Here is a 57,671-nt window from a genome sequence, read left to right as displayed (position 1 = left end):
GGATGGGCGGAACACCTTGAGCAATGCGCTCGATTCCTTCTCGTCCTGCGCATCGGGCGCCGCCATGAGTCTCCTTCGGCCGTCCAAGATCCTTCGGTTCACAGTATCAGTGTCGACCGTCCTGACCGGGGGTATCGACGTTTTCGACAGGAGTGTCGGTCGCGGGACGGTCAGCCGTGTGCCTCGGGCGTCTCGGTCTCAGGCGGTTTCGGTTTGTGGACGAAGGTGACGAGGACGACGGAGATCATCATGAGCAGGAACCAGGCGACGAGCTTCGTCAGCGGCACCAGATGCCACCCGTCGTCCTGGCTCGGATACAGCCAGGCCCCGGCCGCGGTGCCGATGTTCTCAGCCAACCAGATGAAGAAGGCGACGAGGACGAAGGCCAGGAGCACCGGCATCGACAGTGTCGTGCGGTGAACGCTGAAATGCATCCGACAGCGGAAGAAGACGACGACGGTGAGAACCACGAGGAGCAGGCGGAGGTCGATGATGAAGTGATGAGTGAAGAAGTTGAGGTAGATGGCGGCGGCGATGACTGCGGTGAGCCACCTCGGCGGGTAATGGGTGAAGCTTAAGTCGAACAGTCGATAGACGCGGACGAGATAGGACCCGACGGCGGCGTACATGAAGCCTGTGAACAGGGGGACGGCGCCGATGTGGAGGAACCCGCCGGGGGCGTAGTTCCACGAGCCGACCGCGGTTTTGAAGATCTCCATGCCCGTGCCGACGATGTGGAAGACGATGATGACGACGAGTTCGCGCCCGGTCTCCAGGCGTGCGGCGAGCATGCCGATCTGGATGATGACGGCGAGGATGACGAGGAAGTCGTTGCCGGCCAGTGCCGCGTCCTCGGGATAGAGCCAGGACGTGCCGATGATGGCGATGAGCATGAGTCCGCCGAACAGGCACGCCCACGCCTGTTTGATCCCGAAGGCGAGGAACTCCCGAATGCCGGCGGGTGCGCGAGGGAGGAGCCGGTCGGCGAAGGCGTCGAGGAAGGCTTCGAGGCGGGTGAGTTCGCTGCGTGCGGCCATGGGTCCTTCGGTGGGGAAGAGGATCGGGAAGGGATGCGGTCACGGGTGAGACGTCTACGGCAAGCCTATCGTGACGAGATCGGGACCGATCCGACCGGGAGGCGAGCCGATGGCCCCCGATGTCGGCTGCGACTTAGACTCGCATCATGCATATTCTCCTCTTCGGCGCCTCCGGTCACGTCGGCACGGGACTCGCGAAGCTGCTCAGCTCCGACCACCGCATCACCGGGATCGTGCGCCGGCCTCCCACCGCCGAGACGAGCTATCAGCCGCTGGTGGTGCCCCGGTGGGTGGACGACGCCGACAAGGTCATCAGCGAGCTCACCGACGCGAAGACACCACCGGTCGATGCCGTCGTCGCCGCGATCGGCGGGTGGTACATGGACACACCCGTACTCGACCGCGGCCTCGCGAAGTTCGACACCGACTACGATGCCTACCTGCGCGGACACTTCACCGCCTGCGCGATCTCCGAGCGACTGGCGGCAGACCGGGGTACCGGTCGCCTCACTCATCTCGCGTTCAACGGCGTCGCCAGCGTCGAGGCCCTGCCCGGCTCCGGAGGGATCAGCGTATTCGGGGCAGCGCAGAAGATGCTCATCGAGGTCGCCGCCGCCGAATCGACGACGGTGGACTTCCGAGAACTGCGGGTCATGGCACCCATCGGCGGCGACGACCGCAACGACCTCACCGGGGGAGTGGAGACCATCGGACTCGCCGAAGTGGCCGCGGCCGCGGCCGCGATCGTGGACGGTGCCGACCGCTTCGAGGTGAGCACGGAGATCGGCCCGGACCACGGTGGGGAGAACGGATGAGACTCGCCGCGGCAGACTGTGTTGTCTTGGGTCGGGCGCGACCGACATGTCTCGAGTCAGGCGCGGCGGTAGCGGAGGAAGACCTGATCGTCCTCGTCACGGACATCGATGAGCCGCAGATCGATCTGTGCCGGCAGACGGGAGAAATGACTGCCCTCGGTGTGGATGTACCGGGGGCTGATGCTCAGCAGCAGCTCAGCGCCCGGGTGGTGTTCGAGCAGGCGGAACGCGAGGTTCGGGCCTGACTCACAGACGATGAGCTCCTCACCGGCCGGAGTGTCCGCGCGCGTGGCCAAGGAGGCGACCACCTCGGCGATGGTGCCCGGGGTGAACTGCTGGGCACGGTAGTCCACACCGATCTCGGCCAACTGCCGGGCCAGAGGGGCCGGATCCGACTCCGTGAGCACGTGCACCGGCGTGTGCTCGAGGGCCTTGCCTGGGGCGTTGATGACCGGCAGCTGGGGATTGAGAGCGGTGCGTCGGTCGATGATGAGCGCCGAGGCGCGCCGACGCAGAGCGATGAAGTTCCGGAAATCCGTGTCGGTCGACACCCCGGTCGACCAGCCGTCCTGCGCGAACGAGCCGTTGATCGATTGGACGAGGGAGATGACGAGGCGAGGCACCGGCTGCTACTTCTTCAGCTCGGTCGCCGGGCCCATGGCGATGCGCGGGTGATCGGCGGGATCGATGGTGCGCAGGATCCACTTGAGATCGGCCTCATCGAGGGTCACACAGCCATTGGTGCCGGAATCATGATCGAGGTGGAGCCAGATTCCGCCGCCCTTGTCCCAGCCCATCGGACGGGTCTTGTCCGTGGGCGGAGTCCCCGGCTTGCGGTTGTAGTCGATGGCGATGATGTAGTCGAACACGGACTTATAGTCCGCACCATAGGCCACCGTCGCCGAGGAGGGCAGACGGATGTCTCGCGTGTACGGCAGCTTCGTGCCCGGGTCGGCTTTGAACCCGCCCGCGTCGCTGAGAGTGAACACGCCGATGGGACTCGTCTTGTCGCCCTCATGGCGGTCCTTCAGCCAGCCGTTGCTGCCGTTGTGCGTGGTGAACGTCTTGAGCTTCTTCCACTTCTTGCCCTCGAACTCATAGAAACTCAGTGTCGACGTCTCCGAGCGCGCATCGGCCGACGTGGCGACGAGGACCTGGGACGTCTCCTCGGGGATCTGGTCCGCATACTCCTGCGCGAGCCCCGGGAGGGGAACCTCATGGGCGGGACCGTTCGACTCGGTGCTGGCCGCAGCAGAATCCGTGGTCGACCCGGAGGCGTTCGAGGCGTGACTCGCGTCGCCACCGGTCGGGGAGACCTGCGCGGGGGCCGCGAAATCGCCGACCCTCGTCTGCTGTGCCGGGGCGGCCAGAGCCGTGGAATCGACGGTCGCATCGGACTCGCCGCCGCCATCGGAATCAGCGCCGCAAGCGGTGAGCAGCAGGGCGAAGGCGAGGATCGCAGACACGCCCGCGCGCCGGTGGACACCATTGGACATGAGGCCATCATCTCATGCCACATGAGAACTCCCGGGTAGTGACTATGCGAAAATGACCTCATGAGCATTCCACCCGTGCCGAACCATCCTCCGCGCCCCGGGCGCCGGAAACCGGCCGAGGAGTCTCCCGAGTCGATCACAACGCAGTTGTTCATCGGCCAGGACGAGTCCGCGGCCGCGGATGGCTCCACCCAAGCACTGACTCCGACCGAACTGCAGAGGCTGCGGTCGATGGTCGAATCCGACGGCACCGACGCCACCGAGGTCCTCAGCCTCGAAGAGCTGCGCCAGCTCGCCGCTGCCGACGGATACGAAACCGGTGGGCTTCCGGCCGCGCCGCGCAAAGCGAACTCCGAGGACATCGCCGCTGCCGAAGCCGCCTCGGCGCCGAAGCAGTGGAACCCGCTGCCGAGCTCCGATGCACCGTCAGGACCCGAATACGAGACCGAAGCTCACCCGCAGCAGGGTCAGTGGGGACAGGAATTCGGGGCGGCCGGACACGCGGGTGCGGCTGCGCAGCCGAATGCGGCGACGCCTCCCGGCGGACCGGCGCCGTCTTCGAGCGGACCGCAGCCTGCCCCGGCCGGATACGCTCCCGCCTATGCTGCCGCGCCGGCCGATGCCGCAGGAAGCGGCTACGGACCGGGCGGGCCCGGTGGCCAGGGCGGACCTGGGGGCCCGGGCGGATACGGCGGACCCGGTGGACCCGGTGGGCCCTACGGGCAGCGGCCCGAGACGAAGAAAGTCCCCGCCTGGCTGTGGGTGCTCGCTGCGATCGCCCTGGTCCTTGCCCTCGGCATCGTCGGCTACATCGCCTGGGACGCCACCCAGGGTTCGGAAGACACCTCGGCTGCTCCCACGGATCAGCCGTCGATCGGCCAGACCGACGAACCCGAACCCACCGACTCGGGCAGCTCCGAACCCCCGGTGGCCGAGGAATCCTTCACGTCCCCGTCGGGCAACATCGCCTGCACCATCGACTCCGAACGAGCGAGGTGCATGATCAAGGACTACGACTACTCGCCTCCGGCGAAACCCGATGACTGCCGACTCGACGACTGGGGCGCCATCGTCGTGGCGAACAATGAAGGGGCGGGATTCTCCTGTGTCGAAGCGCCCGAGTCCGAAGGCGCCGCACGCGTTCTCGGATACGGCGATTCGGTCTCGGCCGAGGGAATGACCTGTACCTCGACCGAAGAGGGCATGGAATGCAAGTCCGACGACTCCGGAGTCGGATTCAACGTTCGCCGCGCCTCGGTCGACTTCCTCAAGTGAGGGAATGCGGCCGGGTCGGGGCCGCCTCGGTGGTCTTAGCGAGCGGATCCGCGAACACGGCGACCGCCTCGGTGGTCTTAGGATGTGGACAAAGGTGTGACGGACGGCGAGGATCGGATTACGGTGGGCACGTGGCTCACAGGATCCTCCTCCTTCCTTGCCGCGACGAGTCCTGAACATACAGCACACTCGTCGCGGAGTCTTCCTATGCTGGTCAAGCGTTGAGAAACTGAGATAGAGGAATCATGAAACTGCAGAAGCCTTCTCCCATGCCGTTCGGCAAATACAAGTCCTTCCAGGACCGCATCGCCCTCGATATGCGCGATCGCACCTGGCCCGATCAGCTCATCCGCAAGGCCCCCCGCTGGCTGAGCACGGATCTGCGCGACGGCAATCAGGCCCTCATCGACCCGATGACCCCGGACCGCAAACGCAAGATGTTCGACCTCCTCGTCAAGCTCGGCTTCAAGGAGATCGAGGTCGGATTCCCCGCCGCCAGCCAGGTCGACTTCGACTTCGTCCGCGAGATCATCGAACAGGACGCGATCCCCGACGATGTCAGGATCTCCGTTCTCACACAGGCTCGTGAGGATCTCATCGAACGCACCGTCGAGTCCCTCGTCGGCGCGAAGATGCCCACCGTGCACCTCTACAACGCGACGGCTCCGGTCTTCCGCAAAGTCGTCTTCGGCTTCGACGGCGACGGCTTCGATCAGACCCGTGACATCGCGCTCCAGGGCACGCAGGCGGTGATGAAGCATGCGGAGTCGCTGCTCGGCGATGCGGACTTCGGCTACCAGTACTCGCCGGAGATCTTCGTCGACACCGAACCCGAATTCGCTCTCGACATCGTCGGCTCCGTGCTCGACGTGTGGCAGCCGGCCGCCGGGCGCGAAACCGTCGTCAACCTGCCCGCCACCGTCGAACGCGGCACCCCGAACACCTACGCCGACCAGATCGAATGGTTCTGCCGCAACATTCCCTACCGCGACGATGTCGCCGTCTCACTGCACCCGCACAACGACCGGGGCACCGGTGTCGCAGCCGCAGAACTGGGCATGATGGCCGGCGCCGACCGCATCGAAGGCTGCCTGTTCGGCAACGGTGAGCGCACCGGCAACCTCGACCTCGTGACCGTCGCGCTCAACCTCTACACCCAGGGCGTGGATCCGGAACTCGACTTCTCCGACATCGACGAGGTCATCCACACCGTCACCGAATGCAACCAGATCGGTGTCCACGAACGCCACCCCTACGGCGGCGACCTCGTGTTCACCTCGTTCTCCGGTTCGCACCAGGATGCGATCAACAAGGCCTTCGCCGATCGGGAGAAGAAGGCGAACGCCCAGGGCACACCCGTCGACCTCATGGAATGGGACATGCCCTACCTGCCGGTCGACCCGAAGGACCTGGGCCGTTCCTACGAGGCGATCATCCGCGTGAACTCGCAGTCCGGCAAGGGCGGCGTGACCTACCTGCTCAAGAGCGAGTACGGTCTTGACCTGCCGCGTCGGATGCAGGTCGAATTCTCCCGCGCCGTGCAGATGCACACCGAGGGCGGGGGCGAGGTCAACGCCGAGGAGATCCGCAAGATCTTCAACTATGAGTACCTGCCCTCCGACGATGAAGACAAGGCTTGGGGCCGCTTCCAGATCGTGGGCCTGCGCACGGACTCGGGCACCGTCGGCGAATCCGGCCCGTCCGAACGCGTCGAGGTCGACCTCATCGTCGACGGTCAGGAACGCACCTACGAAGGTCACGGCAAAGGCCCGATCGATGCGCTCGTGAAGATCCTCGTCGAGAACTTCGACGTCGACATCAGACTCCAGGACTACACCGAGCACGCCATCGGCTCCGGTGCCGACGCCATGGCCGCCGCCTACGTCGAACTCGCCGTCGAGGACCGTGTCGTCTGGGGTGCAGGGCTCCACCCGAACATCACGAAGGCCTCGCTCAAAGCCGTCGTCTCGGCGGTCAATCGCGCCGCTCGGGACCGTCAGGCCTGAAGCGGGTGGGCCCCGGACCCGAGACTGAGTCTCCGCGGCTGCGGGACTGAGCCTCCGGCGGCCTTCCGGGCCCATCTCACAGCGGTCGCAGAGCGCGGCGGGGAGGAATCCCCGCCGCGCTCTGCGATAATGGGCGGGTGCACAACTATCGTGATGAAGGCATCGTGCTCCAAGGGCACAAGCTCGGCGAAGCCGACCGCATCGTCACCGTGCTCACCCGCAGCCACGGCCTCGTGCGCGCCGTCGCCAAGGGGGTGCGTCGGACGAAATCGCGGTTCGGCTCACGACTCGAACCCTTTATGCTCATCGACGTCCAATGCCATGTCGGGCGCAGCCTCGACATCGTCACTCAGGTCGAACTCATCGAACCCTTCGCACGGGGAATCGCCACGGACTATGATGTCTATTCGGCCGCCTCGGTGATGGCCGAAACCGCCCGCAGCATCACCGAGGTCGAACCTCAATCGCGCACCCATTTCCTCCTCCTCGTCTCCGCGATCCGCTCCCTGTGCAATCGCGAACACCCGCCGCGGCTGTCATTGGACGCCTACCTGCTGCGCGCGATGTCTGTGGCCGGATGGGCACCCAGCCTGCTCGACTGCGCACAATGCGGTCGGCCCGGACCGCACCGGGCGTTCTCCGCGTCCCTCGGCGGTGCCGTGTGCACGCACTGCCGACCGTCCGGGGCGGCGCTGCCCGACACCGATGCGCTCGAGCACATGGCCGCGCTGCTCTCCGGTGACTGGGAACGGGCCGAGGCCTCCGACCTGCACGATCAGATCGACGGGTCGAAGCTCGTCTCCGACTGGGTGTCCTGGCACCTCGAGCGCAATATCCGATCACTGAGAGTTCTGGAGAGCACATGAGCTATCCCGCACCACCGGCCCACCCCAGCGGAGCGCGTCCTCCGCGCATCGATGCGAAGTTCGTGCCTGGGCACGTGGCCATCGTCATGGACGGCAACGGTCGGTGGGCGAATCAGCGGGGGCTGCCGCGCACGGAAGGGCACAGGGCCGGCGAGGCTTCGCTGCTCGACGTCGTCCACGGAGCCATCGAGGTCGGTGTGGAGTATCTGTCCGCGTATGCGTTCTCGACGGAGAACTGGAAGCGCTCACCCGACGAGGTGCGTTTCCTCATGGGCTTCAATCGTGACGTGATCCGTCGCCGTCGCGACGAACTCAACGCCCTCGGTGTGCGGATCGTGTGGTCGGGACGGCGCGGTCGGCTGTGGCGATCGGTCATCGACGAACTCGAGTCCGCCGCCGAGATGACCAAGCACAACACGGGCCTGGTGCTGCAGTTCTGCGTGAACTACGGTGGCCGGTCGGAGATCGTCGACGCGGTCAATGCGATCACCGCCGAGGTGGCTGCCGGCAAACTCAAACCGGGGAAGGTCTCGGAGAAGACCATCCGGTCGCGGCTCTACGCGCCCGGAGTGCCCGATGTCGACCTGTTCATGCGCTCCTCGGGGGAGCAGCGGACCTCGAACTTCCTGCTCTGGCAGTCCGCCTACGCCGAGATGGTCTTCCAAGACGTGCTGTGGCCCGATGTCGACCGGCGCACGCTGTGGGCCGCGATCGAAGAGTACGCGCGCCGTGACCGCCGTTTCGGCGGAGCAGTCGACACTCCAACTGCCTAGGCAGCTGTCTGCGGGTGCCCGCTGGCATTCGTGAAACGTCGACGGCCCCGCAGCACACTGCTGCGGGGCCGTCGATGCACTCAGTGCGACAGGGGCGTCAGACCGGGGTCAGAAACGGTCGCGGGAGCGATCGGAGCTGCGAGTTCCGAATTTCTTCCCGCCTCGGCGATCGTTGCGGAAGTTGCGGCCGTCGCCGGGCTGCTTGTCGAAGTTGCGCTTCTTGAACGGACGCGCCGGGCGGCCCGAATCCGGACGGATGTCGATGGGGCGGCCCTGGATCTCGGTGTGGGAGAGTTTGCGCAGCACGGACGGGTCGAGGTCCTTGGGCAGGTCGACGAGAGTGTGGTTCGACCGGATGTCGATGTGGCCGATCTGCTTCGAGGTGATTCCGCCCTCGTTCGCGATCGCACCGACGACAGCACCGGGCTGGAGTCGCTCATTGCGTCCCACGGCCAGACGGTAGGTCGTCATGTTCTCATCACGGGCACGGCCGCCGCGGGCCGGACGGCCTCCGTCACGGCCGCCGTCCCGGTCCCGGCCGGGCTTGCCGCGCACCGGCTCTGGCATCGGTTCGGCCTTGAGGGTGTTCGACTCGAGCACGAGCGAGGCCAGGGCCGCGGCGATGTTCGTCGCCGGGACATCACGGGAGAGCTCGTACTGCTCGATGACGGCAGTCAGCTCGCTCAGTTCGGTCGTGGCGAGCACATCATCGATGCGCTTGGTGAACTTCTCCACCCGGGTGTTCGTCAGCTCTTCGACGCTGGGCAGAACCAGCGGTTCGACCCTCTGCTTGGTCGCCCGTTCTATGGATCCGAGCAGACGCTGCTCGCGCGGAGTGACGAAGAGGATCGCCTCGCCCGAACGTCCGGCGCGGCCGGTGCGGCCGATGCGGTGGACATAGGACTCGGTGTCATGCGGGATGTCGTAGTTGACGACGAGGGTGATGCGCTCGACGTCGAGGCCGCGTGCGGCGACGTCGGTGGCCACGAGGACGTCGACCTTGCCCGAGCGCAGCATCTCCACGGTCCGCTCACGAGCCTGCTGGGGGATGTCGCCGTTGATCGCCGAGGCCTTGAACCCGCGGGCGCGCAGCTTCTCGGCCAGTTCCTCGGTCGCCTGCTTGGTGCGCACGAACATGATGATGCCCTCGTACTCCTCGACCTCGAGGATGCGGGTCAGGGCGTCGAGCTTGTGCGAATGCTGGACCATGAAGTAACGCTGGCGGATGTTCGCGCCGGTCTGCGACTTCGAAGCGATCCGGACTTCCTGCGGATCGTTGAGGTACTTGCCGGTGATCCGGTGGATCGACGTCGGCATGGTCGCGGAGAACAGTGCCACCTGGCGGTTGTCACCGACCTGGCTGAAGATCTCCTCGATGTCCTCGGCGAAGCCCATCTTGAGCATCTCGTCGGCCTCATCGAGGATGAGGTGCTCAAGGCTGCCGAGTTTGAGCGAACCGCGCTTGAGGTGGTCGATGACGCGGCCTGGGGTGCCGACGACGATCTGCGCTCCGCGGCGGAGTCCCGCCAGCTGCGGGCCGTAGGCCTGGCCGCCGTAGATCGGCAGCACGGAGAAGTCGGCCAGCTCGGTGGCATAGGAGGTGAACGCCTCGGCGACCTGGATCGCCAGCTCACGGGTCGGGGTGAGAACGAGAGCGAATGGGCCATCGGCGGCGCGCCCCGCCTCGGCGAGGTCGGACAGGGCCGGCAGCGCGAACGCGGCGGTCTTACCGGTGCCGGTCTGGGCCAGACCGATGACGTCACGGCCGGACAGCAGGGCCGGGATGGTCTCGGCCTGGATCGGGGTCGGGGTCTCATAGCCCTGCGCCTCGACGGCTTTGAGCACGAGGGGATGGAGTCCGAGTTCGGAGAACTTCGGGGTGGTTTCGTCGGTTGTGGACACATCGGTCATGAGTTGTCTCTCTCACGTCGGCACACACTTGATCGCAGATGACTGTAGTGGCGATCTACCCTGCGGCCGCTTATGCAATCATCGTGAGCAATCCGGGCCGAAACCGTAATAGATCCAAGGACTCGCTTGGACAGACGCGCAAGACGTCCGTACGGAGAAAGGTTTGGGTGTACTCAAAGTCTACATGCTGCACCCTCGCCGAGGCGGCACGGAAGGGGCCGAACCGATGTGAGATCAGTCGCCTCCCGGACTCAACTCCCCGTGGAGAGCCGACGTTGAGGAGGGGCGCCGTCGACCGGTTAGGGTAGTACCTGCGAGCCACGGCAGCCGGCCGTCGGCGAACTGAATCAAGGAGAGAAAATCGTGGCACAGTCCAAGTTGGATGCCGTCATCGCCCTGGCCAAACGCAGAGGATTCGTCTTCCAGGCAGGAGAGATCTACGGCGGTTCCCGCTCGGCATGGGACTACGGTCCGTTGGGCGTCGAGCTCAAGGACAACATCAAGTCCCAGTGGTGGCAGACCTTCGTGCGCGGTCGCGAGGACGTCGTCGGCCTCGACTCCTCGATCATCCTGCCCAAGCGCGTCTGGGAGGCGTCCGGCCACGTCGAGACCTTCGTCGACCCGCTCGTCGAATGCCTCAACTGCCACAAGCGCCACCGTGAGGACCACCTGCTCGAGGCGTTCGAAGCGAAGCACAAGAAGGCCCCGGAGAACGGCATGGCCGAGATCGTCTGCCCCGACTGCGGCACCCGCGGGCAGTGGACCGAACCACAGGAGTTCTCCGGACTCGTCAAGACCTACCTCGGCCCCGTCGACTCCGAAGCCGGCCTGCATTACCTGCGTCCGGAGACGGCGCAGGGTATCTTCGTGAACTTCAACAACGTGCTCACCGCCGCCCGGAAGAAGCCGCCGTTCGGCATCGGCCAGATCGGCAAGGCCTTCCGCAACGAGATCACCCCCGGCAACTTCATCTTCCGCACCCGTGAGTTCGAGCAGATGGAGATCGAATACTTCGTCCACCCGAACGAAGCCGACGACTATTACAAGCAGTGGGTCGAAGACTGCTGGAACTGGTTCCTCGACCTCGGCATCTCCGCGGACAACGTCCGCCGCCTCGATGTGCCCGAGGACGACCGGGCCCACTACTCATCGGGCACCATCGACGTCGAATACCGCTTCGGCTTCCAAGGTTCGGAATGGGGCGAGCTCATGGGAGTGGCCAACCGCACCGACTACGATCTCGGCACCCACACCGAGCTGTCCGGAACGAAGCTGCAGTACTTCGACCAGGCCAGCGGCGACCGCTACACCCCGTATGTCATCGAACCCTCCTTCGGCCTGACGCGGTCGATGATGGCGTTCCTCGTCGAGGCCTACACCGAGGACGAGGCGCCGAACACGAAGGGCGGCGTGGACAAGCGAATCGTGCTCAAGCTCGACCCGCGGCTGGCTCCGGTCAAGGCCGCGGTGCTGCCGCTGAGCCGCAACGAGAAGCTTTCGCCGCAGGCGAAGGAGCTCGCCGCCCGACTGCGCCGTCGGTGGAACATCGACTTCGACGATGCCGGTGCCATCGGACGCCGCTACCGGCGCCAGGACGAGATCGGCACGCCGCTGTGCATCACCGTCGACTTCGACACCCTCGATGACCAGGCGGTCACGATCCGCAAGCGCGACGATATGAGCCAGGAGCGCGTGAGCATCGATCAGGTCGAGAAGTACCTGGCCGACCACCTCGCCGGAGCCTGATCTGTCTGCGGAGGGCCCGGGCGGCGGAGAAAGCTCTGCCGCCCGGGCCCTTCCCATCTGGGCTCCCCTCACCACCGGTCTCATCACTGCCTCGCCTCAAGCTTCGCCACCCAACGAAGGTCCGCCATGCATATGACTGTCCAGTCCGAGCCGAAGGCCTCGCCGCGCGTTCGCCGGATCATGATCGCCTGCCTCATCCCGCTCGTGGTCGCCACGATCGTCGGAATCGTGCTGCTGTGGCCCGGGAACCCGGACACGGATCTGCCCGGAGGCGGGCCGACGACGAACTCCGCCGAAGGCACCTCCCACACCGAGGCGACTGTCACGGCCGTCGACGCCACCGCTTGCGAGGCGGGGGAGACGGACCCGATGGTCCGCGCCGACTGCACGACCTACACCGTCGAAGCCGACGGCCGCGAAGGCAGCCTCTACGTCACTCCCGATGCCGTCAAAGCCGGCGTCGACGTCGGTGACACGCTCAAGGTCCTCGACTTCACCGACTCACCGGACCGGGCCGAACTGGGTGCCGACTACGTCTTCATCGACTTCGACCGGAACGTGCCGATGCTGGCACTGGCGATCATCTATGCGATCGTCGTCCTCCTCGTCGCCGGTATCCGGGGCTTGAGGGCGTTGCTGGGACTCGGCTTCGCCGGTGCCGTGCTGTTCGTCTTCATGCTTCCGGCGATGCTCGACGGCAGACCTCCGCTGCTGGTGGCCCTGGTCGCAGCGAGTGCGATCATGGTCGTCGCGCTCTATCTCGCCCACGGCATCTCCGCCCGGACGTCGACGGCGCTGTTCGGCACGGTGCTCGGCATCATCATCACCGGCCTCCTCGGCGCGTGGATGACGTCGTGGGCGAATCTGGGCATCGCCTATTCGGAAGACGGGTACCTCCTCGTCGATACGACGGACCTGGCGATGACCGACATCATCGTCTGCGCGATCCTCATCACCGGTCTCGGGGTGCTCAACGATGTCACGATCACTCAGGCATCGGCGGTGTGGGAGCTGGCAACGGCGGCTCCGACCATGAAGCCGGCGCAGCTCTTCGCGCGGGCGATGCGCATCGGGCGCGACCACATCGCCTCGACGGTCTACACGATCACCTTCGCGTATGTCGGGTCGGCGCTGATGACGCTCATCATCGTCTCCGCCCATGACCAGTCGCTGTTCGACACGTTCACCCTCGGGGACATGTCCGTGGAAGTGGTGAGCATCCTCGTGTGTTCGATCGGACTGGTCGTCGCGATCCCGCTGACGACCGGACTCGGCGTCCTCGTCGTCCGTTCCGGCCTGCGTCCGCCGCGGCGCTCCGAACCGGCGGAGGAGGCGGTCGCACCCGGAACGTCGGTCAGCGGACTCGATTCGCAGGCCCCGATGACTCGCCGTGAGGCCCGTCTGCGCGACCGCGGCCGCTGAGCAGTCCCCTTCCTCCACCCTCCAGAACTACCCGACGGCGGCCCAGCAACCTCGCGCGAGGTTGCTGGGCCGCCGTCGGGTAGCAATTAGGGGGTCAGAGTTTGGTCCAGGCTTCGGTGAGGACGCCGCGGATGATCTGCTCCATCTCGTCGAACTCGCTCTGGCCCACCGTCAGCGGGGGCGAGAGCTGGATGACCGGGTCTCCACGGTCATCGGCACGGCAGTACAGACCGCTGTCGTACATCTTCGCGGACACGAAGTCCTTGAGGATCCGCTCGGACTCCTCTTCGGTGAACGACTCCTTGGTGTCCTTGTCCTTGACGAGTTCGATCCCGTAGAAGAATCCCTCACCGCGGACATCGCCGACGATCGGCAGGTCCTTGAGCTTCTCGAGCGTGAACTTGAACGCGGCGGCGTTCTCATGCACATGATCGTTGAGCTTCTCGGTCTCGAAGACGTCGAAGTTCGCCATGGCCGCGGCACAGGAGACGGGGTGTCCACCGAAGGTGTAGCCGTGGTAGAAGGTCTCATCCCCACCCGGGCCGAAGGGCTCGAAGAGACGATCGGAGGCGATCATCGCACCCAGCGGCGCGTAGCCGGAGGTGATGCCCTTGGCGGAGGTGATGATGTCGGGGACGTAGCCGAAGTCGTTGCAGGCGAACATGTCGCCGACGCGACCGTAGGCGCAGATCGTCTCGTCCGAGACCAGCAGCACATCGTACTCGTCGCAGATCTCACGGACCCGCTCGAAGTATCCGGGAGGCGGCGGGAAGCAGCCACCGGAGTTCTGCACAGGTTCGAGGAAGACGGCGGCAACGGAGTCGGCGCCTTCGAACTCGATGGCTTCGCCGATGCGGTCGGCGGCCCAACGGCCGAAGGCCTTCTCGTCATGGGCGAGGTGCTCGGGAGCCCGGTAGAAGTTCGTGTTCGGCACCTTGTGGGCGCCGGGCACCAGCGGAGCGAACTGCTCGCGCAGGCCCGGCAGCGAGGTCACCGACAGCGCACCGTGCGGTGTGCCGTGGTAGGCCGTGGCACGCGAGATGATCTTGTGCTTGCCCGGCTTGCCAACGAGCTTGAAGTAGTTCTTCGCCAGCTTCATCGCCGACTCGACCGAATCTCCACCGCCGGAGGTGAGGAAGACGCGGTTGAGATCGCCCGGCGCGTAGTTGGCCAGACGTTCCGAGACCTCGATGGCCTGCGGGTGGGTGTAGGACCACAGCGGCATGAACGGCAGCTTGAGCGTCTGGTCGTACATCGCCTTCGCGATCTCCTCGCGACCGTGGCCCACCTGGACGGTGAACAGGCCGGCGAGACCGTCGAGGTACTTCTTCCCCTTGTCGTCGAAGATGTGGTGGCCTTCGCCGCGTACGATGACCGGCGCTTCACCACCGTTGAACAGTGCCTGGTGTGGTGACATATGCATCCACACGTTGTTGCGGATGGCCTCCTGATAAGGAGTGCCAGCCCTGGTGACATTCTCTGTCATCGTGTCCCCCAATTGTATTTCTGCTTCTCCAGTGAGAGGTACATGAAGAGCTCCGTATCCACGACGGCATCGATCGAGCGGAGCTCTTCGTTGACGAATTCGATCAGATGCCGATCCGACTCACACACGATCTCGACGAGGAGGTCGAACGACCCCGCAGTCACGACGAGATAGTCGATCTCGTCGTAGTCGTGGAGCCGATCGGCGACCGCAGTGATGTCTCCGCGGATCTTCAGCCCCACCATCGCCTGCCGGGCGAAACCGAGACTCAGCGGGTCGGTCACGGCGACGATCTCCATGACTCCGGAGTCGATGAGCCTTGAGACCCGCTGACGCACAGCGGCCTCGGACAATCCCACGGATTTGCCGATGGCCGAATACGATTTCCTTCCGTCGTGCTGCAGTTCGACGATGATCGCCTTAGATTTCTCGTCGAGATTTCCCAGTCGGGAACCGCTGCCGTTCGGCAGGAACTGGTCCATTCTTCACCTCCGTGATGTGTGTCTCAGCCCAATCTATCACCGATTCGACTGAAATGCGCCGTGCGAGATGCGAATTTCGTCGAAAGTGAAAAAGATTGATTCTCGATTCGTCAGAAATGTCGAAAATCGCCATCGACCACCCGCAGCTCGATCGATGCCGACAACACGCGCGTCGACAGTGATTGACAGGCTGTGAGACAGGTCACCACACTGGTGTCATGAATGAGGGTGAGCTGTTCTACGGCGGCGAAGAGAATCGCCCGGATGTCTACGGTATGCGGCCCGGTGCCGAACAGGGGCAGGCAGGCCAGGAGGTCAGAGCTCGCCCGCAGCCGGTTCCCGGCGAGGTCGATACGATCGGGGCCGACGAGCTGTCGTTCAGTCCCGAGGAGTACCTCGGCCGGATCGCGTCGGTGCGCAACCGGATGGTCGATCAGGGCCTGGCCGCACTCATCGTCACCGACCCTGCGAACATCTATTACCTCACCGGTTACAACGCCTGGTCCTTCTATACCCCGCAGCTGCTCTTCGTGCCCTCGTCGGGTCCGATGACGCTGTTCATGCGCGACATGGACGCGCGCGGGGCCTCACACACCTCCTGGCTTCCGCCGGAGGACATCGTCGGCTACCCCGAGCGCTATGTGCAGCGCCCCCATATCCACCCCTTCGACTGGGTGGCGTTCGCGCTGCGCCAGCGGTGGGAGGTCGCCCGCGCCTCGACCTCACCGGTCGGAGTCGAAATGGATTCGCACTTCTTCTCTCCGCGCGCCTTCCGGGCCCTGGTCAACGGGGTGCCGGAATGGCGACTCGTCGATTCCTTCGAACTCGTCAACTGGATCCGTGCGGTGAAGTCCCCGGCCGAGATCGCGATCATGCGCAAGGCGGCGAAGGTGACCACGGCAGCCATGGACGCGGCCCTGGGCACGATCGGCGTCGGAGTCGGCCAGCACGAAGTGGCCGCAGCGATCTCCGAGGCGCAGACCCGCGGCGGTGAGGGGGTCTGGGGCGACTATCCCTCGATCGTTCCGCTCATGCCCACCGGAGAGAGCGCGGACACCCCGCATCTGAGCTGGACCGATCGGCAGTTCAAGGCCGATGAGTCCGTGAGCATCGAACTCGCCGGTGTCCACCGGCGCTACCACGTGCCCTTGGCCCGGACCGCGGTGACCGGTCGACCGAAGCAGGAGCTCGTCCGACTCGAGGGCGTCGTCGCCGAGGCGCTCACCGCGGTCCTCGACGTCGCTGCCCCCGAAGTGCCCACCGCCGAGCTCGCCCGCACCTGGAATCGTGTGCTCGCGCTGTCGGGATTGGAGAAGCCGAGCCGGTTGGGCTACTCGATCGGCATCGGATACCCGCCCGACTGGGGCGAGAGGACGATCTCGATCCGCACCGAGGATGATCAGATCCTCGAATCGGGAATGACCTTCCACCTCATCGGCGGAATGTGGATGAACGGCTACGGCATCGAACTGTCCGAACCGGTCCTCATCACCGACACCGGGTGCGAACCGTTCACGCACTTCCCCCGCGAGATCATCCGCGTCTGAGCGAGAGCCGCCCCTCCGACGACCGCACGTTCGGGGCCCTCAGGCGAAGAATTGGATCCAGAGTCCGAGGCACATGGCGTTGATTCCGGCCACGGCCAGTGCCCGACCCTGCGCCCAGCTGATATCGCGCGCCGAGGCGGGCCCGGAGGAATCGGCCATCTGCACGGCCATCGCCACCCGCGGGGGAGCGGCGAGGGCGGCCAGTGAGCCGGCCGCATTGCCGGCGGCGACGACCTGCAGTGCGGATGCCTGTGAGGCGGTGGCGACCGCGGTCAGCGTGCCGGTGAACATCGAGTTCGCCCCCGTGTTCGACCCGGTGAGCACCGCGCCGGCCGAGTTGAGCAGCGGGGTGAGCACGAGGAGGCCGGCGGGAATCGCCGCTCCGATGGCCGCGCTCATTCCCGTCGTCGTCATGATCCAGCCCATGACCATGAACGCTGCCGTTCCCACGCCGATGGGCACCCACGATCGGGCGGCCGATGCGGCGACGCTGCGTCGCCCGGCGACGGAGATCGCAGCGATGAGACAGGCCACGGCCAGCCAGAACGGGGGAGAGGCGATGATCTGGGTGACAAGCGACGGCAGGGCCGAGTGCAGCGCCCGCGCCAGCAGCAGCCCGAGGGTCAGCGACGCATAGGGCAGTGCGGCCCGTCCCAGGCTCCGACTGAAGCCGGTGGTGCGACGACGGAGAGCGAAGAGGGCGCCCATGGCGATGATGACGATGAGCGAGCCGATGATTCCCGCCGGAGCCATGCCGACGAAGATGCTGGCACCGAGGATGCCCGCCCACATCAGCGCGGCGGCCCCGATGATGCCCAGCGCCGAGGCAGGACCCGGGCGCATGATCGCAACCACCGCGATCGTGACGATGATGACCGGAATCGCGTTGAGCCATCCCGTGGCCAGGCCGAGTTCGTCGACATCGAGCCCGGCCAGCGCGGCTGCGACCGTGGTGCCCGGCCCGAGGGCGCCCCAGGGGACGGCGATGAGTCCGAGGAGTCCGAGGATCGCCGACTGCCGCAGGGTGCATCCGAGGTGGCGCAGCACCGGCACCCCGACGGTGACGCCGATGCCGAATCCTGTGACCGATTCGGCGAAGGGGACGAGGCCGAAGACGACGAGTGCGACGCCGAGCGGTCGGCTGGGGGATTGGGACCATACCCAGGAGGAGATCTGCGACATCGAACCGGCCGCCTCGAGCAGCCGGGCCAGGAGCATCCCGAAGAGCAGGATGAGTGCGACCTCGAGGATGAGCGGGAAGTAGTCGATACCGGAATCCACCCACACCGAGGCGGGGGTGGGGAAGGCGAAGGCGACGATGAGAGCGACGACGGTGCCGGCAATCGCTGATACCCAGGCTCTCTGTTTGAACAGGAGCAGGATGATGGCAACGAGGATCGGACCGAGCGCCAGCATCGCCAACATATACGCGAATTTCCTTTGAGGGATCGTATTCTACTATCCCAGAATAGATTATGATTCGACAATGGCGAAAGAAGAGGATCTCGGCGCTCGCGTGTTCGGTGCCCGCATCAGAGCTCGGCGCAAATTCAACAACCTCACGCTCAACGAGCTGGCCGTGAGGGCCGGCCTCTCGCGGGCTGCATTGTCGAAGATCGAACGAGGAGAGCAGGACACTTCGGTCTCGAATGCGATGGGTCTCTCCCGCGCCCTCGGCGTCGACGTCGGCCAGCTCCTCGCCGCCCCCGAAGTGACGATCACCCGCACCGAGGCGATCCCCACCACAACGACCTTCGGCGAGGGAATCCGGCGCCGCGATCTGCCCTCGGCGATCGAGAACATGGACGTCGTCCACTACCGCCTCGACCCGCACAGCGAAACCTCTGCCTTCGCCGCCCACCGCAGCGGCTCGCGTGAGAGCTTCTTCGTTCTGTCGGGAACCATCGAGGTCGTCACCATCGATCGCCGCACCACTCTCCACGCCGGCGACTGTGCCCAAGCCCCAGGTGACGTCCCGCACCAGCTGACGAATCCTCACGACGAGCCCGCCGAGCTCATGCTCATCATCGTCTGAGGCTCTCCGGGCCCGGCCTCGACGGTCGCCGCCGGGAGGTGCTCTTGACGCGGCGAACCGCCTCGGCGATCATTGTGCTGTCCCATTTCCGACGAAGGACATCTCCGCAGTGAAGTGAATCCTCATGCCGTGATATGCGGGTGCCACGGGCCCGCAGCGCTTCTGCGTCCACGAAATGAGGATCCTCATGCCTACAGCAATCACTGTGTCCGGACTGGACTACCGCCTCGGCGACGATACCGAGATCTTCTCCCAGCTGACCGCCACGATCCCCTCCGCACTCATCGGGCTGGTCGGTGACAACGGGATCGGCAAATCCACTTTCGCGAAACTCCTCGCCGGCCACCTGCCCGCGACCGCCGGCACGATCACCGGCGCGGACAACGCCGTCTACATCGACCAGCTGCTGCCGCATTCGGCTCAGCGCGTCGATGAAGCTCTCGGCATCGCGAAGGTCCGTTCAGCACTGCATCGTGCTCTGAACGGCGAAGCAGCGGAATCCGATTTCGCACTCATCGGCGAGGCCTGGGACATCGAAGAGCAGGCCCTGGCGGCCACGGCCGAACTCGGCCTCCACCTCGAGGCGGCCGACCTCGACCGCAGCCTCAGCCGCTTCTCCGGCGGACAGGCCGGCCGCATCGGACTGGCCCGTGCGGCGATGGTCGCAGACGAGTGGCTCATCCTCGACGAGCCGAGCAACAACCTCGACGAGGACGGGCGGCAGCTGCTGAGTGCAATGCTCACCGCACGCCGCGGTCCCACGCTCGTCATCTCCCACGACCGCACCCTGCTCGAACACATGGACGCGATCGTCGAGATGACCGATCGCCTGCGGCTCTACGGCGGCAACTTCGACGACTATGAGCAGATGGTCGCGGCCGAAGAGGAAGCGAAGCAGCAGAGAGTCATCGACGCAAAGAAGGCCCATGCGATCGAGAAGCGGCAGCGCATCGAACTCGAGACGAAACTCGCACGAGCCGGCCGAAAGGCGGCGAAGGACAAGGAGAACAAGCGCCGACCGAAGATCGCGATGAACGGGCTGAGGAACTCCGCAGAGAAGTCCGCGGCGAAGAGGCGCGGCGACTCAGCCGCAGACGAAGCTGAGACGCTGCATTCTCTCGAGGCGGCCAAAGACATCCTGCGGCGGTCCTCGAGCGTGCGCCTCGACCTGCCGGAGACGACGGTGCACGCTTCGAAGCGGGTGCTCGAAGCCTCCTCGGCGAGATTGGAGCGACCGCAGTTGATCGTCGGACCCGAACGGATCCGGCTGACCGGACCGAACGGGGCAGGGAAATCCACTCTGCTGGCAGCGATGATGTCGGCCGCGGGCCGTGACGGGGCTTCCGCTCCGATCGCTGCGCTCTTCGGTGACCTCTCGGTCACCGTCTCGGTCCCTGTCGGCCACCTCGACCAGCAGTATCGGCTCCCGCCCGACCTCACCGTCATGGAGGCCGTGCGCGCGGGAAATCCGCATCTGAACCCGCACCGCGTCCATGAAGTGCTCGCGGCCATGGGGCTGCGCGCCGGTCGCACCGACCAGATCTGTTCGACCCTCTCCGGCGGCGAACGCTTCCGGGTCGCCCTCGCCTCCGAGCTGCTCCAGGACCCCGCCCCGCAGCTGCTCATCCTCGACGAGCCGGGCAACAATCTCGACCTGTCCTCGCTCGAGGCGCTCGTCACCGCGCTCGAGGGATTCGGCGGGGCGATGGTCGTCGTCACCCACGATGACCGGCTCGCCGCCGAACTCGCCGTGGACACCGAATGGGACGTCCGGGAATTTCTCCGTGCGGGGACCGTTGGACAGGACAGTGCCGAACCGGAAAGCGGGGGAGCAGAATCGAACTCCCGGCGAGACTGACGTCCGAACGGACACCGGAAACACGGCGTCGGAGACAGGCGAAGAGGGGCGAGAATGTGCGATTTTGACTGCATTGGGATAATGGGGTCGTGAGTGTCATCAGCCCCAGCCCAGAAACCGTGTCCCCGGCCGCCGCAGCACCGCTGCGCATCGGCCCCATCGAGCTGTCCTCGCCGGTCGTGCTCGCCCCGATGGCCGGGATCACGAACACCGCGTTCCGTCGCCTCTGTCGCGAATACGGCGCCGGCCTCTACGTGACCGAAATGGTCACCACCCGGGCCCTCGTCGAGCGCAGTCCCAAGACGATGCGCATCATCCACCACGAACCCTATGAGACCCCGCGCTCCGTGCAGCTCTACGGGGTCGACCCGGTCACCATGGGCCAGGCCGTGCGGATGCTCGTCGAGGAGGACCGGGCCGACCACATCGACCTCAACTTCGGCTGCCCCGTTCCCAAGGTCACCCGCAAGGGCGGCGGCTCCGCGCTGCCGTGGAAGCAGGACCTGTTCGAAGCCATCGTCACCACGGCCGTCAACGAGGCCTCTCGAGGGGGAATTCCCGTGACGGTGAAGATGCGCAAGGGCATCGACGCCGACCACACGACCTTCCTCGACGCTGCCGAGACCGCGCGCAACGCGGGTGTCTCCGCCGTCGCCCTGCACGGGCGCACCGCCGCCGACCTCTACTCGGGCAAGGCCGACTGGGACGCGATCGCCCGACTCAAGGACCACCTCGGCGATACGGTTCCCGTGCTCGGCAACGGCGACATCTTCGCGGCCGAGGATGCGCTGGACATGATGGCCACGACCGGTTGCGACGGCGTCGTCATCGGTCGCGGCTGCCAGGGCCGACCGTGGCTGTTCGGCGATCTCGCGAATGCCCTGAACGGCAGCGAGGAGCGTCACCGTCCCGGCCTCGCCGAGGTGGGGCAGGCAGTGTACAAGCACGGCGAATACCTCGTCGATCACTTCGAAGACGAGTTCTACGGCGTGCGGGACCTGCGCAAACACATCGCCTGGTACTTCAAGGGCTACCCGGTCGGGGGAGACCTGCGCAGCCGGCTGGCCATGGTGTCATCGCTCGAGGAGCTTGCCGGACTGCTTGCCCAGCTCGACCAAAACGCCCCCTATCCGGGGGAGGCCGCAGAGGGCTCGCGGGGTCGCACGACCCGACCGAAGAAGCCGCACCTGCCCGAAGGCTGGCTGGATTCCCGTATCTTCGACCCCAGCGGACGATCGCTGCTGTCGGAGGCCGAACTCGACATCTCTGGAGGATGAGAATGCCCTTCGACACTCACCCGCACACCTCGGTGCGGACGGGGACCGTGGCGGTCTATACGCCGTGGGACGAGGAACGGTGGGTGAGCGAACCGGCAAAGAATCCACGGCGCTCGGCCTTCCAGCGTGACCGTGCCCGCGTCCTCCATTCCTCGGGCCTGCGCCGCCTCGGTGCGAAGACGCAGGTCGTCGCGCCCGGCACCGACGACTTCGTCCGCACCCGCCTCACCCACTCTCTCGAAGTGGCTCAGGTCGGACGCGAACTCGCCCGCTACCTCGGCTGCGACCCCGATATCGTCGACACCGCGTGCCTGTCCCACGATCTCGGCCATCCGCCCTTCGGCCACCACGGGGAGACGATCCTCGACGCCCTGTGCAAGGACATCGGCGGGTTCGAAGGCAACGCCCAGACCCTGCGCCTGGTCACTCGGATCGAACCGAAGGTCATCGCCGCAGACGGCCGACCGGCGGGGCTCAACCTGACCCGGGCCAGCCTCGACGCGCTGACGAAGTACCCCTGGCCGCGCAGCGAGGCCACGTCCGGGCGCCGCGACTCCGGAGTGCGGAAGTTCGGCGTCTACGATGACGACACGGATGTCTTCGACTTCTACCGCTCCGGAATCGACAACGGCAGCAGATGCATCGAAGCCCAGGTCATGGACTTGGCCGATGACATCTCCTATTCCGTCCATGACGTCGAGGACGCCATCGTCGCCGGCCACCTCGAGCTTGCCGATTTCGCCTCCGAATCTCGTCGGGCCGAGCTCTTCGAGATCACCCGTCAGTGGTATCTGCCGGAGACGACGGATGCGGAGATGGACAAGGCGCTGAGCCGACTCCAGGCCGCCGCCTACTGGCCCAGTGAGACCTTCGACGGGTCCCGCCGGGCCCAGGCGAGCCTCAAGCACATGTCCAGCCAGCTCATCGGGCGGTTCGTCGGGGCAGCGGAAGCGGCGACGCGCGAGGAGTTCGGGTGGGAGCCGCTGGCCCGCTACTCGGCATCTCTCGTCGTGCCGGAGACCACCGTGGTCGAGATCGCCGTGCTCAAGGGCATGGCTACGCTGACCGTCATGGTCGCCGAGGACCGCCTGCGCCTGCATGACATCCAGGCCGCGGTGATCGGCGACCTCGCCGAGTGGTATGCGCAGAAACCGGAGAACCTCGACCCGATGTTCCGCGCCGACCACGCCGAGGCGGCCGACGATGCCGCCCGTCTGCGCGTCATCGTCGACCAGATCGCGTCCCTGACCGACCACTCCGCGTGGGCCCTGTACCACCACCTCAACGCCGGGGCGGAGGATCGGCTCTAGACCATGGCCGGACTCATCAAGCGCGAGGACATCGACGAACTGCGCACCCGCACCCGCATCGACGAGGTGATCGGGGAGTTCGTCACCCTCAAGACCGCGGGCATCGGTTCGCTCAAGGGGCTGTGCCCCTTCCACGACGAGAAGACTCCCTCGTTCACCGTGCGTCCGCAGGTCGGCATGTACCACTGCTTCGGCTGCGGAGAGTCCGGCGACGTGTTCACCTTCCTGCAGAAGGTCGAGCAGCTCAGCTTCGTCGAAGCCGTCGAGACCCTGGCCGGCAAGGCCGGCATGCATCTGCGCTACGAGGATGGCAAAGGTCCGGACCGGGAGCAGGCCAGCCGGCGACAGCGATTGCTCGAGATGCACGAAGTCGCGCAGCGGTTCTTCACCCAGGCGCTCGAGTCCGAGGCGGGCCGGATCGGCCGCGAATTCCTCACCGGGCGCGGCTTTCCCGCCGAATCGAGCCGAGAGTTCGGCATCGGCTTCGCCCCGAAATCCTGGGACGCACTGACCTCGCACCTCGGCCGGGCCGGCTTCACCGAGGAGGAGATCCTCGCCGGCGGGCTGGCCAGCGAAGGCGGTCGCGGCATCTACGACCGGTTCCGCGGACGTGTCATCTGGCCCATCAAGGATATGACCGCCCGGACGATCGGCTTCGGCGCCCGCCGCCTCTACGAAGACGACAAGGGCCCGAAGTACCTCAACACCCCGGAGACCGCGCTCTATCACAAAAACCAGGTCCTCTACGGCCTCGACCTGGCGAAGAAGTCGATCGCGAAGACCAAACGCGTCGTCGTCGTCGAAGGCTATACCGACGTCATGGCCGCTCACCTCGCCGGGGTCGACCAGGCCGTAGCGACCTGCGGAACAGCCTTCGGAACCGAACACGTCAAGATCATCCGGCGGCTCTTGGGCGATGATCCGACCGGACAGGTCATCTTCACCTTCGACGGCGACGCCGCCGGGCAGAAGGCCGCGCTCAAGGCCTTCGAATTCGAGAACCTCTTCACCGCGCAGACCTTCGTCGCCGTCGAAGCCGACGGGCTCGACCCCTGCGATCTGCGCATGCAGAAGGGTGACGCGGCCCTGCGCGAACTCATCGACGAGTGCAAACCTCTGTTCGAGTTCGTCATCACCACAGCGATCGCCCGCTTCGACCTCGACACCGTCGAAGGCCGGATCTCCGCGGTCAAGGCCGCCGCCGAGGTGCTCACCGGAATCCGCGACCGCAACAGCCTCACCCACTACTACCGGTTCGTCGCCGGTCGCATCGGCGTCGACATCGACGAGGTGGAGGCCGCGGTGCGCACCGCACAGCGGCAGCCGAAGCAGAACCGCCAGACCGCCGAGGCACCGGCACAGCAGACGAATTTCCGCAATGGTCCGCCACCGGCACCGCCCGCACCTGACTCGGGACCGGCATCAGGGCCGGGACAGGGAGCCGGGACGGTGCCCGCATCGGGCGGGGACGCGCGCGGGGCCGGTCCCGCCTCGGCGGGGGAGATCACCGACGACCGCGGCATCGAATACGTCTACGAAGAACGTCCCGACGTCTCGAACCTCTCGGCCCCGATCAGCCCCGCACGTCTGAAGACGGAGAAGGGCGTGCTCATGGTCGCCCTGCAGCACCCGGAAGCCGTCAATGCGAAGCTCTTCGACTCGCTGTCGGCCAAGGCCTTCGAACACCCCGGCTACCGGCGGATCCAAGAGGCGATCAAGGCGGCCGGGGGACTGGGGTCGGCGGGACCCGTCCAATCGAAATGGGCCGAACGCGTCCTCGAAGCCAGCGCCGAGGATCTCAAACCCTATATCGCACAGCTGATCGTGACTCCGCTGCCGATCATCGAAGGCACCGGCATCGAGCCGTTCGCCCGTGGCATCGTCGCACGCCTGTTCGACTACGACCTCGAACGCATTGCCAAGGAGCTGCACTCACGTCTGCAGCGACAGGACACCAGCGACGGGGCGGGGCAGGCGGCGCTGCTCGGTCAGCTGCAGACCCTCGAACAGCATCGGGCCCGACTCAAACTGCTCATGTGAGCACCCGCGGTGGGAGCCTCATCCCCGTGAAATTCTGCACACAGTGAAATAGTGCACAATTGCATATTTGCATTTGATGAAAGTTTGCATGGGGTGCAAAATGTACTCATGCCCATTGAAGAATCCCTGCGCTCGAAGAAGGCTCGGCTGACCCGCAGCGCCCTCCATGAGGCGGCGATCACCCGAGTCCTCGAAGACGGCCTCGCCTGTGCGACCGTGGCGACCATCGCCGCGGACGCGGGCGTGTCCACCCGCACGTTCTTCAACTACTTCGAGACGAAAGAGGACGCGATCGTCGGCCTCGGAGTCGAAGCCGGCGTCGACGAGGCCCTCGCCGATGACTACGTCCACTCACCGGCCGGCCTGGACACGCTTGCCGAGGACACGGCGCGCTTCGTCCGCGAAGCGCTGCTCATCGGCTACGTCGATCCGGAGCTGCCGGCCAGGCGCCGTCGCCTCTTCGCGCTCTACCCGGAGCTTGTGAGCAAAAGCTTCGACCGGGCCGAAGCCCTGGAGGAGATCGTCGCCGGTCACGTCCTGGCTCGGCTGCGCCACCTCGGGCAGGAATTCTCCACCGAGGACTCGGCGTGGCGCAGCGCGCGCATGCTCACCCAACTCTGCCGCGTGCCGCTCAGCCATGCCGGACACACGATCAAGAAGACGCCCGAGGCGGTCGACGAGCGAGGCGGGACCAAGGCGATCTTCGAAGACTCCCTCGGCCTCTTCCTCAAGGTCCTCGGCCGACTGCAGTGAGAGACCGGCCGAGACGAGGCACCGAGCGCAGTGAGTGACAGGACGAACGGGCCGCGAATGACGAATGAGACGACGAATCCAACGAAAGCCGTGATGAGAAGCAACCACGATATCGAATCTGAGACGATGACAGCGACACCGCAGAGAACAACCGCACCGGCGACAAACGGCGATGACACGCCGCCGATGGCCACCTCGGCGATCATCCTGCTCTTCGTGGGCCTGATGATCGCAATGTTCATGTTCTCGCTCAACCAGACGGTCCTCGCCACCGCCCTGCCGACGATCGTCGGCGAACTCGACGGCGTCGACCAGATGCTGTGGGTCTCCACCGCATTCATGCTGGCATCGACGATCATGATGCCCGTCTACGGCAAGGTCGGCGACCTGTTCGGGCGCAAACCGCTGTTCATGTTCGCAATCTGCTGCTTCCTGCTCGGTTCGGTCTTCGCCCTCATCGCGAACGAGATGTCGACCCTGATCTTCGGTCGCGTCCTCCAGGGCATCGGCGGCGGCGGAATGATGATCCTCTCGCAGTCGATCATCGCCTCCGTCGTCCCTGCCCGCGAACGCGGCAAGTACATGGGCATCATGGGCTCCGCCTTCGCCGTGTCCTCGGTGGCCGGACCGCTCATCGGCGGATGGCTGACCGAGGGCCCGGGCTGGCGCTGGGCCTTCGCCATCAACTTCCCGCTGGGCATCATCGCACTCATCGCCGCCGCGATCTTCCTCAAGGTGCCCAAGCGCGCCAAGGGAACCGGCCCGCGGCCGAAGATCGACGTCATCGGCATGGCCCTGATCTCGATCGTCACCTCCTGCATCGTCCTCGTCTCCGCATGGGGCGGGCACGACTACGCATGGGGCTCCTGGCAGATCAACGGCCTCATCATCGGCGGTGCCATCGCCGCCGTGGCCTTCGTCTTCGTCGAGTTCAGGGTCAGCGAACCCGTCATCCCGATGAGCCTGTTCGCCAACCGCGACTTCATCCTGTGCACGATCGCCGGCCTCTTCGTCGGCATCGGCATGTTCGGTGTGCTCTCCTACATGCCGACCTACCTGCAGATGGTCCACGGCATCGACGCCACGGTCGCCGGCCTCATGATGGTGCCGATGATGGGCACGATGCTCGTGTCCTCAACGCTCGTCGGGTTCATCGTCTCCCGCACCGGCAAGTACAAGAAGTACCCGCTGACCGGCATCCTCATCATGGCCGCCTCGCTCGTGCTGCTCTCGCAGCTGAAGGCCGAGAGCTCGGCTTGGGAGACCATCGGTTGCCTGGCCCTGCTCGGCCTGGGCCTGGGACTGAGCATGCAGACCCTCGTCCTCGTCGTCCAGAACGCCTTCCCTGTGTCCATGGTCGGCACCGCGACGGCATCGAACAACTACTTCCGCCAAGTCGGAGCGACCCTGGGCATGGCGTTCATCGGTTCGGTGTTCACCCAACGGCTCATGGACAACATCAAGTCCGGAATCACCGACATCGCGAAGTCCGCTCCGCACACGCCGCTGCCGAAGGTCTCCTCTAAGGGACTGACTCCGGGCATCGTCGCCGACCTGCCGGATCCGCTGCACTCGCTGATCATCAACTCCTACAATGACGCTCTCGTGCCGCTGTTCCTGTGGGTGGCTCCGCTGGCCGTGCTCGGCTTCGTCTTCCTCTGCTTCCTGCCCAACACCCCGTTGGCGCAGACGCTGTCGAACGAACCGACGAAGAGGCAGAGCCTCGACATCGCAGAATCGGCCCCCTCAGCCGATTCGGCCCCCGGTGCGGTCTCATCGGTTAGTCTGGCAGAAAGCCCACTGCTGGAGGAGACGAGGAATGACGGTACTGACGATACTCAACTCACCCGGGACAGAGATTCCCGACCTGCTCACTGAGCTGGGTGACCGCGAGGGAATCGAACTGCGCATCGCCGAGGCGGACACGCTGAGCCAGGCGCTGCCGGGCACCGATGTGCTGCTGATGTGGGACTTCTTCTCCACAGCACTCAAGGATGCCTACGGCAGCGCCGACCGGCTCCGGTGGGTCCATGCCGCGGCGGCCGGAGTCGATTCCCTCCTCTTCGACGAACTCGTCGAGGCACCGGTGACGGTGACGAATGCGCGGGGGATCTTCGACCGTCCGATCGCCGAGTTCGTCCTCAGCTTCATCCTCATGCAGGCGAAGAACTCGATCGGATCACTGGCCGACCAGGCACAGAAGACATGGAACCGCCGATCGACCCGCGACATCGCCGGGACCAAGGCGATGATCGTGGGCACCGGATCGATCGGCCGGGGAATCGCCCAGCTGCTCACGGCCGTCGATATCGAGGTCACCGGCGCCGGATCCCGTGCTCGCAGCGGCGATGTCGACTTCGGTGAGGTCATCGACTCTGCGACCCTGGCCGAACATGTCGCCGGATACGACTGGGTCATCGATATCGCACCCCTGACGGAGAAGACCGAACGACTCATCGGCGCCGAGGTGTTCGCCGCCATGGATGACTCCGCCGTGTTCATCAACGTCGGCCGGGGCGATACTGTCGACACCGATGCCCTCGTCGACGCCCTGCGCACCGGCCAGATCGCCGGAGCAGGACTCGATGTCTTCGACGAGGAGCCGCTGCCTGCCGGACATCCGCTGTGGACGCTCGACGATGTCATCATTACCCCGCACATGAGCGGTGACACCGACGGGTGGAGGAAGCGTCTGGCTCAGCAGTTCCATCGCCTGTTCGAACAGTATCTCGCCGGTGAGGAGTTCCCTCACACGGTGGACAAGAAACTCGGGTACGTGCGTTGAACCAGGCGGACGACCCCGCCGCCCAGCGCGCCTTCCTGGCCCGTGTGCTCGCCGAACTCATCGCCGTGCGTCGCGCCCGTCTGCTGAGCATGCTGGTCCTGGCCGCGGCGATGCTCGTCGCCGGACTCGGCGCGGCACTGCAGGCCCAAGGCGAACACATCGACGCCGTGCTCCTGTTCTCCGCGTTCAGTCTCATCATGATCGGCATCGTCTGTGCCTTGGGCGCGATCATCGCCTGGACGCGGATCAATCGAGACATCCTCGACTCGGTCGCGGCGAGCCGTCCGGCCAGAGCCCGTGCGCCGCGCACGCGCAACGCGGGAATGGCCGTGGCCATCGGCTTCGTCGTGATCGGGATCGTGTTCGCAGCGCTGCTGTGGGCACAGACACCGGTGCTGGCCGGTGCCGTCGTCATCGCGTGTCTGCTGCTCGCCGGTCTGGGGCCCATCTGGGCGAGCGAGCTCGGCGGCGCCGATGACCGGCTGGCCGTCATCCTCGACAGCGACGAGGAGCTCTCGGCTCGATTCGCTGACTTCACCCCGATCTGGCTGCACGAAGCCATGGAGTCCGACGACGCGCAGTGAGCAATTCCTCCCGCTGGCTGCAATGCCTCCCGGTCCTGCGGGAGGCATTGTCGTCGACGAGAGGTTGTCTCGCTGGCAGGGGGTTGTGACGCTGGTGGACGGTTGTGATGCTGGCGAGGGGCCGTGACGCTGGTGGGCGGTTGTGACCCTGGCGAGGGGTTGTGATGCCGCTGAGAGGTTGTGACGCTGGCGAGGGGTTGCAGCGCCGGTGGGAATGACGAAGGCGCCCGGAGTCCGAAGACTCCGAGCGCCTGTCTCAGCATCTCACCAAGGAATCATCTCAGGATTCGGTGGGCCGCCTCGGCGATGTCAGGGATATGCCGGAACGTCGACGTCGGCCATCTTGGCCACGCAGCGCACGACCTGGCACGAGTAGCCGAACTCATTGTCGTACCAGACGTAGACGACGACGCGGTCCTCGTCGACGATCGTGGCCAGTCCGTCGACGACACCGGCTCGTTTGGAGCCGACGAGGTCGGTGGAGACGAGCTCGGGGGAGGTGACGTAGTCGACCTGGTTGCGCAGCGGCGAGTGCATCGACACCTCACGGAGGAACGTGTTGAGTTCGTCGACGCTCGTGGCCTTCTCGAGGTTGAGGTTGAGGATCGCCATCGACACGTTCGGGGTGGGAACCCGGATCGCGTTGCCCGAGAGCTTCCCGGCGAGCTCCGGCAGTGCCTTGGCCACGGCCTTGGCAGCACCGGTCTCGGTGAGCACCATGTTGAGCCCGGCGGCACGTCCGCGACGCGAACCCTTGTGGAAGTTGTCGATGAGGTTCTGGTCGTTGGTGAACGAGTGGACCGTCTCGACGTGTCCGTTGCGGACACCGAACTTGTCATTGATCGCCTTGAGCACAGGGGTGATCGCGTTCGTCGTGCACGAAGCTGCCGAGACGATGGTGTCCGAGTCGGCGATCGCGTCGTCGTTGACACCGAAGACGATGTTCTTGACATCTCCCTTGCCCGGTGCGGTGAGCAGGACCTTGGAGGCTCCGGGGCTGGCGAGGTGCTTGGACAGGCCCTCGTCGTCGCGCCACTTGCCGGTGTTGTCGACGATGATCGCGTCGTTGATTCCGTAAGCGGTGTAGTCGACCTGCGAGGGATCATCGGAGTAGATGACCTGGATGAGGGTGCCGTTGGCCTGGATGGTTTTGGCCTCTTCGTCGACGACGATGCTGCCGTCGAAGGACCCGTGCACCGAGTCGCGGCGCAGCAGCGACGCACGCTTGACGATGTCGTTCTCACCGCCCTTGCGCACGACGATGGCGCGCAGACGCATTCCGGTGCCGCCGGCGCGGTCGATGAGGATGCGGGCGAGCAGGCGACCAATGCGGCCGAAACCGTAGAGGACGACGTCGCGGACTTCGCCCTGATCGGCCCGGGAATCGACGACTTCGGCCAGTTCGGCCGCGAGGAAGGCATCGACATCGGCATTCGGATCATCGAGCTTCTCGATGAGACGGCCCAGATCGATGCGGGCCGGCGCCAGATTGAGGCCGGACAGCGCCTTGACGATCCGGTGCGTGACCTGGATATCGAGGTCTTCACCGAGGAAGTGGCGGGCGTAGCGGTGGGCCTTGATCATGCCGGTCACCGACTTGTTCAGCAGCGACCGCCCGAACAGTGTCAGCAGCACGTCATTCTCGCGGTACAGGCGTCCGACGAGCGGGATGAGTTCTTCGGCGGCGGTCTGCTTCTTCGCCCAGTCGTCCAGGCGAGCCGTCGTTGCATCAGTCAAAGGTCGTGTCTCCTCGATCAGTTAGCGGATTCGAGCCAAGTCTAACGTCTCACCGAGTCGCTTTCGGACTGGTGCTCCTCGAGTCGCCGGAATCCGAGCAGAGTGAGCGCGACGATGCCCGCACCGGCCAACAGAGCACCGAGGCTCTGCGCCTGGACCTTCGGCTCCACGAAACGGTACTCGGGGCTCTCTTCCTCCTGCGGGCGGGGCGGGGTTGCGGTGCCGATCCATGCGGCGACGAAGAGGACTATGCGGGCGAAGATGTTCATCGTCAGCATGATCGCGATAATCGATCCGAACACACCGGCGGCCTTGTTCCCGGAGAAGATGTCGACGAGGACGGTAGCCAGGTTGAGCAGGATCGTGAACGCCACAGCACCGAGGAGTGAGCCTCTGGCCTTCGCCTGCTTGCCCACGGGTCGTTCGGGCAAGGTGGTGAACAGGAACATGAAAATCAGCCATGCTGCACCGAGGGTGATGACGAACGGCACGATCCTCAGCAACACTGAGCCGAAACCGCCGAGTTCGAGACTCTCACTGATCCAAGAACCCATCCCGGTGCCCACGATGGTCAGCGCCACCGTCAGAAGCAGGCCGACGATGAGCCCGAGCAGAGTGCCGACGTTCGAGATGATCTTCTGGACGAAGGATTTGTCCGGAACAGCGTCTTCGAAATCGGCGTGCAGCTGAGCACGCACGGCTGCGCCGAGATTGCCGATGAAACCCTGGCCGGTGTAGAGGGCCGCCAGAATCGCGATGATTCCGACCGACTGCCAGCTGGTGAGGAAGTTCTCGAGCTGTGCAGTGAGACTCGAATTGCCCGAGACATAGGTCTCGATCTTGTCGGTGACGACAGGCACAAGATCGGGGCGCAGAACATCGAGGACGAAACCGAGACCGGAGAAGGTGAACATCGCGATCGGCATGACGGCCAGGACGAGGAAGTAGGTGATCGCGGCACCGAACTGATTGCCCAGACGCTGACCGAAACGTTGGACCGCGCGCATGAGGTGCGCCGGGCCCGGTCTGTTGACGGCCTTGTGCCCGGCCTCGGCGACGTTGTTGCGCGAGGCCAATACTTTGGCAGGTGCCACGTGTTTGCTCCTTCGATGTCTGCCCATAGATATCTGCCCGGAAGGTGCCTTCGATTCCCGCCCGGAGGTGTCCGTTTCCACACTAGCCGCTGTGAGCGCACTGTGAGCGGCAGGCCGCGCCCTTATCTAGACTTTTGACCATGCCGATCAGCTTTTCGACTACTTCGCCTGCCGTTTTCGCCCTCACCGCGAGCGGCAGCGATCCTGCCGGTCGAACTCTTGCCGCTGGTGACGCTCTCGCCGCCGGCGGCAGCGCGGCAGACAACCTCAGCGGGTTCTCGGCATGGACGGTGACCGTTATGGAGGCGCTCGGCCCGGTGGGCGTCGGGATCATGGTCTTCCTCGACAACATCTTCCCGCCGATCCCCAGCGAACTCGTTCTTCCCCTGGCCGGTTTCACCGCGAGCCAGGGGCAGATGAACATCGTGCTTGCGATCGTCTTCGCCACTGTGGGCTCGCTCGTCGGAGCCGTTCTGCTGTGGGCGCTGGGCAAGTGGATCGGCATCGAGCGCATTGCGCGTGTGGCGGTGAAGATGCCGTTGGTCGATGTCGACGATGTGCACAAGACCGTCGACTGGTTCGACCGCCACGGTGACAAAGCAGTCTTCTTCGGACGAATGATCCCGATCTTCAGGTCTCTGATCTCCATTCCCGCAGGCATGAGGGACATGCGCCTGCCGAAATTCGTTCTCCTGACGAGCGTGGGCAGCGCGATCTGGAACACGATCCTCATCGTCGCGGGCTTCGCACTCGGCGAGAACTGGTCCATCGTGGAGGAATACGCTGGCTACTTCCAGAATCTCGTCATCGTCGCAGTCGTCGTCTTCGTTATCGTGTGGATCGTGTTCAAGGTCCGCAAACAGCGGCGGAAGAAGGCCGCCGGCCTCGATACGACCGGGGACGATCATATCGAGTCCGGACAGTTCGATTCCTGAGGCCGAGTTCTCAGCTCACCCAGGAATCAGCCCTCCCGGGTATCAACTGACCCAGGCTGATGCCGTATGTGCAGGTGAGACCTCTTCGCCGGGCTTGACCGGGCCGGGAGCAGACCCTTCGCCGAAGGGTGATCCACCGAACTTCCGGTCACGGCCGTGATCGCTGAGCCAGCCGGAGAGGTCTGGACCCTTGGGCACGATCTGCGTCGGGTTCACATCCTGGTGGACGATGTAGTAGTGCTGTTTGATCTGCTCGAAATCGACGGTGTCGCCGAACCCGGGCGTCTGGTACAGGTCGCGGGCGTATCCCCAGAGGTTCTCGAACGCCGTGAGCGGCTGACGATTGCACTTGAAGTGGCCGAAGTAGACGGGGTCGAAGCGAACCAGCGTGGTGAACAGTCGCACATCCGCCTCGGTGATGGTCTCACCCATGAGGAATCGTGAACGGCTCAGCCGATCTTCGACGATGTCGAGAGCATTGAACAGACGATCGAAGGCCGCCTCGTACGCGTCCTGGGAACCGGCGAAACCGCAGCGGTAGACACCGTTGTTGATCTCCGTGTAGATGTGGCGCATCACCTTGGCCATCTCTTCCCGGGACTCCTCGGGCCAGAGGTTCGGGGCACCCTCACGGTGGTAGTCGGACCATTGGGTGGAGAAGTCCTCGGTGATCTGCGGGAAGTCGTTGGTGACGACGGCGCCGGTGGGGATGTCGACGATGGCCGGCACGGTGATTCCGCGCGGGTAGTCCGGGTAGCGGGCGAAGAAGGCCTGCTGCAGCCGTTCGATGCCGAGCACCGGGTCGACTCCGCCGGGATCGAGGTCGAACGTCCACGAGCGGGCATCATGAGTGGGCCCGGGCATGCCGATGGAGATGACGTCCTCGAGGCCGAGCAGACGGCGGACGATGATCGTGCGATTCGCCCACGGGCAGGCGCGGGCGGCGACGAGGCGGTACCGGCCGGGTTCGACCGGCCACTGCGCATTCGGATCGTTGAGGATGCGATCGTCGATGTAGTTCGTGTCCCGGTTGAACTCCTGCCCTTCGGTCACATAAGCGGGAGTGTGATCGGTGTCTTCGGACATGTCGTGCCCCTCCGTCGGTGTCGGTGAGTTGAGACTTCTGGCTTCAGCTTACGACCTGTCGCGGCGCATCCGGCAAGTGCGGTGTGACCGCATCCGCGTGAATGCAGAGACGGCCCGGGCGCGAACTCCTCTCAGTTCTCGCTCGGGCCGCCTCTGTGAAGCGGGACTGGTCAGTCCGCGTAGAGAGCGTCGATATCGGCGGCGAAGTCCTTGCTGACCAGATGGCGCTTGACCGACTGCTTGGCCGACAGATACCCGTTCTCCTCACTGAGCTCGACGGGCAGGATCGTGAACTTCTTGATCCCCTCAGCGCGCGAGACCGTCTTGTTCACCGAGTCCACGGCCTTCTCGATCTCGGCACGGATCGCTTCGTCGGCAGCGGCCTCGCGCAGATCCATCTGCGGCAGGTCGTGGTTCTTCAGCCAGGTCGGCAGCATCTCGGAATCGAGGAAGATGAGTGCCGAGACGAACTTCCGGTTGTCTCCGACGACGACCGGCTGACCGATGATCGGGTGTCGACGGAGCCGGTCTTCGAGCGGGGCCGGGGCGATGTTCTTGCCGCTGGAGGTCACGATGATCTCCTTCTTGCGGCCATTGATCGTCAGATAGCCGTCCTCGTCGAGGGATCCGAGGTCACCGGTGCCGAACCAGCCGTCGTGGAACTCCTTGGCCGTGGCCTCCGGGTTGTTCCAGTATTCGCGGAAGACCGGCACGCCCTTGGTCAGGATCTCACCGTCGGGAGCGATCGCCACCGAGACGCCCGGCAGCGGCACGCCGACGGTGCCGATCTTCGACTTCTCCGGAATGTTGACGGTGATCGGGGCGGTGGTCTCGGTGAGTCCGTAGCCTTCGAGGACGATGATGCCGAGCCCGCGGAAGAAATGGCCGAGGTGAGCGCCGAGTGCACCGCCTCCGGAGACGGCATGAGTGACATTGTCGCCCATGACCGCACGCAGCTTCGAATAGACGAGCTTGTCGAACAGAGCGTGCTGGAGCTTGAGACTGGTCGGAACCTTGCCCGTGTCCAGAGCCTTCGAATACGCGACGGCGACCTGCTCGGCGCGGCGGAAGATCTTCTCTTTCCCGCCTGCCTGAGCGGTCGCCAGCGCAGAATTGAAGACCTTCTCGAAGACGCGAGGCACACCGAGGATGAACGACGGGCGGAAGCTGCCCATGGCGTCGGTGAGCTTGGCGAGATCCGACTGGTGGGCCAGAACCGCACCGGAGCTGATGGCCAGGACCTCGATGAAGCGTGCGAACACGTGGGCCTGCGGCAGGAACAGCAGGCAGCGCATGCCTTCGGCGAAGACGTCGGGGATCTGCGACTGTGCCGACTGCACCGTCTGCACGAAGTTGCCGTGAGTGAGCACGCAGCCCTTGGACTTGCCGGTGGTGCCCGAGGTGTAGATGATCGTGGCGACCGAGTCGCCCGTGGCCTGGGACCGGGCGGACTCGAGCTGTTCATCGCTGATCCCGCGCCCGGCCTCGGCGAGCTCGGCGAATGCGTCCGCATCCCAGACGCGCAGCTCCGGCTCGGGCAGGCCGGCTGCGGCCGCTGCGGTGGTCAGGCGCTTCGCATGATCGCGAGTCGAGACGAGGCCGTGGGCGACATCGGCGTCCTCGAGCATCCAGGCCAGCTGCTCCTCGGAGGAGGTGTCGTAGAACGGCACGGAGATTCCGCCGGCGAACCACACGGCGTAGTCGCTGAGCGTCCATTCATATGACGTGGGGCCGAAGATCGCGATCCTGTCGCCGGCTTCGACCCCCATGGCGATGAGTCCCTTGGCTGCAGCGCGCACTTCGTCGAGGAACTGCTGTGCCGGGATCTCGTCCCAACCGTCACCGTTCGGTGTGGCCACGAGCGGCCGCTGCGGTCCGTCGGCCACGGTCTTGAGGAAGATATCGGTCGTCGACGAGACGGTATCGACTTCGAATCCGGCGACTGGCGTCGTCGCCTGCGGCATTGTCGTTGGGCTCATGGGTCTCCTTCGAGGACGTAAGTTACTGCCCGGTTATCCTACCGTTCGACCGGTGCACAGTGAAATCAATCACGTTTGCTGTGATAAGTCGTCACTGAACGCTCTGTGGGCAGTCTAACCAAGTCGAATCGAGGGGTGTTCAGAGTACGATGGTCGGAACCCGCTCACGTCTGTCCAGCGAAGGAAGGTAATGACGACGAACCCTGAGGAGACCGGTTTCCGCTATGATGCGGCGCTGGCCGAGAAGATCGAGAAGTCGTGGCAGCGCACATGGGAGGAATCGGGCACGTTCCACACCCCGAACCCCACCGGAGACCTCGGCGAGCTCGCCTCCCAGGACGCCTCCTCGCCCTACAGTCCGCCGACGGATCTCAGTGAGCGCGAATCCCTCTACATCATGGACATGTTCCCCTACCCCTCTGGTGTGGGGCTGCACGTCGGCCACCCTCTGGGGTATCTGGGCACCGATGTCTACGGCCGGTACCAGCGCATGCGCGGGCACAATGTCATGCACGCCCTGTCGTACGACGCCTTCGGACTGCCCGCCGACCTCTACGCCGTCCAGACCGGTCAGCACCCGCGCATCACCACCGATGCGAACATCGCGAACATGACCGAACAGCTGCGTCGTCTGGGTCTGGCCCACGATGTGCGCCGCCGCTTCGCCACGACCGACGACGAGTTCGTCAAATGGACGCAGTGGATCTTCCTGCAGATCTTCAACTCCTGGTACGACCCCGAGGCGACCACCCCCGACGGCGAGCCCAAGGGGGCGGCCCGCCCGATCGAAACTCTCATCGAGCAGTTCGCTTCCGGTGCCCGTCCGACCCCGGACGGGCGCGCCTGGTCCGCCCTCAGCGGGACCGAGCAGGAAGACGTCCTGCAGGGCTACCGGCTGGCCTATGTCTCCGAATCCCCGGTCAACTGGTGCCCGGGTCTGGGCACCGTGCTGGCCAATGAGGAAGTCACGGCCGAGGGCCTGTCCGAACGCGGGAACTATCCGGTCTTCACTCGCCGGCTGCGCCAGTGGAACATGCGCATCACCGCCTACGCCGACCGTCTCATCGACGACCTCGACGGCCTCGATTGGCCGAATGCGATCCACGCCATGCAGGTCAACTGGATCGGTCGGTCGAAGGGTGCGCTGCTGCGCCTGCCCGTGGCCGGGAAAGATGACCGGCAGATCGAGGTGTACACGACTCGTCCGGACACCCTGTTCGGTGCCACCTACCTCGTTCTCAGCCCCGAACATCCGCAGGTTGCCGAGCTCACCGCCGCGGCCTGGGAAGAGTCCGTACCCGCCTCTTGGCGTGGGGGAGAGGCGACCCCCGCCGAGGCGATCGCTGCTTACCAGCGCGCCGCGGCGGCCAAGACCGACGCCGACCGGCAGCAGAGCCGGGAGAAGACCGGGATCTTCACCGGCTCCTATGCGCTCAACCCGGCGACGGGGGCCGAAGTTCCGGTGTTCATCGCCGATTACGTCCTCATGGGCTACGGCACCGGAGCGATCATGGCCGTGCCGGCCGAAGACGCCCGCGACTGGGACTTCGCGAAGACGTTCGGCCTGCCCTATATCCGCACCGTGCAGCCTCCGGCCGACCACGATGAGGACACTCCCTACACCGGCACCGGGGTGATGGTGAATTCGGCGAACGCCGAGCTCGACATCAACGGGCTCGACATCGATGCGGCCAAGGCCGCGGTGACGCGGTGGCTGGCGGACAAGGGCCTGGCCACGGAGTCGACGCAGTACCGACTGCGGGACTGGCTGTTCTCCCGGCAGCGCTACTGGGGCGAACCGTTCCCGATCGTCTATGACGAGAACGGCACGCCCATCGCCCTGCCCGATGAGATGCTGCCCGTGCAGCTGCCCGAGGTCGACGACTTCGCCCCGCGCACCTACGCCGCCGATGACGCCGACAGCCGTCCGGAACCCGCGCTGAGCCGCAACCAGGACTGGACCACGGTCGAGCTCGACCTCGGCGATGGTCTCAAGACCTATCACCGCGAGACGAACACGATGCCCAACTGGGCTGGATCCTCGTGGTACCAGCTGCGCTACGCCGACCCGCACAACGACGAGCGTCTCGTCGACCCGGTCAATGAGAAGTACTGGCTGGGACCGCGGAAGTCGAAGCCGCGCGGCGGCGCCGACCTCTACGTCGGTGGTCAGGAGCATGCCGTGCTCCACCTGCTCTACGCCCGGTTCTGGCACAAGATGCTCTTCGACCTCGGGCACATCTCCTCTTCGGAGCCCTTCCACCGGTTGGTCAACCAGGGGTACATCCAGGCGTATGCCTTCACCGATTCCCGCGGTGTCTACGTCCCCGCCGCCGAGGTGGAGGAGAGGACCGAGAGCAACGGCGAGCTGACTTTCTGGTACAACGGCGAGCAGGTCAACCGCGAATACGGAAAGATCGGTAAGTCGCTGAAGAACTCGGTCATGCCCGACGAGATGTACGACGCCTACGGTGCCGACACCTTCCGCGTCTACGAGATGTCGATGGGACCGCTGGAGCAGGACCGTCCGTGGGAGACTCGAGCCGTCGTCGGCGCTCACCGCTTCCTGCAGCGTGTGTGGCGACTCTTCGTCGACGAATCCACCGGCGAGTCCGTGGTCGAGGAGGGCGGCGCCGATGACGCCTCGCTCAAGGTCCTCCACCAGGTCATCGACGGAGTCCGTGACGATATGGACCATCTGCGGTTCAACACCGCGATCTCCAAGCTCATCGTGCTCACCAACCATGCGACCAAACAGGGTGGGGCCAGCCGTGAGGTGCTGGAGCCGCTCACGGTCATGCTCGCACCCTTCGCTCCACATATGGCGGAGGAGCTGTGGCAGCGTCTCGGTCACGAATCGACGGTCACCTATGCGACCTTCCCCGAAGCGGACCCGCAGCACCTCGTCGACGACACCGTCACCTGCGTGGTGCAGGTCAAAGGCAAGGTGCGCGCCCGTCTCGAGGTCTCCCCGGACATCAGCGCCGACGACCTGGAGAAGCTGGCACTCGAATCGCCGAACGCCGTGAAGGCGCTCGGCGGTGCGGGAGTGCGCAAGGTCATCGTGCGCGCACCGAAGCTGGTCAACATCGTTCCCCACGCCTGAGAAACGGCGCGGCCAATCGCAGGATCGAGAGTCAATGAGAGTCGAAACCGTTCAGGAGCAGATCCGTTCTCAGCTCGGAGTGAGACCGACGATCGACCCCGCCACCGAGGTGGCACGCCGGGTCGAGTTCCTCGTCGACTATGTCCTCACCACCGGTGCGAAGGGTCTCGTGCTCGGCATCAGCGGCGGCCAGGACTCCACCTTGGCCGGTCGGCTGTGTCAGCTGGCGGTGGAGGATCTGCGCCGCCGCGGTGCCGAGGCCGAGTTCTGGGCGGTGCGCCTGCCCCATCATGTGCAGACCGATGAGCAGGACGCTCAGGACGCCATGTCCTTCATCGGTGCCGACCATGAGGTCGTCATCAACATCGGCGCCGCCACGGATGCGGCCGCCGATGAGTACGAGAAGGCGACGGGCACACCGATCACGGACTTCGGCAAGGGCAATGTCAAGGCCCGGATGCGGATGATCGCACAGTTCGAGCTGGCGGGGGAGAAGCGCGCGCTCGTCGTCGGCACCGATCACGCCGCCGAGGCGGTCACCGGCTTCTTCACGAAGTTCGGTGACGGTGCGGCCGATGTCGTCCCCCTGGCCGGACTGAACAAGCGGCAGGGTCGGGCCCTGCTGGCCCACCTCGGCGCTCCCGAGCACCTCATCGTCAAGGTCCCGACGGCGGATCTGCTCGATGACGAACCCGGGCAGACCGACGAATCCTCGCTGGGTCTCAGCTACGACCAGATCGACGATTTCCTCGAGGGCAAGGAGATCGAGGCGGCGGCCGCCTCGGCGCTCATCGAGAAGTACCGGCGCTCCGAACACAAGAGGCGCACCCCGGTGGCCCCGACGGACACCTGGTGGATCCGGCACTGAGGACTTCTGCAGAACCGAGGCATCGGCGAAACATCTGACCGCCGCTGACGATTGCGTCAGCGGCGGTCAGATGTTTCCGGAGTCAGGACTCTTTGCCGTCGGGAGCTGCCGTCGGGATCCGGCAGATGCCCACTCAGTCGGTGAACGGTGGGGTTCCGGAGACGAGTCCGAGTTCGAGCGCAGTCTGGTTGAACTCCCAGCGGGAGGAGACGAATTCGTCGCTGAGGCGTTCGCCGCGGCTGCGAGCTTCCGTGTACTCGCGCCAGCCCTCGTTCCGGGCGTCACCGGGCCGGATCTCACGAGTCGTCGAATCCTCGTCCGATACCTGCGTTTCGTCCTTGACCCACAGCGACAGACCTTCTGCGGCCCGGTAGAGGTTCATGAACGCGGTGTGCGAGCGCGGATTGTCGAAACTGGTCTTCTTGAACTCTTCGCAGAACGTGTACAGGGGCTTGAGCTCGTCGACGGCGAGAGTGCCGAAGGTGGCATCGAGACGCAGCGACTGGACGAGGCCGCCTGAATCCGGGATGAGTTCGAGGATCCGTCGGGCGCGTCGCTCGTCGGGAAGCAGTTCGATCGTGTCTTCGACCGGGGTGAGACCGGGTGTGTCCATCCGTCCGCGCTCGGTGCTCAGCTGCTGGCGCAGCGCATCGATCTGCCGCTGGGACCGCCGCCATTCACCGTGGAACATCAGCAGCGCCACGATCACTGCCAGGCACAGCACGAGCCCGATGATCCACGCGGCAGGGTGCAGTGCGGGGATGGCGAAGGCCACAATGCCGAGCACGGTGAGCACCGCAAACGTCACGGCGGCCGGTGAGTTGGTGAGGAAATCCAGGAAACGCTTCACATTTCCCAGCCTACTGTTTCAACCTCCACATATCGTGCAACCGGGTGGCATATAGTGTGGTGCGAAAACGCATGCCTATACGCAGGAGAGCTCAGCTTGAAGATTTCAGTCATCGGTTGCGGATATCTGGGCGCGGTGCATGCGGCGGCCATGGCCTCTCTGGGACATGAGGTCATCGGTGTCGACGTCGACGAAGCCAAGGTGGAGGCGCTGACCTCCGGGCGTCCGTCCTTCTTCGAACCGGGACTGAGTGAACTTCTCGTGAAGGCTCAGGACAAGGGCAGACTCGAATTCACCACCGATGCCTCCCGCGCGGCCGATGCGCGCGTGCATTTCGTCTGTGTCGGCACTCCGCAGAAGCCCGGCGAGTTCGCCGCCGACGTCACCTTCGTCGACGCCGCCGTGGAATCCCTGCACGAGCACCTGACTCCGACATCCGTGGTTGTGGGCAAGTCGACCGTTCCCGTCGGCACGGCGGACCGACTGGCCGGTGTCATCGCCGACACGGGTGCGGCGATGATGTGGAACCCCGAGTTCCTCCGCGAAGGCCACGCCGTCGAAGACACCCTGCACCCGAACCGTCTGGTCTATGGCGTCGCGCCCGGTGCCGCCGGGCAGGAATCGGCGGCGGTCCTCGACGAGGTGTACGCGGCAATTCTTGCCGAGGACACCCCGCGCATGGTCACCGACTTCGCCACCGCCGAACTCGTCAAGACCGCGGCGAACTCATTCCTGGCCACGAAGATCTCATTCATCAACGCCATGGCCGAACTCTGCGAAGCCTCCGGTGCCGACGTCACCCAGTTGGCAGATGCCATCGGCATGGACGATCGGATCGGGCGCAAGTTCCTCAACGCCGGCCTCGGCTTCGGCGGCGGCTGCCTGCCGAAGGACATCCGCGCGTTCATGGCCCGTGCCGGCGAACTCGGCGCCGATCAGGCGGTGGCATTCCTCAAGGAGATCGACTCGATCAACATGCGTCGTCGCGTACGCATGGTCGACATCGCCCGCGACGCCCTCGGCGGGTCATTCATCGGCAAGAAGATCACGGTCCTCGGTGCGGCGTTCAAACCCGACAGCGACGATGTCCGCGATTCCCCGGCACTGGCCGTGGCCCGGCTGATCGCCACCCAGGGCGGAGTCGTCACCGTCACCGATCCGCAGGCGATCGGCAATGCCCGCATCTCGTTCCCCGAACTCAACTACGTTGCCGACACCGCGGAGGCGCTGACCGGTGCCGATGCTGTGCTGCTGCTGACCGAATGGCGCGAATACCGGGATCTCGACCCGGCGGAGACCGCGCAGCTGGTCAACGGGCACGTCCTCGTCGACGGCCGCAATGTGCTCACTCCCGCGCTCTGGCGCGAGGCCGGGTGGACGTATCGAGCTCTGGGCCGTCCATGAGGATCGGGCTGGTCACCGACTCCACGGCACAGCTGTCGCCAGCCGAATCGAAGGCGCTGGAAGAAGCCACCGACGGTCTCTTCGCTGTGGTCCCGCTGACCGTCCTCGTCGGCGGAGTCGCCTTCGCCGACGGCGAGATCGACGCCGGCCAGCTGTGCGCGAAGATGACCGCCGGCGCCGAGGTCTCGACCTCGATGGCCACCCCGGACCAATTCGCTCAGGCCTTCTCCGGTCTCCGCAGCCGCGGGGCCGAAGCCCTCATCGTCATCACCATGTCCGGTGAGCTCTCGGGAACCTGCGACTCGGCTGTCAAGGCCGCCGAAGCCGAAGACATGCTCATCGACGTCGTCGACTCCCGGTCCACCTCGGCGGGGCAGGCCGGAGCCCTGGACATCGCCGTGGCCGGCATCCGGCAGGGACTCGACGTCGAATCCATCGCCGGGACCGTCGCCGACTGGTGTGCGGGGGAGACCCGCACCTTCTTCGCCCCCGGCACCCTCGAACACCTTCGCCGAGGCGGCCGCATCGGAGCCGCGGAATCGCTGCTCGGCAGGGCCCTGCAGATCGTGCCGGTGCTCGGTCTCAATGCCGGCGTCGTCGTGCCCCTGGCTCGAGTGCGCACCCGCGCCAAGGCCCTCGAGAAGATGGTGGCGCTCTGCGTCGCCGCGGCCGAGGAGCTCTCCGACTCCGGTGCGCACGTGGCCGTGGAGATCCAGCAGGCCGAAGGTGAGACCGACGACGCCGATGTCGCGACCCTGACCGACCGCCTGCGCGAGCTCGGCTTCGACGCCCGGTTCCGGACCCTGTCGACGATCATCACCGCGCATGTGGGGCCCGGCACGATCGGGGTGAGCGTCCAGACGACCCCCTGAGCGTTGCAGCACCGACTCCGCCACCGAATCGTGGGGACGGACGCCTGACTCAGGCGCCTGGGGGCTGGGGACGCAGAAACGCCGTCCACAGGCCCTTTTCTGTGTCTCGCTCGCCGCCGGGTCGCGTCCTAGCCTCGGACCATGGCTGTGTCTCCGGATGATCGATTCGCCGGGCTCCTCAACGCCAGCGCCGAGCGCGGCGGGTGGGTGCCGGGCGATGTCTTCACCGCCGACTCCGCCGGTGAGGAAGAGCCTGTGGCACCTCGGCGGGTGCGGTTGCCTGTCCTCGTCGCGGTCGCCATCGCCACGGTCGGAGTGCTCGTCCTCGGATTCTTCCTCTTCCGCCCCGCCGACCGGCACACACCGACAGCCACCGGCGAACACCCCGCAGAGCAGGCCGACGGTCGGGAAGCAGCCTCCGAACCGGTCGGGTCCTCGACGACGGCCGGGGACGATGAGTCCGGCCAGGCTGCAGCGGCGGGAACCGGCAATGGGGAGGCGGGAACCGCCTCGGCGAAGGCAGCCGGACAGGTCATCGTCCATGTCACGGGAGCCGTGAGATCACCGTCCGTGGTCACTCTCGACAGCGGGGCCCGAGTGGAGGACGCCGTCGAAGCCGCCGGCGGTCTGAAAGAGGGGGCCGACGCCGAATCGGTGAATCTGGCCCGGGTGCTCGCCGACGGCGAACAGATCCACATTCCGCAGGAAGGAGAAGAACCCGCCGGGACAGAACCGGAGTCGGCCGGCAACACCGCGGGCGCGGCCGAAGGCGCCGGCGCCGAGGCCGGAACCGGCGCAGACGGTTCCAGCGGCACCGGGCCGGACCCAGCAGGAGCAGGCGGGGCCGCCGGTGGCCCTGAAGCGGCAGGACAGGTCGATCTCAACACCGCCGACCTCACCACCCTGCAGACCCTGCCCGGGGTCGGTCCGGTCACCGCCGAGGCCATCATCAGCCATCGGCAGAGCCAACCGTTCGCAAGCGTCGAGGATCTGCTGCTCGTCAAAGGCATCGGACCGAAGACCTTCGAAAGCCTCAAAGACCTTGTCACGGTGGGCTGAACGCGCAGCGGCCGTGTCGGCCTGGCTGCGATCGCGGGTTCAACTGTGGCCGGGGTCGGTCCGGCTCCTGTGCTGCGCGGCAGGGTTGTGGACCAGTGCCCTCTTCGCCCCAGGACCCTGGGCGCTGACACTGACGCCGCTGTTCGGTGCCCTCGGGTTTCTCCTCCTGCGACGGCACCACCACCTCGGCGTGGGTCTCGTCGTCTTCGCGTGCCTGCTGACGATACAGATCACCGCCCTGACCGCCGCACGGGGACCGGACGGGAAGGACGAGAGCGTCGGCATCGTCGTCGGTCACAGCCAGCCCGGTGCCACCGGCTGGACCCGGCTGACCCTGCTCAGCGGCACCGGGTTCACCGAGGTGCTCAGCCCCGAAGCCGTCGACGACGGGGCGAAGGTGCGGATGCGCACCGAACGCCTCGACGACATCCGAACGACCGAGACCGCCCCCGAAGTGCTCATCGCACCGAATGGGACCTGGCAATGGCGTGAGCATCTGCGCACCGAGCTGCGCACGAACGCGCTGGCCGCCGGCAACGACGGAGGACGCCTCTTGCCCGGACTCGTCGTCGGGGACACCGGACCACAGGACGCGCGGATGGCCGAGGAGATGCGAGTTGTCTCGCTCACCCACATCTCAGCGGTCTCGGGCAGCAACGTCACGATCGTCAGCCTCGGAGCCGGCCTGCTCGCGGGCGCCTGCCGGGCAGGACCGCGCCTGCGTGTGAGCATCGGAGTGCTCACCTGCATCGGCTACGTCTTCATCGTCGGTTTCGAACCCAGCGCGATCCGGGCCGCCGGCATGGCCATCGCCGCGGCGCTCGTGTTCCTGCGCGGGGGAGGGATCTCACCGGTGGCGGTGATGTGCTCGACGGCGAGCCTGCTTCTGGCCTTCGTCCCGGTCCTGGCCACCTCGGTGGGGTTCGTCCTGTCCGTGGTGTCCACGGCCGCGATCATGTTCGTCGTCCCGATCCTGCTGCGCCGACTCGCCGTCCATTTCCCGCTGCTGCCGAGCGTGCTCGTCACCGCTGTCATCGTCCCGTTCGTCGCCCAACTGGCCTGCACCCCGGTCCTCGTGGCCATCGACCCGCGCATCGGGCTCTGGTCCGTGGCAGCCAACGCCCTGGCCGCGCCCGCCGTTCTTCCGGCGACCGTGGCCGGGTTCCTCAGCCTCGTGAGCTCCGGAATCGGTTCCACCGGACTGCTCGGCCCGGACCTCGTCGCGGCCGTGCTCGCCTGGCTCGGTTCTCTGCCCGCGTGGTGGATCGTCCTCATCGCCCGGTTCTGCGCGGGCCTGCCCGGAGCGGCTCTCGACTGGCCGGTCCCACCCTGGGGGACCCTGCTGGCTGTGGGGCTGCTCGGGATCGCCGCGGTGGGGACCTGGCTGCTCGTGCGTCGTCGCCTATGGGGTCTGCCGGTCCTCGTCCTGTGCCTCGTCCTCACCGCCGCCGTCGTCATCAGTGTGCGGTCGAAACCTCCCGCCGCCGACTGGCTCGTCCTCGTCTGCGATGTCGGGCAGGGATCCGGAGCGGTCATCAACCTCGGCGAGGGTCGGGGGCTCGTCGTCGACACCGGCAAGGAATCCGAACCCATCGACATCTGCCTCGACGAGTCCGGGGTCGAAGAGTTCGACCTGCTCATCTCCCACTTCGACGCCGACCACTTCGCCGGGTACGCGGGAACGACCTGGGGGAGGCAGATCGACCGGCTCTTCGTGTCCGCGAACGTCGCCGACTCGGCCGAGGCCAAGCGGATGGTCGCCGACACCGGCGCCGAGGTGGTCCCGACCCATCGCGGGCAGACTCTGAGCTTCGGTGCGACCACGGCGCAGGTGCTGTGGCCGCCTCGGCGGGAAGTGCCTGCTGGAGAGGACGAGGAGCTGCGCAATGAGGACTCGCTGGTCGTGCGCATCGAGCAGGAGGGGCTGAGCACTCTGCTGCCCGGGGACGTGGGGGCCGAGGAGCAGTTCGTGCTCGCGCAGAGTGTGCAGCCGGTCGATGTGCTCATCGCCCCGCACCACGGTTCGTCCGATCTGGCGACGGAGTTCTTCACCGCTGCACACCCGCGCCTGGGCGTCGTGTCCGTCGGGGAGAACAGCTACGGGCACCCCACCGGCAGATCGCTGCGGGCTTTCGGACCCGTGCCGGTGCTGCGGACCGACCATTGCGGGTCGGTCGCCCTCTATGCCGAAGGACGGTTCAGCACGGGCCGCGGCTGCCCGGAGAGCCCGGGATGAGAAGGAGCGGACCGGTTCCGGGGGCGACCGCCTCGGTGTGGTCGCACGGGCCGGTGCGTGCGGTTCGCGTCTGTCGACCGCGATAGGCTGGGAACCATGGCAGTGAAGAAGACCCTGGTCCCGTGGAGTTCGGCGAAACCGGCCCCCGTCGTCATGATCTCCGGCAGCGAATCGGTGCTTGTGCGCATGGCCAAGGACCGGATCGTCACAGCGGCACGGAAGTCCGATCCCGAGGAGATCGAATTCGACGCGGCCGGGTACCAGACCGGTGAGCTGGCCATGGCGGCCTCACCCTCCCTCTTCTCCTCCTCGAAGCTCATCGTCGTCGACGCCGTCGAGAAATGCTCGGAGGATTTCCTCAACGATGCGTTGGCCTACCTCGACGAACCCAATGACGATGCCGTCGTGCTGCTCCTGCACGCCGGCGGCAACCGCGGTGCGAAGCTGGTGAAGAAACTCGACGCCGCCGGATTCCCGCGCATCGATGCGGCCGTGCTGAAGAACGAGAGCGACCGGGCGAAGTTCGCGCAGACCCGGTTCAAAACGGCGAAGCGTCGGATCGATGAGGCGGGAATGGCTGCGCTCATGTCGGCGCTGGGATCGGATCTGGCCGAGCTCAACGCCGGTGTCGACCAGCTCATCGAGGACACCGAAGGCACCATCACCGCCGAAGTCGTCGACCAGTACTACGGCGGGCGGGTCGAAGCGACCGGGTTCAAGGTCGCCGATGCGGCCGTGGCCGGGGATGTGAAGAAGGCGCTCAGCCTGCTCCGGCATGCCCTGTCGACAGGGTCCGATCCGGTTCCGCTCGTGGCCGCAGTGGCGATGAAGCTGCGCGGCATGGCGAAGGTGCAGGGGTTCTCCGGCACCAGCGGGGAGCTGGCCTCGGAGCTGAAGATGGCGCCGTGGCAGGTCGACCGCGCCCGACGCGAGGTGCGGCGGTGGAACGAAGTGGCGCTGGGCCAGTCGCTCATCGCCGCCGCCGAAGCCGATGAGGCCGTCAAAGGTGGCGGACGTGACCCGGTGTATGCCGTCGAATGGTTCGTCTCCGAGGTCAGCCGCCTCGCCCGCATCCGCTAACCCCCACCACTTGCTACCCGACGGGCGCCCAGCAACCTCGCGCTGTGAGTATTGACAGTGGCTGGTCTGGGACTGGCTGGCAGAGTAGGTGTTGGCCTCTCCATCCTGTGATCGTGACTCCACCTCGCGCTGACCCACACAGTGGTGTCGTGACCTCGATTTGTCCGATCACATGGATGGTGCGGCCGGCACCAGCTCGGCCCACATCGGTAACTTGATCAGAAGGCTGTCCACCCCCAAAAGACCGGGGGCGTGACTCATCACAGTGTTGTTCCGAAGTGATTCCTACCCGGACCGGTACCGGCCGCAAGCGGCCGTACAACCTATCGGTCAAACAGGGAGCTTCGAACCGCTATGTCCATTGTCGCGCACTTGTACAGTTTCTTCATCGGCGTCGATACACACGCCAGAAACCACGTCTACACGATCATCACCAGCACCGGTGCCCTCATCGACACCGGCACCTTCCCAACCACTTCGGCGGGCATTAAACGAGCAATGAACTGGGTTGGCCGGCGCACCGACGGTGACCTCGACACGCTCTGGGTCGTTGAAGGTGCTGCTTCGTACGGGGCGGTGCTGACCGGGCACATCGCCGCGACCGGGTATCCCGTCGTCGAGGCCGCTCGTATGGATGCCAAAGCCCGCCACGGGGTGGGTAAGAGCGACGAGCTCGATTCCCGCCGAATCGCGGCATCCGTATTGCCGTTGGATGCCGACCAGTTGCGGTGGCCGCGCCAGGGCGAAGGGATACGTCAGGCATTACGTGTCCTGTTGGCGGCCCGGGACGCGATGAGCACCGAACGCACCCGTTCGATCAACGCCTTGACCGCGCTGGTGCGCACCAACGACCTGGGGCTCGATGCACGCAAGCCGTTAACGGCCGATCAGTTCGTTGAGATCTCGAAATGGCGGGACAGGAAAGAAGACATCGGCCTGTCCACTGTCCGAGCTGAGGCGATCCGATTGGCCAAACGCGTCCTTGACCTCGATGAGGAGTTGGCAAGCAACCTCGACAAACTCACCGAACTCATCGAGGCCAGCCCGGCGGCTGCCTTGCTGGCCGAGCCCGGGATCGGCCCGTTCAGTGCCGCCGTGTGCTTCACGGCATGGTCCCACTCGGGGCGGGTCCGTAACGAGGCTGCATTCGCAGCCCTGGCCGGGGTGAATCCGATTCCTGCGTCGTCGGGCAACACGCACCGACACCGGTTGAACCGGGGTGGGGACCGGCAATTGAACCGGGCCCTGCACACAGTGATCATGAACCGGATGGTCCATGACGAGCGAACCCGAGAATACGTTGCCCAGCACTACGGTGAGGAGCCGACGAAGAAGTCGAAGAAGGAAATCAGGCGCAAGCTCAAACGGTATCTAGCGCGCCGGATCTTCAGGATCCTCAACGCGCTAGATACCGTTCCTCAATCCGCTTGACAAGACATAGAAGGATCGAGGTTGCTGGGCGCCCGTCGAGATCCTTCTATGTCTGTCAAGCGGCTTGGCCGATCGAGTTCGTGGCCTCGAGAATGCGATACACAGAACGGGCCAAGTGACGCTTCATGCACCGGATGGTCTCCTTCTTCGTCTTCCCCTCGCCAAGCCGTTTAGCCATGTATGCCTGGGACCTCTTCTGGTGAGAAAGCCGCGTGATGGCCACCATGTACAACGCAGAATTCAACCGACGATCACCACTGCGATTAAGCCGGAACCTCACCACATTCCCCGACGACGCCGGTATCGGGCTGACCCCCGCCAGCTTCGCAAACGCAGCCTCTGAACGCACCCGCCCAGGATGCGACCACGCCAGGTAGAACACAGCCGCGGTGATCGGACCAAACCCCGGCTCAGCCAGCAACACCGCAGCCGGGCTGTCCTTGACCAAAGCTTCGATCCGGGTGGCGTAGTCCTTGATATCGGCATCGACTTCGACGACGCGTTTGGCTAACCGAATCGCTTCCCGACGAGCCTCGGTAAGTGCCACAGACTCGTTCCTGATCCGCCACTTCGCAACCGCGTGGATCTTGACGACCGACAGTTTCCGACGCGCATCCATACCGAGGTCATGAGTACGCAACAGCGCGGTGAGCGCATTGACAGTCCGGGTCTTCTCCCGGGTCATGGACTCCCGCGCCTTGACCAGGATCTGCAGTCCCTGACGCGGCCCATCAGCCTGCCGGGGGAACCGCAGCCGCGACTCATCCATCGACAAGACCGTGCCAGCGATCCGTCGGGCATCGATCCGGTCGTCCTTGCCCGTGGCATACCGGTCGCGAGCATCCATGCTGGCGGCCTCGGCGACTGTGTACCCAGCCTCGGCGACATGGTCGGCAAGGATCGCTCCGTACGTGCCGATGCCCTCGATGACCCACAGGGTCTCGAGGTCCCCGCCGGTACGGCGGCCGGCCCACGTCAGGGCACGTTTGATGCCGGCTTTCGTCGTCGGGAATGCAGCAGTATCGACGTGCTCACCAGACTTGGTCAGCACACTGTAGACGTGGTTCTTCGCGTGAGTGTCGACGCCAACGACAAACGCGTACAAATGCGAGATGATAGTCATGACGGTTCGTGATTCTCCTGTGTCGGAACGGATGAGGTCCGACCGTCAACGCGGTCGGCTCCGGTCCGGGAGATAGTCACGTCGAAACACTACTGTGATGAGTCACGTTCGATCAGGAACGGACAACCTTCTGATCAAGTTATCGATGTGGGCCGAGCCGGTGCCGACCGCCCACCAATCACCAGACAGATCCCGACGAGGACATCGTTGGAGTCAGTAGCAATTAGAGTCATGATGATCGATGGAACGGTCAGTCCCTACTCTGCCAGCCAGTCCCAGACCAGCCACTATCAATACTCACAGTAGCAATTAGGGGGAAAAAGACACGGGGTCCGATCCTTTCGGACCGGACCCCGTGAAGCTATAGCCTCAGTCGTCAGCTCAGAGAGCGTTGATCTGCGTAGCCATGCGCGACTTGCGGTTCGCAGCGTTGTTCTTGTGCAGAACACCCTTCGAAACAGCCTTGTCGAGCATGCGGGCCGCGGCAGCATATGCCTGCTGCGCTTCGTCCTTCTTGCCGGCAGCAATGTTCTCGCGCACGACGCGGACGTAGGACCGAACCTCGGACCGGACAGCCTTGTTGCGCTGACGAGCCTTCTCGTTGGTCTTGTTCCGCTTGATCTGTGACTTGATATTAGCCAATTTCAACACTCTTTCGTGTTAGTGGTACATGGTCGTGAGGGCGCATCGGACCGACCTGACCGTCTCCGCGGGGAAACACATCGACGATATCGGATCCGACGGCATCTTCACCCGACCTCGGCGAGACACACGCCTTGATGAAGACACAGCAACCAATGATACAGGCCGGAGTCCCCGGCCGGAAATCCGCGGCATGAGGGTGTCGGCGGTGCAGACCGACGGCAGGTGACGCGCGCCATGGGACGACACCGGCACTCGGCAGAGACGGCACTGAGACCGGGGAGAGAAGTCTCAGGCGCCGACGTTCTTCGCCACGTGGTCGAAGACCTCACGCGGCATGATCGCCCCCTCGCGGCGGATCGACGTCGGATCGAGTCGGATGACGCGGTCGAGCCGGATCTCCGAAGGGCGGCCCTGCGAATCCCAGTCACCGGAACCGATGTTCATCCAGCGGGCGTGCCGATCCTCGCGGACTTCGCCGACCCCTCCGGGAATATGGTCCTTGCTCGTGAGCATGAGCGCGAGCACCCATTTCCCGTCCCGACCGACGACCAGCGACGGCCGGTCCTTGCCTTGCGAGTAGTCCTCTTCGAAGGGAATCCAGCCCCAGACGACCTCGCCCGGATCGGCCTCGCCGTCGAGGTCGGGGGAGTAGCTGACCTTGAGCGGGCCCGTGAAGTCACCCGGGTAGGCACCGCCGGATCGAGGTGATTCACCAGATCCTGACGACCTGTTCGGGCCATTCGACTGCGAACCGCTCGTCCCGGTGCTGCCGCCCTGCGGCGCGGGAGACTGCCGCGGGACATCGGTGCGGCCCGGTGCAGTGCCGGACTTCCTCTTCGACTGCGACTGACGCAGATAGCGCAGGCCCTCCCGGACCCCGATCCGAGCAGCCCGGTTGACCAGTGATTTCCAATTCATGCCCACAGCCTAATGGAGGTGCGTGAACTCCGGCGGGACCCGCAGAGTCAGGTGAACTCGAGAACCGCCTCGACGGGAAAGTGATCGGACGGGTACTTCCCCTCCACGGCGAACGTGTCGATGCGCGTGGAGATCGTGCGCAGGCCCGCCGTGGTGAGGATCCAATCGATGCGGGGCTCGCCGGCCTTCGGTCCCCGGTACCGGTGGAAGGTGCCGATGTCTTCGCCGGGCACCTCAGCGGCCGTGTCGGTGAGGCCGAGCTCTGAGCAGAAGAAGTCGTAGACGGGAGATCCGGTGGCGACGTTGAAGTCACCGGTGACGACGCATGGGCCGGCCGCCTCGGCGATGGTGTCGGCCATGATCCGCCCCGACTCGAGCCGGGCACGTTCGGACCTGTGATCGAGGTGGGTGTTGAGCACCCGCAGGCCGCGGCCGGTGTCGAGATCGCGGACGTCGACGGTCGTCAGGGTCCGGGCGTGCGAGACGCCCCAGGACTCCGAGGCGACGGTCTCGGGCTGTTCTGACAGCCAGGAGATATCGACGGCATCGACATCGAAGCGGGTCGAATCGAGGATCACCGCGGTGAACTCTCCGGAATTGCCGCCGGAATGGCCCTCGCCGAGCCAGATGTACTCTTCGGGCAATAGGCTGATGAGGGTCTCGAGCTGATCGAGCTCCCCTTCCTGGGTGCCGATGATGTGCGGATGGGCGGCGCGGATGAGCTCGGCGGCGATCGGCATCCGCTCGGCCACCGGGTGGCCGTCCATCGCCGGGTAGCGCAGATTGAAGCTCATGATCGAGAATTCGCTCATGGCTCCATCTTCCCTGATCGGGTCCCGAATGGGCGCGGATTCCAGCTCCGCATGCAAGTCATGAAAGAATGAGTGATCTGGTCTGTCTGGAGATCTGATCTGTCAAAGGAAGGGCGTTCATGTCACCTCAGGTGAATAAGGAAGCACTCAAGCGGATTTCACCGTCTGCCACCTCACCCGAGCTGATCCGCAATTTCTGCATCATCGCTCACATCGACCACGGAAAGTCGACTCTCGCCGACCGCATGCTCCAGATGACCGGTGTCGTCGAGAACCGCGATATGCGCGCCCAGTACCTCGACCGGATGGACATCGAACGCGAACGCGGCATCACCATCAAGTCCCAGGCGGTGCGCATGCCGTGGGAGCACGAGGACACCCCGTACGCGCTGAACATGATCGACACCCCCGGCCACGTCGACTTCAGCTACGAAGTCTCTCGCTCCCTGGCCGCCTGCGAGGGCGCGCTGCTGCTCGTCGACTCCGCTCAGGGCATCGAGGCCCAGACTCTGGCCAATCTCTACCTGGCCATGGAGAACGATCTGACGATCATCCCCGTGCTCAACAAGATCGATCTGCCCGCGGCGCAGCCGGAGAAGTATGCCGACGAGCTCGCGAACCTCATCGGCTGCGAACCCGAGGACTGCCTGCTCGTATCCGGCAAGACCGGTGAAGGCGTCGAGGAGGTCCTCGACCGGATCATCACGGACATTCCCTCCCCGGTCGGCGACGCCGAGGCTCCGGCCCGGGCGATGATCTTCGACTCCGTCTACGACACCTATCGCGGCGTGGTCACCTATGTGCGCGTCATCGACGGTTCTCTGACCCCGCGGGAGAAGGTCGAGATGATGTCGACGGGCACGACTCACGAACTGCTCGAGATCGGCGCCTCCTCACCCGAACCGAAGGCGACGAAGGGCTTGGGCGTCGGTGAGGTCGGCTACCTCATCACCGGCGTCAAGGACGTGCGCCTGTCGAAGGTCGGTGACACCGTGACGGCGGCGGCGAAGCCTGCCGCCGAGCCGCTCGAAGGCTACCGGGAACCCAAACCGATGGTGTTCTCCGGACTCTTCCCCATCGACGGCTCCGACTACCCGGTGCTGCGCGACGCCCTCGACAAACTCAAACTCAACGACGCCTCCCTGGCCTATGAGCCGGAGACCTCGACGGCGCTGGGCTTCGGTTTCCGCTGCGGGTTCCTCGGACTCCTCCATCTCGAAGTCCTGCGCGACCGTCTCGAGCGGGAGTTCGACCTCGACCTCATCTCCACCGCCCCGTCCGTGATCTACGACGTGACGATGGAAGACGGCACCGAGACGATCGTGACGAACCCGAGCGAATATCCGACGGGCAAGATCAAGGAAGTCCGCGAGCCGATGGTCCAGGCCACGGTCCTCACTCCGAGCGAATTCATCGGTGCGGTGATGGAGCTGTGCCAGGACCGACGCGGCAAACTCCAGGGCATGGACTACCTGTCCTCGGACCGGGTGGAGATCCGCTACCGCCTGCCGCTGGCCGAGATCGTCTTCGACTTCTTCGACCAGCTGAAGTCCCGGACGAAGGGCTATGCCTCCCTCGACTACTCCGACGACGGCCAGGACGCCTCCGATCTGGTCAAGGTCGACATCCTGCTCCACGGCGATCAGGTCGATGCGTTCTCCGCGATCGTCCACCGCGACAACGCCTACTCCTACGGTGTGGCGATGGCCGGCAAGCTGCGCAAGCTCATCCCGCGTCAGCAGTTCGAGGTGCCCATCCAGGCGGCCATCGGCTCGCGGATCATCGCTCGTGAGACCATCCGCGCCATCCGCAAGGACGTGCTGAGCAAGTGCTACGGCGGCGACATCAGCCGGAAGCGCAAACTGCTCGAGAAACAGAAGGAAGGCAAGAAGCGGATGAAGATGGTCGGCACCGTCGAGGTGCCGCAGGACGCGTTCATCGCCGCGCTGTCCTCCGACGAACCGGATACGAAGGACAGCAAGAAGTAAGTGCCCGCTCAACCGACCGGTGAGGTCCCTCCGCTCGACGGCTCCCTTCCCGCCTCGGCGGGCATCGGTGCCGCCGACCGCGGGCTGAGCCTCTACGTCCACGTCCCCTATTGCCGGGTCCGCTGCGGGTACTGCGACTTCAACACCTACACCGCCGAGGATCTCGGTCCAGGTGCCTCCCGTGACGACTACCGCGGCAATCTCGCCCGTGAGCTCGATCTGTCCGTGTCCACCCTCGCCGAGGCGGGGGCGGGCGATCGTGAGGTCGCGACGATCTTCTTCGGCGGAGGAACCCCGACGCTGCTGGAAGCCGAGGTCCTCGCCGGGGTGATGGACGACATCCGCGCCCGGTTCCGCTTGGCCGCCGACGTCGAGATCACCACCGAGGCGAACCCCGACACCTTGGATCCGGCCTATATCGCGACCCTGGCGGGTGCCGGTTTCAATCGGATCTCCATGGGCATGCAGTCGGCGGTGCCGCATGTGCTGGCGACTCTCGACCGGACGCACGATCCGAAGAAGATCCCCGAGGTGGCCCGCTGGGTCAAGGAGGCGGGTCTCGAACTCAGCCTCGACCTCATCTACGGCACGCCGGGGGAGTCGATCGAGGATTGGCGTCGGTCCCTCGACGTGGCACTGGCGAATGAGGTCGACCACATCTCGGCCTATTCGCTCATCGTCGAACCGGGGACGAAGATGGGGGCGATGGTCCGCCGCGGGCAGCTGTCGATGCCGGATGAGGACGATCTGGCCGACAAGTACGAGATCGCCGATGCGGCGATGACTGCGGCCGGACTGCACTGGTACGAAGTTAGCAACTGGTCGACGGGTGAAAAGACCCGGTGCGAGCACAATATGGCGTATTGGCGCAATGCCGACTGGTGGGGGTACGGTCCCGGGGCACATTCGCATGTCGGGGGAGTGCGGTTCTGGAATGCCAAACACCCGCGGGCGTGGGCCGACCGGCTGCTGGCCGGACAGTCCCCGTCGATCGGACGCGAGGTCCTCGACGCGGGCACGCGCGAGATCGAGAGGATCATGCTCGCCGCCCGCATCGACGGCGAGCTGCGTCTCGAAACCCTGGCCCCGGGCAGTCAGCAGGCGATCAGAACCTTCGTGAAGCAGGGGCTTCTCGATCACGATGCGGCAGAGGACGGCTGGTTCCAGCCGACGCTGCAGGGTCGCCTGCTCGCAGACCACATGGTGCGCATCCTCACCGAATACGTGTGAGACCCCGCGAACGGGGATGAGAAAGGGCCGGTGTCCGGGCAGAGACTGCCCGGACACCGGCCTCGGCTCTCAGATCACTTGATCCAGTTCGGGGTCATCGGGATTCGGTAGCCCTCACCGCGATTGGCGGCCATCGCCGCGATGATTTCGATGACGATCATGTAGATGGTCAGCAGCGGCAGGAGCAGGAGGATGAGCAATCCGATGCCCACGATCGTGAGGATGCCGCCGATGAGTCCGATGCCGAATCCGGCGATGACGCCGATGATGAGCAGATTGAGTGACTGCGCACCATGGTGCCGAAGGTACGGGGACTTGTCCTTGTTGATGATGTAGAGGACGAGGGTGACGATCCAGCCGAGTCCGATGACATAGGTCGCAGCGTGTGCGAGGTGAGACCACAGTGCGGTGGTGCGCTCCGTCTCGTCGGCGTTCCAGAATCCGACCGATCCCGGGCCGTAGGCGGCGGAGGGCAGCTCGGTTCCGATGGGCACCGAGGCGGCCGGGGACTGAGCGGAGGACATCCCCATAGGTCCTGCGCTGTAGCCTCCGTGCTGCCCGTACGGCGGCTGGGAGCCCTCAGCCGGCCAGGGTCCGGACTGCGGGATCTGTGTGTACGGCTGTTGTGGACCGGATGACTGCGAATAGTTCGGCGGCATCGGACGCGAGGGTTCGTCGTCGGGCCGCTGCGGATTCTCTGACATGTCTGTCCCTTCCTGGATTCGTCGGCCGGACGCCGACTCATTTCACAAAGTTGATGGTGAGCGGGAACCTGTATCCCTCACCCCGGTTCGCCGCTGCGGCGGCGATGATGCAGAAGACGAAGTTAGACCACGGGGACGATGAATGCGGCATACATGAGGAGGAAACCGAACCCGAAAGTCACGAGGGCGAGCAGGAACCCGAAGAAGCCGAAGACGAAGAACGGCTCCTGTCGTGATGATCGTGTTTGTGATCATCGCGTTGAGACCCTGCCGGGAATGCTCACGGATGTACGGTGATTCGTCCTTCTTGACCAAGTACATGATGAGCGGCACGAACCCGAAGAAGATGGCACCGAGGTGGCGCCACAGTGCCGTGGTCCGTTCGGAGTCCGAGGCCGCCCAGAACTGTTCGGAACCGGAACCATAGGCGTGTTCGGGCAGCATCTCGGAATTGAAGAGCACAGGATTGACCACCTGCCTCTGCTGACCATAATCTGGCTGACCGTTGTCACCGCTCTACTGCCCATAGTCCACCTGGGTGTAGAGCGTACCGTAGTTCGGTGATCGGTTCGCCTGGGAACCGTAGGGCTGGGTGGAGACCGGCTGACCGTTCTGGCTGGACTGCGTACAGGGCTGCTGGGGCCCGAAGCCTGGGAATAGTTCGGCGGCACGTGGCGCCCGCTGGTCGGCTGTCCGGGGTTGTTCGACATGGTGGTCCTTTCGAAGTTGCTGCCCTCTCACAGTAGTGGAGACCACCACCGGGCGGCGGTGCGGAAAGCCGGACATCTGTGCCAGTTCTGTGACAGAAGCGCAGGCATCGTCTATCGACGTCGACCACTCACTGTGACGATGTCGATGAGTTCCTCGCCCCGCCCGACCGAGTGGGGGGTGCCCCTATGGTTTTCGTCAAGGGGTGACCAAGATTTCTTCGAATAGTCTTGCCGGCTGATGCTGGGCAGGACTGATTGGTCCGGGACGCAGTCTCGGACTGGACGTGGGTGCTTCGGAAC

General features: G+C 65.3%; 46 protein-coding genes (1 of these 46 running past the window's edge). 28 read left to right on the top strand and 18 right to left on the bottom strand.

All coding sequences use genetic code 11. The features are described from left to right. Nucleotides 1–66: the start of a penicillin acylase family protein gene (locus EB836_RS13390; protein WP_135541219.1), read on the bottom strand. It extends 2,628 nt beyond the left edge of the window; only the first 66 of its 2,694 coding nucleotides appear in the window; its start codon is at nucleotides 64–66; the stop codon falls past the left edge of the window. 104 nt (nucleotides 67–170) lie between these two features. Continuing rightward, entirely contained in the window at nucleotides 171–1,037 is an 867-nt protein-coding gene (locus EB836_RS13385; RefSeq protein WP_135541217.1) for a DUF817 domain-containing protein, read from the bottom strand. A 146-nt stretch (nucleotides 1,038–1,183) separates the two neighbouring features. Between EB836_RS13385 and EB836_RS13380 the strand changes: the two genes are divergently transcribed. Then, a complete protein-coding gene (locus EB836_RS13380) occupies nucleotides 1,184–1,852 on the top strand; it encodes an NAD(P)-dependent oxidoreductase (protein WP_135541215.1) in 669 nt (222 codons plus the stop codon). A gap of 56 nt (nucleotides 1,853–1,908) precedes the next feature. Here EB836_RS13380 and EB836_RS13375 read toward each other — a convergent pair whose 3' ends face one another. Further along, nucleotides 1,909–2,475: a hypothetical protein gene (locus EB836_RS13375; protein WP_135541213.1), complete on the bottom strand. Its 567-nt coding sequence runs from the start codon at nucleotides 2,473–2,475 to the stop codon at nucleotides 1,909–1,911. A gap of 6 nt (nucleotides 2,476–2,481) precedes the next feature. Then, nucleotides 2,482–3,348, bottom strand: coding sequence for a L,D-transpeptidase family protein (locus EB836_RS13370; protein WP_135541211.1), 867 nt, complete (start codon nucleotides 3,346–3,348; stop codon nucleotides 2,482–2,484). 60 nt (nucleotides 3,349–3,408) lie between these two features. Between EB836_RS13370 and EB836_RS13365 the strand changes: the two genes are divergently transcribed. From EB836_RS13365 to EB836_RS13350, 4 genes are all read left to right on the top strand, one after another. Next, nucleotides 3,409–4,623 carry a DUF6636 domain-containing protein gene (locus EB836_RS13365; protein ID WP_135541209.1) on the top strand — a complete coding sequence of 405 codons (1,215 nt, stop codon included), beginning with the start codon at nucleotides 3,409–3,411 and terminating at the stop codon, nucleotides 4,621–4,623. Nucleotides 4,624–4,868: 245 nt separating this feature from the next. Next, nucleotides 4,869–6,629 (top strand): 2-isopropylmalate synthase, encoded by a 1,761-nt coding sequence (leuA, locus tag EB836_RS13360; protein ID WP_135541207.1) that lies wholly within the window; start codon nucleotides 4,869–4,871, stop codon nucleotides 6,627–6,629. Between the two features lie 137 nt (nucleotides 6,630–6,766). After that, nucleotides 6,767–7,495 (top strand): DNA repair protein RecO, encoded by a 729-nt coding sequence (recO, locus tag EB836_RS13355; protein ID WP_135541205.1) that lies wholly within the window; start codon nucleotides 6,767–6,769, stop codon nucleotides 7,493–7,495. Further along, nucleotides 7,492–8,268, top strand: a complete 777-nt coding sequence (locus EB836_RS13350) for an isoprenyl transferase (protein ID WP_135541203.1) — start codon at nucleotides 7,492–7,494, stop codon at nucleotides 8,266–8,268. Before recO ends, EB836_RS13350 begins: the two co-directional genes overlap by 4 nt. 108 nt (nucleotides 8,269–8,376) lie before the next feature. Here the strand turns inward: EB836_RS13350 and EB836_RS13345 are convergent, their stop codons facing one another. Beyond that, complete coding sequence (locus tag EB836_RS13345; RefSeq protein ID WP_135541201.1) at nucleotides 8,377–10,179, bottom strand: DEAD/DEAH box helicase; 1,803 nt, start codon at nucleotides 10,177–10,179, stop codon at nucleotides 8,377–8,379. A 360-nt stretch (nucleotides 10,180–10,539) separates the two neighbouring features. On the opposite strand from EB836_RS13345, the gene EB836_RS13340 reads away from it, so the two are divergent. Continuing rightward, the gene (locus tag EB836_RS13340) at nucleotides 10,540–11,925 is read left to right on the top strand and encodes a glycine--tRNA ligase (protein WP_135541199.1); all 1,386 of its coding nucleotides are present in this window, start codon (nucleotides 10,540–10,542) and stop codon (nucleotides 11,923–11,925) included. A 132-nt stretch (nucleotides 11,926–12,057) separates the two neighbouring features. Then, on the top strand, nucleotides 12,058–13,347 hold the full coding sequence (locus EB836_RS13335; protein WP_167854456.1) for a YibE/F family protein: 1,290 nt from the start codon (nucleotides 12,058–12,060) through the stop codon (nucleotides 13,345–13,347). Between the two features lie 94 nt (nucleotides 13,348–13,441). On the opposite strand, the gene EB836_RS13330 is transcribed toward EB836_RS13335, so the two are convergent. Both EB836_RS13330 and EB836_RS13325 read right to left on the bottom strand, forming a co-directional pair. Then, complete coding sequence (locus tag EB836_RS13330) at nucleotides 13,442–14,833, bottom strand: aspartate aminotransferase family protein (RefSeq protein ID WP_135541196.1); 1,392 nt, start codon at nucleotides 14,831–14,833, stop codon at nucleotides 13,442–13,444. Further along, on the bottom strand, nucleotides 14,830–15,315 hold the full coding sequence (locus EB836_RS13325; RefSeq protein ID WP_135541194.1) for an Lrp/AsnC family transcriptional regulator: 486 nt from the start codon (nucleotides 15,313–15,315) through the stop codon (nucleotides 14,830–14,832). Before EB836_RS13325 ends, EB836_RS13330 begins: the two co-directional genes overlap by 4 nt. A gap of 218 nt (nucleotides 15,316–15,533) precedes the next feature. On the opposite strand from EB836_RS13325, the gene EB836_RS13320 reads away from it, so the two are divergent. Continuing rightward, entirely contained in the window at nucleotides 15,534–16,862 is a 1,329-nt protein-coding gene (locus tag EB836_RS13320; protein WP_205683369.1) for a M24 family metallopeptidase, read from the top strand. A gap of 39 nt (nucleotides 16,863–16,901) precedes the next feature. Here the strand turns inward: EB836_RS13320 and EB836_RS13315 are convergent, their stop codons facing one another. After that, complete coding sequence (locus tag EB836_RS13315; RefSeq protein WP_135541192.1) at nucleotides 16,902–18,287, bottom strand: L-lactate permease; 1,386 nt, start codon at nucleotides 18,285–18,287, stop codon at nucleotides 16,902–16,904. 61 nt (nucleotides 18,288–18,348) lie between these two features. Here EB836_RS13315 and EB836_RS13310 point away from each other — a divergent pair, with 61 nt between their 5' ends. The 9 genes from EB836_RS13310 to EB836_RS13270 all read left to right on the top strand — a co-directional run bounded on the left by EB836_RS13310 (nucleotide 18,349) and on the right by EB836_RS13270 (nucleotide 29,504). Next, the gene (locus EB836_RS13310) at nucleotides 18,349–18,897 is read left to right on the top strand and encodes an XRE family transcriptional regulator (protein WP_135541190.1); all 549 of its coding nucleotides are present in this window, start codon (nucleotides 18,349–18,351) and stop codon (nucleotides 18,895–18,897) included. Nucleotides 18,898–19,084: 187 nt separating this feature from the next. Continuing rightward, nucleotides 19,085–20,755 carry an ATP-binding cassette domain-containing protein gene (locus EB836_RS13305; protein ID WP_135541188.1) on the top strand — a complete coding sequence of 557 codons (1,671 nt, stop codon included), beginning with the start codon at nucleotides 19,085–19,087 and terminating at the stop codon, nucleotides 20,753–20,755. An 89-nt stretch (nucleotides 20,756–20,844) separates the two neighbouring features. Further along, nucleotides 20,845–22,032: a tRNA dihydrouridine synthase DusB gene (gene dusB, locus EB836_RS13300; protein ID WP_135541186.1), complete on the top strand. Its 1,188-nt coding sequence runs from the start codon at nucleotides 20,845–20,847 to the stop codon at nucleotides 22,030–22,032. A gap of 2 nt (nucleotides 22,033–22,034) precedes the next feature. Next, nucleotides 22,035–23,342 carry a deoxyguanosinetriphosphate triphosphohydrolase gene (locus EB836_RS13295; protein WP_135541184.1) on the top strand — a complete coding sequence of 436 codons (1,308 nt, stop codon included), beginning with the start codon at nucleotides 22,035–22,037 and terminating at the stop codon, nucleotides 23,340–23,342. A gap of 3 nt (nucleotides 23,343–23,345) precedes the next feature. Continuing rightward, nucleotides 23,346–25,382: a DNA primase gene (dnaG, locus tag EB836_RS13290; protein ID WP_135541182.1), complete on the top strand. Its 2,037-nt coding sequence runs from the start codon at nucleotides 23,346–23,348 to the stop codon at nucleotides 25,380–25,382. 108 nt (nucleotides 25,383–25,490) lie between these two features. Then, nucleotides 25,491–26,135, top strand: a complete 645-nt coding sequence (locus tag EB836_RS13285) for a TetR/AcrR family transcriptional regulator (RefSeq protein WP_135541180.1) — start codon at nucleotides 25,491–25,493, stop codon at nucleotides 26,133–26,135. A 126-nt stretch (nucleotides 26,136–26,261) separates the two neighbouring features. Beyond that, complete coding sequence (locus tag EB836_RS13280; RefSeq protein WP_240689971.1) at nucleotides 26,262–28,013, top strand: MDR family MFS transporter; 1,752 nt, start codon at nucleotides 26,262–26,264, stop codon at nucleotides 28,011–28,013. Further along, nucleotides 27,955–28,920, top strand: a complete 966-nt coding sequence (locus EB836_RS13275; RefSeq protein WP_135541176.1) for a D-2-hydroxyacid dehydrogenase — start codon at nucleotides 27,955–27,957, stop codon at nucleotides 28,918–28,920. The genes EB836_RS13280 and EB836_RS13275 overlap by 59 nt, the downstream gene beginning before the upstream one ends. Then, complete coding sequence (locus EB836_RS13270) at nucleotides 28,917–29,504, top strand: hypothetical protein (RefSeq protein ID WP_135541174.1); 588 nt, start codon at nucleotides 28,917–28,919, stop codon at nucleotides 29,502–29,504. The genes EB836_RS13275 and EB836_RS13270 overlap by 4 nt, the downstream gene beginning before the upstream one ends. A gap of 309 nt (nucleotides 29,505–29,813) precedes the next feature. Here EB836_RS13270 and EB836_RS13265 read toward each other — a convergent pair whose 3' ends face one another. Together EB836_RS13265 and EB836_RS13260 are read right to left on the bottom strand one after the other, a co-directional pair. Continuing rightward, nucleotides 29,814–31,241: a glyceraldehyde-3-phosphate dehydrogenase gene (locus EB836_RS13265; protein ID WP_135541173.1), complete on the bottom strand. Its 1,428-nt coding sequence runs from the start codon at nucleotides 31,239–31,241 to the stop codon at nucleotides 29,814–29,816. Nucleotides 31,242–31,282: 41 nt separating this feature from the next. Next, nucleotides 31,283–32,335 carry a YhjD/YihY/BrkB family envelope integrity protein gene (locus tag EB836_RS13260; protein ID WP_135541171.1) on the bottom strand — a complete coding sequence of 351 codons (1,053 nt, stop codon included), beginning with the start codon at nucleotides 32,333–32,335 and terminating at the stop codon, nucleotides 31,283–31,285. A 140-nt stretch (nucleotides 32,336–32,475) separates the two neighbouring features. On the opposite strand from EB836_RS13260, the gene EB836_RS13255 reads away from it, so the two are divergent. Continuing rightward, nucleotides 32,476–33,270 (top strand): DedA family protein, encoded by a 795-nt coding sequence (locus tag EB836_RS13255; RefSeq protein WP_346763092.1) that lies wholly within the window; start codon nucleotides 32,476–32,478, stop codon nucleotides 33,268–33,270. A gap of 42 nt (nucleotides 33,271–33,312) precedes the next feature. On the opposite strand, the gene EB836_RS13250 is transcribed toward EB836_RS13255, so the two are convergent. Together EB836_RS13250 and EB836_RS13245 are read right to left on the bottom strand one after the other, a co-directional pair. Then, nucleotides 33,313–34,356: a glutathione S-transferase C-terminal domain-containing protein gene (locus tag EB836_RS13250; RefSeq protein WP_135541169.1), complete on the bottom strand. Its 1,044-nt coding sequence runs from the start codon at nucleotides 34,354–34,356 to the stop codon at nucleotides 33,313–33,315. Nucleotides 34,357–34,526: 170 nt separating this feature from the next. Then, on the bottom strand, nucleotides 34,527–36,335 hold the full coding sequence (locus tag EB836_RS13245) for an AMP-dependent synthetase/ligase (protein ID WP_135541167.1): 1,809 nt from the start codon (nucleotides 36,333–36,335) through the stop codon (nucleotides 34,527–34,529). 190 nt (nucleotides 36,336–36,525) lie between these two features. Here EB836_RS13245 and leuS point away from each other — a divergent pair, with 190 nt between their 5' ends. Both leuS and nadE read left to right on the top strand, forming a co-directional pair. Further along, complete coding sequence (leuS, locus tag EB836_RS13240) at nucleotides 36,526–39,441, top strand: leucine--tRNA ligase (protein ID WP_135541165.1); 2,916 nt, start codon at nucleotides 36,526–36,528, stop codon at nucleotides 39,439–39,441. Between the two features lie 34 nt (nucleotides 39,442–39,475). Next, a complete protein-coding gene (nadE, locus tag EB836_RS13235) occupies nucleotides 39,476–40,309 on the top strand; it encodes an ammonia-dependent NAD(+) synthetase (protein WP_135541163.1) in 834 nt (277 codons plus the stop codon). Nucleotides 40,310–40,442: 133 nt separating this feature from the next. Here nadE and EB836_RS13230 read toward each other — a convergent pair whose 3' ends face one another. Beyond that, on the bottom strand, nucleotides 40,443–41,159 hold the full coding sequence (locus tag EB836_RS13230) for a hypothetical protein (RefSeq protein WP_240689970.1): 717 nt from the start codon (nucleotides 41,157–41,159) through the stop codon (nucleotides 40,443–40,445). A gap of 96 nt (nucleotides 41,160–41,255) precedes the next feature. Here EB836_RS13230 and EB836_RS13225 point away from each other — a divergent pair, with 96 nt between their 5' ends. From EB836_RS13225 to EB836_RS13200, 6 genes are all read left to right on the top strand, one after another. Beyond that, nucleotides 41,256–42,563: a UDP-glucose/GDP-mannose dehydrogenase family protein gene (locus tag EB836_RS13225; RefSeq protein ID WP_135541161.1), complete on the top strand. Its 1,308-nt coding sequence runs from the start codon at nucleotides 41,256–41,258 to the stop codon at nucleotides 42,561–42,563. After that, entirely contained in the window at nucleotides 42,560–43,435 is an 876-nt protein-coding gene (locus EB836_RS13220; protein ID WP_135541159.1) for a DegV family protein, read from the top strand. Before EB836_RS13225 ends, EB836_RS13220 begins: the two co-directional genes overlap by 4 nt. Before the next feature lie 141 nt (nucleotides 43,436–43,576). Further along, nucleotides 43,577–44,494: a helix-hairpin-helix domain-containing protein gene (locus tag EB836_RS13215; protein WP_135541157.1), complete on the top strand. Its 918-nt coding sequence runs from the start codon at nucleotides 43,577–43,579 to the stop codon at nucleotides 44,492–44,494. An 85-nt stretch (nucleotides 44,495–44,579) separates the two neighbouring features. Then, nucleotides 44,580–46,730, top strand: a complete 2,151-nt coding sequence (locus EB836_RS13210) for a ComEC/Rec2 family competence protein (RefSeq protein ID WP_240689968.1) — start codon at nucleotides 44,580–44,582, stop codon at nucleotides 46,728–46,730. Between the two features lie 96 nt (nucleotides 46,731–46,826). Continuing rightward, a complete protein-coding gene (gene holA / locus EB836_RS13205) occupies nucleotides 46,827–47,810 on the top strand; it encodes a DNA polymerase III subunit delta (RefSeq protein ID WP_135541155.1) in 984 nt (327 codons plus the stop codon). Nucleotides 47,811–48,164: 354 nt separating this feature from the next. Then, complete coding sequence (locus tag EB836_RS13200) at nucleotides 48,165–49,241, top strand: IS110 family transposase (RefSeq protein WP_135541153.1); 1,077 nt, start codon at nucleotides 48,165–48,167, stop codon at nucleotides 49,239–49,241. 55 nt (nucleotides 49,242–49,296) lie between these two features. Here EB836_RS13200 and EB836_RS13195 read toward each other — a convergent pair whose 3' ends face one another. The 4 genes from EB836_RS13195 to EB836_RS13180 form a co-directional block, all read right to left on the bottom strand. Next, nucleotides 49,297–50,364 carry an IS110 family transposase gene (locus EB836_RS13195; RefSeq protein ID WP_135541151.1) on the bottom strand — a complete coding sequence of 356 codons (1,068 nt, stop codon included), beginning with the start codon at nucleotides 50,362–50,364 and terminating at the stop codon, nucleotides 49,297–49,299. A gap of 381 nt (nucleotides 50,365–50,745) precedes the next feature. Beyond that, entirely contained in the window at nucleotides 50,746–51,006 is a 261-nt protein-coding gene (gene rpsT / locus EB836_RS13190) for a 30S ribosomal protein S20 (protein ID WP_135541149.1), read from the bottom strand. A gap of 291 nt (nucleotides 51,007–51,297) precedes the next feature. Further along, a complete protein-coding gene (locus EB836_RS13185; protein ID WP_135541147.1) occupies nucleotides 51,298–51,927 on the bottom strand; it encodes a type II toxin-antitoxin system PemK/MazF family toxin in 630 nt (209 codons plus the stop codon). Between the two features lie 47 nt (nucleotides 51,928–51,974). Beyond that, nucleotides 51,975–52,739, bottom strand: a complete 765-nt coding sequence (locus EB836_RS13180) for an endonuclease/exonuclease/phosphatase family protein (protein ID WP_135541145.1) — start codon at nucleotides 52,737–52,739, stop codon at nucleotides 51,975–51,977. Between the two features lie 119 nt (nucleotides 52,740–52,858). On the opposite strand from EB836_RS13180, the gene lepA reads away from it, so the two are divergent. Both lepA and hemW read left to right on the top strand, forming a co-directional pair. After that, complete coding sequence (gene lepA, locus EB836_RS13175; protein ID WP_135541143.1) at nucleotides 52,859–54,727, top strand: translation elongation factor 4; 1,869 nt, start codon at nucleotides 52,859–52,861, stop codon at nucleotides 54,725–54,727. Continuing rightward, the gene (hemW, locus tag EB836_RS13170) at nucleotides 54,728–55,957 is read left to right on the top strand and encodes a radical SAM family heme chaperone HemW (RefSeq protein ID WP_135541141.1); all 1,230 of its coding nucleotides are present in this window, start codon (nucleotides 54,728–54,730) and stop codon (nucleotides 55,955–55,957) included. Nucleotides 55,958–56,031: 74 nt separating this feature from the next. Here the strand turns inward: hemW and EB836_RS13165 are convergent, their stop codons facing one another. Further along, nucleotides 56,032–56,661, bottom strand: a complete 630-nt coding sequence (locus EB836_RS13165) for a DUF4870 domain-containing protein (protein ID WP_135541139.1) — start codon at nucleotides 56,659–56,661, stop codon at nucleotides 56,032–56,034. Nucleotides 56,662–57,671 lie beyond the last annotated feature (1,010 nt).

Origin of the sequence: Brevibacterium sp. S111 (assembly GCF_004745075.1) — a bacterium.
GTDB lineage: Bacteria > Actinomycetota > Actinomycetes > Actinomycetales > Brevibacteriaceae > Brevibacterium.
This window is presented reverse-complemented; position numbering and strand designations above follow the sequence as displayed.

Bases quoted from the DNA above. Each gene is read 5' to 3' on its own strand.
- EB836_RS13385 (WP_135541217.1), bottom strand. From the start codon at position 1,037: ATGGCCGCACGCAGCGAACTCACCCGCCTCGAAGCCTTCCTCGACGCC.
- EB836_RS13380 (WP_135541215.1), top strand. From the start codon at position 1,184: ATGCATATTCTCCTCTTCGGCGCCTCCGGTCACGTCGGCACGGGACTC.
- EB836_RS13370 (WP_135541211.1), bottom strand. From the start codon at position 3,348: ATGTCCAATGGTGTCCACCGGCGCGCGGGCGTGTCTGCGATCCTCGCC.
- EB836_RS13365 (WP_135541209.1), top strand. From the start codon at position 3,409: ATGAGCATTCCACCCGTGCCGAACCATCCTCCGCGCCCCGGGCGCCGG.
- leuA (WP_135541207.1), top strand. From the start codon at position 4,869: ATGAAACTGCAGAAGCCTTCTCCCATGCCGTTCGGCAAATACAAGTCC.
- EB836_RS13350 (WP_135541203.1), top strand. From the start codon at position 7,492: ATGAGCTATCCCGCACCACCGGCCCACCCCAGCGGAGCGCGTCCTCCG.
- EB836_RS13345 (WP_135541201.1), bottom strand. From the start codon at position 10,179: ATGACCGATGTGTCCACAACCGACGAAACCACCCCGAAGTTCTCCGAA.
- EB836_RS13335 (WP_167854456.1), top strand. From the start codon at position 12,058: ATGACTGTCCAGTCCGAGCCGAAGGCCTCGCCGCGCGTTCGCCGGATC.
- EB836_RS13330 (WP_135541196.1), bottom strand. From the start codon at position 14,833: ATGACAGAGAATGTCACCAGGGCTGGCACTCCTTATCAGGAGGCCATC.
- EB836_RS13325 (WP_135541194.1), bottom strand. From the start codon at position 15,315: ATGGACCAGTTCCTGCCGAACGGCAGCGGTTCCCGACTGGGAAATCTC.
- EB836_RS13320 (WP_205683369.1), top strand. From the start codon at position 15,534: ATGAATGAGGGTGAGCTGTTCTACGGCGGCGAAGAGAATCGCCCGGAT.
- EB836_RS13315 (WP_135541192.1), bottom strand. From the start codon at position 18,287: ATGTTGGCGATGCTGGCGCTCGGTCCGATCCTCGTTGCCATCATCCTG.
- EB836_RS13310 (WP_135541190.1), top strand. From the start codon at position 18,349: ATGGCGAAAGAAGAGGATCTCGGCGCTCGCGTGTTCGGTGCCCGCATC.
- EB836_RS13305 (WP_135541188.1), top strand. From the start codon at position 19,085: ATGCCTACAGCAATCACTGTGTCCGGACTGGACTACCGCCTCGGCGAC.
- EB836_RS13295 (WP_135541184.1), top strand. From the start codon at position 22,035: ATGCCCTTCGACACTCACCCGCACACCTCGGTGCGGACGGGGACCGTG.
- dnaG (WP_135541182.1), top strand. From the start codon at position 23,346: ATGGCCGGACTCATCAAGCGCGAGGACATCGACGAACTGCGCACCCGC.
- EB836_RS13285 (WP_135541180.1), top strand. From the start codon at position 25,491: ATGCCCATTGAAGAATCCCTGCGCTCGAAGAAGGCTCGGCTGACCCGC.
- EB836_RS13280 (WP_240689971.1), top strand. From the start codon at position 26,262: ATGACAGCGACACCGCAGAGAACAACCGCACCGGCGACAAACGGCGAT.
- EB836_RS13275 (WP_135541176.1), top strand. From the start codon at position 27,955: ATGACGGTACTGACGATACTCAACTCACCCGGGACAGAGATTCCCGAC.
- EB836_RS13255 (WP_346763092.1), top strand. From the start codon at position 32,476: ATGCCGATCAGCTTTTCGACTACTTCGCCTGCCGTTTTCGCCCTCACC.
- EB836_RS13250 (WP_135541169.1), bottom strand. From the start codon at position 34,356: ATGTCCGAAGACACCGATCACACTCCCGCTTATGTGACCGAAGGGCAG.
- EB836_RS13245 (WP_135541167.1), bottom strand. From the start codon at position 36,335: ATGAGCCCAACGACAATGCCGCAGGCGACGACGCCAGTCGCCGGATTC.
- leuS (WP_135541165.1), top strand. From the start codon at position 36,526: ATGACGACGAACCCTGAGGAGACCGGTTTCCGCTATGATGCGGCGCTG.
- nadE (WP_135541163.1), top strand. From the start codon at position 39,476: ATGAGAGTCGAAACCGTTCAGGAGCAGATCCGTTCTCAGCTCGGAGTG.
- EB836_RS13220 (WP_135541159.1), top strand. From the start codon at position 42,560: ATGAGGATCGGGCTGGTCACCGACTCCACGGCACAGCTGTCGCCAGCC.
- EB836_RS13215 (WP_135541157.1), top strand. From the start codon at position 43,577: ATGGCTGTGTCTCCGGATGATCGATTCGCCGGGCTCCTCAACGCCAGC.
- holA (WP_135541155.1), top strand. From the start codon at position 46,827: ATGGCAGTGAAGAAGACCCTGGTCCCGTGGAGTTCGGCGAAACCGGCC.
- EB836_RS13200 (WP_135541153.1), top strand. From the start codon at position 48,165: ATGTCCATTGTCGCGCACTTGTACAGTTTCTTCATCGGCGTCGATACA.
- EB836_RS13195 (WP_135541151.1), bottom strand. From the start codon at position 50,364: ATGACTATCATCTCGCATTTGTACGCGTTTGTCGTTGGCGTCGACACT.
- EB836_RS13185 (WP_135541147.1), bottom strand. From the start codon at position 51,927: ATGAATTGGAAATCACTGGTCAACCGGGCTGCTCGGATCGGGGTCCGG.
- EB836_RS13180 (WP_135541145.1), bottom strand. From the start codon at position 52,739: ATGAGCGAATTCTCGATCATGAGCTTCAATCTGCGCTACCCGGCGATG.
- lepA (WP_135541143.1), top strand. From the start codon at position 52,859: ATGTCACCTCAGGTGAATAAGGAAGCACTCAAGCGGATTTCACCGTCT.
- EB836_RS13165 (WP_135541139.1), bottom strand. From the start codon at position 56,661: ATGTCAGAGAATCCGCAGCGGCCCGACGACGAACCCTCGCGTCCGATG.